This is a genomic window from Skermania sp. ID1734 (assembly GCF_007489285.1).
Classification (GTDB): Bacteria; Actinomycetota; Actinomycetes; order Mycobacteriales; family Mycobacteriaceae; genus ID1734.
Map to the genome: position 1 here is coordinate 1 of NZ_VLIY01000026.1, position 43319 is coordinate 43319.

Consider the following 43319-nt stretch of genomic DNA (forward strand, 5'->3'; position numbering starts at 1 on the left):
CGCATCTGCACAAAAAACTCCGGCGGAATCGCCGGCATCACGAAACCGACAACCACACCATCGCTTTCCACCAACCGACACGGCCACGCCGACCGCGACAACAACTCCATCCCCGCCGAAAACGGCAACGACTCCAAATACGCCGGCATCGCCTCCAACACCGACACATCCAACCCCGCCCGCACATCCGCGCGATACTCCTTGAACACCAACGACGACGCATACTGCATCCGCACCGCCGGCGCCGAAAACACCACCCCCTGCCCACCAGCAGCCAACCGAGACAACCCACCCAACTGCGAAACAGCAAGCCGATCAGACACTTACGACCCCCCGCCGATACCGCAGTGACCCGCCGGCAATTTTGTCGATTGAGCTTGCACCCACGCCGTAAGCTTGTCGAGCAGCGCAACGCCCGTGGAGAAGGTTCCACTGGTTGGCTCGGCCGCAATGGCCACCGCCGTCTGCCCGCGAGGCGTGGAGATCACCGCGAACTGCCGGACCAAGTAGTCCCAGTGCTCATCGGGCCCCCACCCTCCCTTGGAGGCGCTTCCTGCGACTCGGGCGAGCCCCCACCGTTGGCTCTCGGAAATGTCGCTCATCAACTCGATCACGGGCCGCGCCTCGGACAGGCAGGGCAGGTGTGCGGCAAAGACGGTCTGCTGGGTCAAACTCCATTTTGTCTGGCCGAAGGCACTGAATCCGGGTCGGACGCGTTCTGACTCAACGCGGGTCACCGAGTCCCCAGCGGCGCGGAGCACCGCCTGAACGTCCTGTGCCGCCTTGCTCGGTGGACCGAGCCGCGCCCACATCTGTTCCGCGGCATCGTTGTCGCTAGCCTCGATTGCAGATTGCGCGGCGGAGCCGGTCCTTTCGCCCTCGCTATGCAGTGCTGAAATAGCCAGCGGTACTTTGATTGTCGACCATGCAACGCCGGTGTCCCAGTCGCCCAAGGTGATTACTTGATCATCCCCTACCGCAGCGATACCTATTCCCACCTTCCCTGGCAATGCCGAAGAAATAGCCCTGAAGCTCTCCTCCAACACCACCCGGTTCGCATTGCTCGGAACGGGCTTGGCTCGAGTGGAATCCGGTCGGAAATCGCTACTCGGCTCGTGGGAATTGTTGATAGTGCAGCCAGAGCAGGCCGCGGTCATCCCGATGGCCATGATTAGCAACGCAATTGAGCGCACGGAACCTCTAGTATGCAAAGACGACGGCATTGTCGCCTCCGGTGCACCTCATGAGACCCGCAACCGCAGTGCACGTCATCGTGTATTCGTCGTGTGTGACCGGGCTGGTAGCGGTGACCACCCGCGGTCGCGACGATGCTGGGCCGCTCGAGCCATACGCTTGACGAACCACCTCAGCGAACGGGCACGACGTCACGCTGTTGCCTGCAGCGGAGTGGGCGAATTCGCCTGCCGCGCCATACATTTGTGGGCACGGTGTCGAGCCAACCGGCGCCGTGGCCGGCACTACCGGCGCATCGGAGGCAATCTGCAGATCAGTCGTTGAGCTCGTCACCGCAGACGACGCCGAGCCGCCAGACGGCATAGCCAGCCATATGATGAGCACGCCCAGCGCGATTCCGATTACTACCACAGCGGCGATGAATAGTGGCGTGTAAGCCGTCCATTGGCGGGCCGATGGCTGCGGCGAGACCTTGGCAGCTTTCGCCGCTGGTCGACGCGCAGGGGCGGGCGCATACGGACCGCTAGGACGAGACGACAAGACATCAGGTGCTGCGGTGGCCACCGCGGAAGCTCTTGCGGCTGCGGCGAGTAGCACCGGTTCCCACTCGTCGGCTTTCGGTCTGGCTCGCGGGTCGGCGGACAGCGCGCGGGCGATCAGTCCACGCACCGGCGCGGACACGCCCGCCGGCAGATGATCGGGATGACGAGCGGCTTGATCACCGACGAACAACCGCAACGCCAACAACCCGAGCTTGAAATTATCCGACGCCGCCGTACCCAACTCCTCGCCCGGATTCACCGCCCGCACCTCCCACCCCGGTGTCTCCAACTGCGGCGTCACCGACCGACCCTGAAACCGCATCGCATCACAATCGATGAAATACACCTTCGGATGCGGAACCAACGCAAACAACAAATTCTTCGGCGACACATCCCCCACCGCCACCGAATGCCGATGAAACACCGCCAACCCCCGCGCCACCTCCACCAACAACTCACACCGCTGCCGATCCGACACCCCAATCCCACGCTGAGACAAAAACACCGGACCATTCAACAAATGCTGAAACTCCCCCACCTGCCGACTCGACCCCGACGCCAACCGCATCTGCACAAAAAACTCCGRCGGAATCGCCGGCATCACGAAACCGACAACCACACCATCGCTTTCCACCAACCGACACGGCCACGCCGACCGCGACAACAACTCCATCCCCGCCGAAAACGGCAACGACTCCAAATACGCCGGCATCGCCTCCAACACCGACACATCCAACCCCGCCCGCACATCCGCGCGATACTCCTTGAACACCAACGACGACGCATACTGCATCCGCACCGCCGGCGCCGAAAACACCACCCCCTGCCCACCAGCAGCCAACCGAGACAACCCACCCAACTGCGAAACAGCAAGCCGCGCTGGCGATGCGGTGGTCATGACACAGCCGAATCTGTGATCAGCCGCTGCCCATCCACGTCGTGAACCTCGAGCCAGCGAATCTCGTCCTGTGTCGTCCCATCCCTGCGTGAGTACTCAAGATCGGCGCTGACGCTCGTCGCGTCACGAGGCTGAACGCTGCGAACCGTTACGGATGCGACCGAACCCCACCATTGGAGGTACTCCGAGAATCCGCCCCCTTTGGCTTGCAGACTCCCGGCCAGCATCGGCCAGGCCTGCTCAGGGGCGGAAGGCAGTAGCGCGTAATAGCTTTCGACGAATGCTCGCATGTCGGTAAAGGCCAGCGACCGCGCTGCGGGGACCGCATCGCGAGGCACGTCGTTGTCCCGCTGAGTCGGGGCAGCCACCGAAACTGTTGTCGTACTGGCGGGATTTTGCGTGCCCTGCCGCAAGCCGAGAACCCAAGCAATTGATATTGCACCGGCGATCGCGAGTACTACCGCACCACCGATCACCGCCATGAGAGCAAAACGCGGCCCCCCATTGTGCGATGTAACCCCCTGATCGTCATGCATCACGGTGACTGGATGGTTCGTGTTTGTAGGCGAGCGGGCCGACCGCGACGAGAGTCCGGTCGTCATCAAATGTCTCGCGGGAGAAATCCACCGCATGCACGAACTCGAGTAACGAGGGCGGCCGATGCAAGACGTGCGCAAACATTCGGCCCACATCGCCCTCGCCACCACCCAAGGGGTCTCCGATACCGTCGGTCCCGACGAGCAGCACCTCTCCCGGATAGATGGTCGTACGAACGGGCTCAACGGTTTCGGGGACCCGAGGCAGTCCGGAAACCGCCGAGGATGTGATTCCGCCTTCTCCGTCTGCCTTGCCTCCGGTCACCGGCATGAACGCACCCTCCGAGAGGATCCATACCGCTGAGTCGCCGACCCCGACGATGTGTGCGGTAGTTGACCCCCGGCCGTCGGGTTCCAATACCGCGCAGGTCAGCGTTGTCGCGAGGATCTTTTCCACTTCGGTGGGATCCGGTGACTTGTGGCCAAGTATCGATGCGCCCTGCTCGATCAGCGCCCACGCGCAGCTTTGCACGAAGGCGGTCCAGTCTGTGTCGTGAAGGTTTTCCGGCAACTTGGCATCTAGCCACTGACACGCGTACCGCACGACGGTAGATGCCGCGATATGAGATTGCGTAGCACCCGAAACACCGTCTGCCACAGCTACGATCAGTTGCTGACCATCACTGCGTAGGGCCAATGCAAAGTCGTCTTGGCGCGGAGCTCCGTTGTACCGATGCAGGTATCCACGCACCGACGCTCCCCGTACCGTGTAGTACCGGTTAGACCAACCGTCGAGCACGGAGTCGGGCCGGTACTGCGAAGTGCGATACTTCGCCGCGACTTCTTTCGGCTCGAACGCAGGCGTCGGCTTCCCGACAATTATTGGCTGGTTCGACTGCCAGCCCAGTCGTGCCGGATCCGGTTTGAGCGGTGCCTGTTCGATTGGTGGTGAACCGTCGACCCGGGAAGGGCCGCGAAAATGGAAGCCGTGCCGACCCATCTACACAGTGTCCACGGCCAGCGACAGGAATCCCTCGGGCTTCTCGAATTGCAGCGATGCGCTCCCGCTCGCCAACGCTTGTCCCGAGTTGATGACCGATTGCGTGAGTGCAGTAATGAATTGCGAGATGGCAATCCCGGTGTCGGTTCCCGATGCTGACATAAACGCATACTGCGGATTAGTGGCCACCCGTTGAACGACCACGCCATCGGCCCGCCCGATTCCGAACGCGAGAATGTTCGGCCGCGCGCTGATACCAAGAAGTTGCGCGTGCGCGGCTTCCCAGCCGTCACCGTGGTTTGGCGCGCCATCGGTCAAGAAGAAGACCGCCGGCCGATTCACCAGATAACCTTCGTTCTTCAAATGCGCTATGTCGCTGGGTATCTGCTGCATCAGCGCCTCGAACGCCGCCCGAAACGACGTTGTGCCGCGCGCCGTCAGCGTCGGCATGACCTCGAGGTAGCGCAAGTCCGTCGGCGGCAGGTGACAACGGGCGCCGTCGGAGAATCCGATGACACAGAACCGCACTTTCGATGCGGCCATCGACTCGCTTTGCAGCGTGTCGAGCAGACTCAGCAGACCAGCGTTCAGGTCACCGACGTTGCGGGCCATCGATGATGACTCGTCCGCAACGAAGTACACCGGAAGAATGGTTCCGCGCGGTTCCAAATCGGGCAACCAGAGTTGCCAGCCGTCCGGCACAGGCCAGGCTGGGTCCGGTTTCCAGTCCGGCGGCGGATTCCATCCCGGTGGCGGCGCCGGCCAATTCGGTGGCGGATTAAAGCGCACGATCCGTGCCCCCATTCGTGAGAAGTGCCCGAGCAGTCGATGAGTTTATAGTTCGACGAACCGATCCGGTGTCATTCAAATGGGGGATAGAGATCGGGCGTCATTCGATTGGCTGACACTTTCGCGCACTGTTACGCGGCACAATTGCGCGTGTGAGTGCACCAATGGGTTACCAGTACGCCGCCCAACCGGTCCGTCCGTCGGGCGGGACCGCGATCACCGCGGGCGTGCTGTCGATCCTCGCTGGACTTTCCTCCTTCCTGGGCGTTGTTGTGCTGGGGATTCAGTTGTCGGAAGGTTTCGGCGACGACTTCAGTTCCATGTTTCCGGGGTCCGGCTGGTGGAAACCATGGGTAATTGGCGCCGAAATAAGCACCGCGGTTGCCGGAATATTGCTGTTTATCGGCGGCATCAATTTGCTGCGAGGGAAGAATGCAGGACGCGTCCTCGTCGTTCTCGGTGCCCTGGTCACCATCGGTCGCCTCGTGGCAACGGTAATCGCCGCAAAACAGTATTCGTCGCAGTTCGAATCGACGTTCGCCTATCCCGGTGCACGGGACGATTACGAGTCGTTTGTTCAGCTGCCAATCGCGCTGACGTTCGGATTGATGGCGGTTCCCGCGCTCATCGTCCTGCTCGCCCTCCTCCCGCCGACCCGCCGCTATTGCACGACCCCGCGTCTGCAATACGGCTACGCGCCGATGGCTGCCCAGCCCGTTATGCCGGCCTACTGTCCGCCGTCAGCGGCTACTGCGCAGATGGGCACGCCGGGCTACAACCCGACCTTCCCCATGGCGCCGGTACATGCCACTGGCTATACACCTGCCACTCCGGTCGCCGCCCCGACGCAAGGCTACGTTCCGGCCGCAACCCAACAACCGCCGGTCGGAAACAGCGCACCCACGCCAGGCCCGTACGTCGTAGCTCAGCCGGCCACACCTAAGCGTCAAACCCAGTCGGCGCCAAAGCGTGCCAGCCCGAATGTTCCATCCGACTGGTGGGGCAATTCGTAACGATCCGTCGTACTACAGCACCGCTACCCGCGCTGCACCGCCGCCGCATGGTCGAGCGACCGATCACTTTCGGCGCACCCGGGGTGAACTTCGGCTGCTGCCGGCAACCGGAGCCGCGCGCTACCCTTCGGCCGCCCGAACCGCCGCATTATCGGGGTGTCCACCCAGCGGTAGATGGCCGCCGCAAGAATTACCGATACACCGAAAATGGCACTCGCCCAAGCTAGCCAGCCGAAAAACCCATACTGGTGTCCACCGATGAAGACTCGGGTTATCAAGACCATGACCGGAAACTGGATCATGTAGAAGGCGAATGACACCTTCCCCAGCCACACCAACGGTGGCGTCGAATTCAGCCCGGAAATACCCGCGAGATCCCGGGCCGCGAGCGTCGCGATAACCGCCGCCATCGGACCGACCAGCAGCGCCGACATTTTGAAATTGATAGGCACCAGCCACGTCGCGCCGTACGCAACGGCCAGCGCTGCCAGCGCGGTCGCAAGCCGCACATTTGGCCACCGGCCCTGGCTGACCAATCGAGCAGTGCAGACCCCGACATAAAACTCCGGCAGCCGCGACAGCGGAAAGGTATAGCTCAGCCAGTACGACGGCGAAACCGGAATATCGTTCTGCGCGAACCACTGCGGTGACGCGTGGATTTCAGAGTGCGGCGAGACATCACCCGGCAGCAATCGGGGAACGAAGATGTTGGCGATGCCCTTCGGCCCTTCGGCCAGCAAGAAAAAGCCGGTGTGCATGGCGAGTATCAGCACGACGAGCCCGCCCATCGCCCACCACAGCGCGGGCCCATTGATTCGCCGCACCAGTGGCATCGCGAGCGGAAAGCTCAGGTAGAACAGCATTTCCGCGCACAACGACCACGCCGGAACGTTCAGTCCGCCGACCGTCGTCCACTTCGGCACCCACGTGTGGACGAGCAGCGCATTGGGCAACCACAGCACTATCCGCGATACTGGAACGGCGGCGACGACCACGAACATGGCCGCCGCGACCAAGTGCGTCGGATAAATCTTCAAGATGCGCCGCCGGTAGAACCAGAGCACCGGGCGATCGGATCGATACGACCATTGGATGACGAACCCAGACAACACAAAGAAGAACGTGACGCCTGCCGCGCCCAACTGCATTGGCACGAACCAGTGAATGGCGCGGAACAGTTCCGATTTCTGAACGGATAGACCGGCAGGAAAACCAACGAATGCAACGCGAACACTGCAAGGGCGGCCCACCAGCGCGCGCCCGTGATCGACGGCAGATCGCTGTGCCGCAGTTGGCCGGAGGTCATCTCAACTACAGCGCGAACTGGCGCTTCATAGCGGCCGCGACCACGCCGTTGCCGAAGGGCGTCGGATGCAACGGCGCACCGACCGTCAACGAGTCGAGGCTCGTGAGCCCCCCGATCCACGGTTCCGGCGAGCACGACTCGTGGCCGGCTGTGACCGCGCGCGCGTTGAAGTAGTCGATGCCCAGGATGCGTGCCGCGTCACGTTGCGCCGCATCCAGTGCGTCGAGAAATGCGAGATAGGCCTGCGCGCGTGGCTGTACGACGTGCCCGATAACCGCGACATCCCAACAAGCAGTGTTTCCGGGGCGCGCGAAAATCGCCGGATAGCCGACGAACACTACGCGCGCATGCGGCGCGAAATACCGGACGTAATCGATCACGGTGCGCACCCGCTCGGCGTAACCAGCGCTAGTCACGGCACGAAAGTCCGGCACGCGAGCTTGTCCGACCGCGTCGAAGTCGCAACCACGGACGGGATCCATGAGGCAATCGAAAGAAGGAAAGGCCCGCGCCGACGAACCCCAGGCGTCATTGAACCCTAGCTGAATCAGAACGGCTCGCGTCCCCGGACCGAGGAAAGGGGCCGCCGCGCGCGCCTGTTGTAACAACGTCCAGCCAGTACCGGTGTCTATCGCCGCACCATTGCAGGAAAAATCCTGGAATGCCGGCGTTCCGGCGATCCCCATATCGGCTGCCAATTGACCGGGCCACGACGTTGGGGGATGCATGCAATTTCCACCGAGCGGTTCACTGAGCGGCGCAGTGGCAGTGAAGGAATCCCCGAGCGTGATCACCGCCGCGCCGGGTGCCGGGTCAGCAGCAGCGGGACCAGAGATGCCCACGGAAACGACAAGGCCGACCATCGCCGCCAAAGCTAATCGAACACTAGGTTTGTGCATATATTCCGTGGGCCTCATTTCCGCTCGCTCCGCCGGACCAAAGAGCAAGTATGCATAGCGCGCCCTCGTCCACATATCCGTCGAACGGAGGACATTCGGCTCGGAAATAGGCGCTCTATCACGTGCTAGCGTTTCCCAGTTGCGTTCGGAAAGGAGCCGGGAAATGCGGTTTCAGAAGGCATTCGTTGGCCTGATGGGGTTCAACGTTCTGGTTGTCGGCGCGTGCGGCACGAACGACTCGCCGAACACTGGGCCATCGTCGACCACGCGCACCACAACCACCGCGCCACCAGCGCCGACGGCCACTGCCTTCACGGCGACCACTGCCTCCCCGACCCGGGTGACCTCCGAAAGCCCCAGCACTACCGCAGAACCCGCCCCCGCCACGCAAGAGGCCCCAGCCGCTGTCGCCCCACCCGCGCAACCCGCGCCGCAGCCACGTCAGGCACCGACCCCGGCGCAAAAGCCACCGACGCTGCCCGATCCCGGATTCGCGCCGCACGCGGGCTACTGAGGCTGCAAAGCGCCATAGATTTCCTTCGCGATCTCATTGGCCGGACGGACACCGGTGGGCCCGTCGCGCATATCACAGAGCACAATAATTGTCGTGTCGGTCGCCGGGTCATAGCCCATGAACGACTGATAGCCGGGAATGGCGCCGTCATGGCCGTAGAGCGGCCCGAACGCCATCAGACCGAGCCCGTAGGCGGGCACCGCGGCGGGATTTTCCGGGTCGGTGGAATGTGCGCTCGCCACGCGCAGTTCCTGGAGGTTCTTGTCGTGGAGCAACGTGCCCTGCACCAGCGCTTTGGCATAAATTGCCAAGTCGGAGGCAGTCGAGATAACCGCTCCAGCCGACCAGATCCAGGAGGGGTTCAACGCTGTCACGTCGTCCGGCCGAATCAGTCCCAGTTTTGCCGCGCGTGCCTGCGCGGGCGGCAGAACCGGCGAGATCCGCGCCTGCGAATTTGTGCCGTACAAATAGCCGTGCACAAAGGGGCTTTGCAATGACACGTCGTCGGGTCCGGGAAAGGACGTCTGACGTAACTGGAGCGGCTGGAAGACGCGGGTACGCAAAAGCGTCCCGATGTCCTCGGCGGTTATTTTTTGCAGGATCAACGCCAAGACAACGGTATTGGTATTGGTGTAGCGGTAGCCTTTGTTTGGCTTGAAATAGGGCTTCGAGGATTCCCCCAGTTCAGCGAGGTCTTCGGGATCCCAGACATGGCCGGGATCATCATCGAGCGTCCGGTTGAAGTCTTCGTCCTCGGTGTAGCTGAACAGCCCGCTGCGCATATCCAGCAATTCACGGATGGTGATGTTTTGGCCGTTGGGCGTATCGGGAAGATATTCCGAGACCGCGTCATCGAGTCCGATCTTGCCTTCCTCGACCAGCTGCAACGCGACTGTGGCCACCATTGTTTTGGTAATGCTGCCGACCCGGAAATGGTCGTCGACGGTGGGCGCAGTCTTGTCATCGAGCGCGCGGCCGCCGGACACCACGTGCCACGACGACGCGCCCTTGTGCACCGACACGACCACGGCGGGCACCAGTGTCGTCTCCCGCACGCGATGCACGATCTCGGTGAGAGTCGTCTGAATATCGTGCTGCGGCGCCTGCTGCACCGGAGCTTGATCACCCGACGCACACGCCGTCAACGAAACGGCCACTGACAACGAGAGCGCGACAAGCGATTTCATGTCCTTCAGCGCTCCAATACCGTCACCGATGCATCGGTGAAGTCGGTGATCAGCGCAAAGTTGCCGGCCGGATCTACTGCGATTCCGTGCGGGTTTGCACCCACGGTGACCGTCGAGGTAGCCGTCAGCGTCTTGGTGTCGATGAGAGTGGCCGTATTGGTGCTGTGATCGGAGACAAAGGCGGCACTCGAATTCGGGTCCACCGAGACCCCGACTGGGCCTGAGCCGACGGCGATCGTGCCGGTGACGGCATCGCTGCGGGTGTCGATCACCGAGAGGGAGTCGACGGCGTGGTCGGTGACGAAGATTCTCCCCGTCCCATCCGCCGCGACGCCCCACGGCTCATGACCCACCGCGATGGTGCGCGAGACCGTGCGGCTGGGGATATCGATGGCCGTGACCGTGTCATCGGCAGCATTGGCGACGTATGCCCGTTCGCTCGTAGCGTCGACCGCGATTCCATAAGGGTGTCCGCCGACCCGGATCGTGCTGTCGACCACGTAGCCCGAATTCACCACCGAGACGGTTCCATCGTCGAAATTCGACACGAATATCGTGTGGGTCCGCGGATCGACGGCGACGCCATACGGGGACTTTCCGACATTGACTGCGTTCAACACCGACCGCCGCTGCGTGTCGATGAGTAGGAGTTGCCCGCTGTCGGCGTCGGTCACAACTGCCACGTGCCGATCGCGATCGAGCGCGATCGCTGATGGCTTGCGGCCCGCCTTGATCACATCGACTACCTGGTAACCGCTGGTGCTCAGCACCGAGACGGTTCCGTCAGCGGAATTGGTGACGAAGGCGCTGCTGACGCTCGGATCTATTGCAACAGCCCAGGGATTGTTTCCCACGGCGATCCGTCTAGCCACCGTCTCCGGAGGCGACTGCTGCGTGGCGGCAGGTGTCGCTGCGCCGGCCGGTGCTGCCTCGTCGCGACTACTCGACCCGGTATGTACCGCGACAGCGGTACCGATGACGACGACAACGATGACCGCGGCGACAACGACAGCCATCGCCATGTTGCGCCGCGACCGTGCGGGATTTGCGCGCGCGGGCTTTGCGACCGCACTAGGCGGCGACGGAATCGGTGGTGGTTTGACCTTCTCGTAGTTGGTGAGCGCCGACGCCTGCCGACGTGGCCGGGTCTGCGCCACCGGGCCGGACGTGGACGCAGACAGTGCCGCCACTCGCAATGGCGTTTCCCAGCTCGCGACGTCTGGTCGGGCAGGTGCCAGTGGATCCAGCCCGCGGTGGATCAGATCACGAACATCCGCAGGCACCCACGGCGGCAGTCGATCCGGATCCCGAGTGCTCTGGTCTCCGGCGAGCAGCCGTAACGAAAGCAACGCCAACTTGTACGCATCGGAACTGGGGGTCGCGAGTTCTTCAGCGGACGCCACGGCCCGCACCTCCCAACCGGGAGTCTCGAGTTGATGGCCAGCCGAACGCCCGTCCAACCGCATCGCGTCACAATCGATGAAGTAGACACGCGCCACCGGCTCGATCGCGAAAAGCAAATTCTTAGGCGAGAGATCGCCCACAGAAACCTTGTGGCTATGGAAAACCGCCAACGCCTGAGCGACCTCCGCCAGCAACTCGAACCGTAATCGATGCGTGAGCGGGATTCCGCGACGCGCAATGAAGTCGTCGTCATTGAGCAGGTGCTGGAACTCTGCAAGCTCACGCTGGAGCCCAGATGCCTTTTGCATCTGCAGATAGAACTCGGCGCCGATAGCCGGCATGACGAAACCAACCGGCCGCGCGTTTTCTTCTACCAGTCGGCATGGCCAGGCTGCTCGCGAGAGCAATTCCATTCCATCAGCGAAGGGCAGCGACTCTAGGTACTCGGGCATGGCCTCGAGCGCGTCCATGTCGATCGACGGCAACGCATCACGTCGATACTGTTTGAAAACGAGCGCGGCCGCATACTGAATTCGGACCGCCGGCGCTGAATACACGACGCCCTGGCCACCGGCGGCAAGACGAGTTAATGCGCCCAATGCGGTGATGTCGAAGCGGGGCAGTGGAGACATTGAGGATCCTCCGTCAGGAAACCTTTCGACTCCACATCGAAGCCAACCACGGCACAGCCACCGCAGCGTCGAAATTATTCAATAACCGGCTGCGCGCGGGTATCGCTCAAACGAAGGACAGTCATCAACGCCGTCACTGGGTGCTGACTATTGTGCTGATATGTCGCTCCATCTCGACTACATCAGCGACGCGGACGCGGAATCGCGATCCATTGGTGCAGCGCTGGTGGCACAGAGCAGTGCCGAGGCGCGGATCTGTCGGTTACTTGCGATATTCGTGGCTTCCGGTTTCATCTTCTATCTGGCCGTCTTAACACCTGAGATCGTTGAGCAGACTAGGGTCCTCGCGATCTGGTGGAGTGCATTGGCGCTCCTCCTACTGGTTGGTTCGCCCATTGTGATGGGAAGTGCCGCCTTTGGTCACCGCACAGTACTGACGCAACGCGCCGCGATCACCGCTGCACTTGGATACATCACAATGACCGCATTGTGGCCGGTGGCATGGAACGGCCAACTGTTGCACGAGGATCCGTGGATCGCTGATTTTCCCGGTTTGGCCGGTCTTGCTGCAGCCATCGTATGGGGTTCGCGCCGGACAATTGCGACGTTGCTTGGTGCGATCGCTGCTGCCGAATTCGCTAATCACCTCGGCCGGCGTTCCAACCACAATGTCAACGCGATTCCGGAATTGCTCTTCTATATCGGGTTCTGCCTTATGTTTGTCGCTGCCGCACTGATGGCTATTCGCACGGGCCGCCTTCTCGACGCCTCTCGTGCCAAGGTCTATTCGGCAACGGCGGCGGCAGCGGCTAGCGAGGCCCGCGACATCCAGCGTCGCCGTTTCGCCGCGATGTTGCACGACTGGGTGTTGTCCACGCTTCTCGCCGCGAGTCGCTCGGCTGACGCCGCCCAAGTGCGTCAGCAGGCGCGTCTTACCTTGGCTAAATTGGATGAAATAGATAGCGAGACAGAAAGTTTCGATTCCGCGTCTCTACTCGCGCATCTACGCACCGCGGTGAACGCCCTTGAAGACACCCTTCCCGTTCAGGCCAGCACCAACTCTGGGGAATTCCGGTTTCCCGCCGTAGTCGTGCAGGCGATCACTGACGCGCTCCGTGAAGCCTTGCGCAACAGCCTCCTACACGCCGGCGTGAACGCAGAACGACGACTGCAGGTGTCGATCGAACCTGGACTCGTCGAGGTCCTACTGAGCGATTCCGGCAGGGGTTTCGACCTCGACACGATCCCGCCTAACCGTCTCGGACTTCGAGTGAGCGTGATCGGTCGAATGGAGCGGCTCGAAGGCGGTTCCGCTCACATCGCGACGCAGCCTGGCGCCGGAGTGGTTGTTCGATTGACCTGGCGTGCACCATGAGTGATCGGCAAATTTGCGATGCCCCAACGATGTTGGGCATGCGTAGCCGTTCGGCATGGGCACTCGGTGGGTTCTTCATGTTCGACGAGACGATACTCGCCGCGAGCACATGGGGCGACGCGACCAGGCACTGGCCAATTGTGGCAGCACTCTTATCGATTGTGATTGCAGGCGTGCTGATACTGGTGGTGCGCTCCGATCCCATGCCATTACCAGCGGCGGTTGCGGTCGCGTTGTGCGGTCCCGTCGGCTGTGCGCTGGCCTATTCCGTTCTGTCGGTCCCATCGTCCGCCGCCGCAGAGTCGTGGCCGTCAGCGGCCGGGACTGTGTGCGCCGCGTTCCTGTGTGTCCGGGGAAGGGTTCTAGCCGGGTGGGTCGGTGTGCTCTCGATGGTCGGTTTGGCTGCCTGGTGGGGTTCGCGGACGGGTGCAGGCGCGCTCGCGGCTTCACTGCCGCAGTTGGTCAACGTGGCAACCATTCTCATGGCGACCGTCTTCGCTTTCACTATCCGGCCCGCTGCCCGATTGATCTTCGAGTTGGAGGACGAAGCCACGCGTCGCATCGCGGCGGAGTCTGCCGCTGCCGCTACGCTGGCGGAACGTAATCGACAGATGCACCGCCTCGACCACCTGGTCCGGCCGATTCTCACAACAATCGCCGAGACCGAATCACTGCAACCACACCAGCGGCGCGAGTGTCGGCTGCTGGAGGCTCAATTGCGCGACAGCCTGCGCGGCGCAGCGCTTGCGGTGCCGGACGTCTCCGCTGCTGCCCGATCTGCGCGCGAAAAGGGCGTCGAAGTGGTGCTCGTTGACGACCATGGCCTCGACGATGTCCGCGCCGCTGAAAAGCAGCGCATTCTCGACCGTGTCGCTGCCGAGATACGCGATACGGAAGTCGGCTCGGTTCTCGTTCGCATTCTGCCGCCAAACCGTTCCGCGCTGGCGACCATCCTTGTTAAGAACGCCGGTGGGATACGCCGCCTTGAGCTATGACAAGCGCGCCCCTGTCAGCCTGTCCCAAATTTCAACCGGACGAGCACGAGCAAATGGCGGGCCAAACCGGCCCAAATAGCGACCATTCGCTCGTACTCGGCGCGGAGAGTCAGCGCGGTGCTTACTCCGGCTTACGCCCGGTGAACTCGGACATCGAGTTGTAGACACCCACCTTGTCGAGGAAGAAATCCTTCAGCTTCACCGGCAGCAGACCCGTCAGCGCCTGGTTGAGCCGTGACGTCCACGGGATGACCACGAAAGGTCCGCCCTTCTTCATTTCCTTCCAGGCGGCGTCGACAACCTCTTCCTGCTCGAGGATCGGCGTCATGAACATCTTCTTGGCGCCGTCGAACATGCCGGTGTTGATGTAGGTGGGGCACACCGTGGTGATCTTGACGTGGTCATGACCGGCCTGCTCGAGCTCGAGGCGCACCGAGTCGGACCAGCCGACCGCCGCCCACTTCGACGCGGCGTAGACACTCATCCGCGGGTTGGATACGAGCCCGGCCGAGGACGCGATGTTGACGATCCGGCATTCAGAACCCGACGCGATCATGGCCGGCAGGAACTCGAGGGTGATGTACATCGGCGCCAGGGAGTTGATGGACATCGTGGCACTGATGTCGTTGACGTTCTCGGTCTCCCAGAAGTACTTGTTGCCGCGCACGATTCCGGCGTTGTTGAACAGCACGTCGATCGAGCCGACCTCCTGGCGCACCTGAGCGGCGGCCTTGGCGATCGACTTCTGCGATGACACGTCAACCACATAGTGGTGCACGACCGCGCCTTCTGCCTCCAGCTCGGCAGCGGTGTCCTTCAGCGCGCCCTCGTTGATGTCCCAGAGGACCACTGCGGCGGCCTTCTCCCGCGCGGCGCGAGTCGCGAACAACTTGCCCAGGCCCATCGCCGAACCGGTCACGAGCACTCGCTTGCCGGCAACGTCCGTCAACTGCATCTGTCTGTCCCTTTCGTATGAAGAATCAGCGCTACTTCATCCCAAGCCAGCGCATGGCACTCAGTGCGATGGTCATAGTCTGCGCCCATGTTTCGTCCGACATTCCCGCAAGGGGGGCAATCGGCAGCACGCGCTGTGCCGCCACCGTTTGCGTGTCGATGTACTTCAACAGACCCTCGGCGCCGTGTCGACGTCCGGTACCCGAATCACCGAGCCCTCCCGACGGCGCGTCGATGCTGCCCCAGGCGGCAATAAAGCCTTCGTTGATGTTCACCGCGCCGCTGTTCAACCGTGCCGCGACCGTGCGGGCGTAACCGACGTTTCGCGACCACACACTTGCATTCAAGCCGTAGGTGGTGTCGTTGGCCTGCGCAATTGCCTCGTCGTCGCTGTCGACGCGGTAGATCGACGCCACGGGACCGAAGGTTTCCTCGCGATACACGGTCATGCCCGGCGTGACGTCGGTCAGCACGGTGGGCTCGTAGAAGTACGGCCCGAGATCCGGCCGCGCCCGACCGCCCGCGAGCACCGACGCACCCTTGGCCACCGCATCGTCCACATGCGCACGAACGGTGTCGAGCTGACGCTGGAAAGTCAGCGAGCCCATGTCGCTGTCGTAGGCGAGGTTCGCGCCGAGCCGCATGCCGCGAACAGCTTCGACGAACGCCGGCACGAACTCGTCGTAGACGTCGGTGTGGACGTAGATGCGTTCCATCGACTCGCACAGCTGCCCGGCCGAGCTGAAGCAGGCCCGGATCGCGGTCCGCGCGGCTGTGGCGACGTCAGCGTCGGCGAGCACGAGCATCGGATTCTTGCCGCCGAGTTCCAGCGAGTAGCCGATGAGTCGCTGCGCGGCCTGCCCGGCGATGACGCGTCCGGTCGCGGTCGATCCGGTGTAGTCGACATAGTCGGCGCGGGCGATCAGCTCGTTGCCGACGACGGCGCCACGGCCGAGCACCACCTGCCACAACCCCTTGGGCAATCCGGCGCGCTCGGCGAGTTCGGCCGCCCACAGCGCGGCCAGCGCGGTCTGGTTGTCCGGGCGCGAAATCACCGCGTTGCCGGCGATCAGCGCGGGCAGCGCATCGGAGGCCGACAGCGCCAGCGGGTAGTTCCACGGCGAAATCACCGCGACCACACCTTTGGGCCGGCGTAACTCCTCCACCTGAGTCAGCAGCGGCAGCACGCCCGCACGCCGACGCGTCCCCAGCAGTTTCGCTGCAGTCTTGGCGTAATAACGCGCGTTCACCGCCACGTCGCTGACCTCGTCAAAGGCGTGTGCGCGGGCCTTGCCCGTCTCGGTCTGCACGATGTCGAGGATGGCGTCCTGCTCACGCAACACCAGGTCGTGGAAACGACGAATAATGCGGACGCGCTCGGCAACGGGACGCTGCGCCCATTCGGCTTGGACGGTCCTCGCGGTGGCAAAAGCGGCGTCGATGTCAGCAACGGAGGACTGCGGCAGATCCGCGATGAACACGCCGGTGGCCGGCGCGAAAGTCTGAACCGCCGGTGCACCACCCGCGGCCGCGCGTGCCGTCAGCCGAGCCACGAGGTCTACCGGCAGGGCGTGTTCCGGCACTGCCCGCAGGGTGACGCCGGTACTGGTGATCTGCTGCGCCGCAGTCGTCATCGAGGAACCTTCCAAATCTTTTACAGCCTTGTTCACTGAACAACCGTGTTAATTTAAACGAGGAGGTGTGATCCATGTCAAGTAATCGGGGATTGAAGCGTGGTCGCCCGCCGCAGACCCCGGAAGAGGCGCAACGCGTCCGCGGCCAGATCGTGATCGCCGCAGGCGAGGTATTCGCGGATTACGGCTCGCATGCAACCTCAGTGACGCTGATCATCAAGCAGGCCGGGATCTCGCGGCCCACCTTCTACCGCTATTTCGCCAACGCTTCCGAACCGCTGCATGTGCTGCTCTCGGAGTCGGACGAGTCGCTCGTGAACAGCATCCGCACCGCCAGCCTGGGGGCCACCGAGGGCGTGGACCTCGCCATCCGCGTGATCGACGCCTACTTGGACTGGGCCCGCGCCCGAGGCCCGATTCTGCGCCCGTTGTTTGCCGAGCTCTACGACCCGTCCTCGCCGGTGTACGAACACCGCACCCGCGCGATAAGCATGCTGCGCAGCATTTTCGTCGACCGGATGGTCGAACTCGGCCGTCCAGCCCCAGACCCGCTCGATCTCGACGCCCTGCTCAATGCCTGCGAATTCGTCGTCTACCGGATCGCGCGCGACGGCCAGCCCGACGCGGAAACGACCGCCCGCGCCCGGCTGACGATGGTGCGGATTGCGTTGGCGACACTCGGCCTGCCCGATGACCTCGAACGTGCCCTGGCGGTGCCCGGCCTGTTTGTTTCCACGGAGGAGTGAGAGCAGAGAACTCCTGTACCCCGTGCGTGTTTTTTCACCGCCCGCGGTGAAAAAACACGCACGGGCACGGGGAGACAACCCCGCCAGCAGCCACCTTCGCTCGAACCACCGAGCTAATCAGTGCGCGTTGCCGGCGCCCCGTCCGTAGCGTTCGTAAACCACCTGCGATCCGAACGCCCTCGTCTCGATCAACTCCAACGAGACGCTCTCGGTGACCGGCGGCAGGAACGCCGTGCCCCCGCCCACGACGACCGGATGGCGGAATATGCGCAGCTCATCGACGAGTCCGAGCTCGATCGCCGTCGAGGCCAGCCCGGCCCCACCAATCTCGACATCCTTGTCGGTCGCGGCGAGGACAGCGGCGACTTCCTCGGCTACCGACCCTGTCGCCAATCGGGCGTTGCCCTGAACCGAGTCGAGCGTGCGACTGAAGACGACCTTGGGAAGCGCGCACCAGACATCTGCGAACTCGGCATGAAGCGCGGTGCCGCGCAGGGAAGGATCGGTTTCCCACACCAACATCGTCTCGTAGAGCTTGCGGCCCAACAGATGGCAGCCAAGCTCCCGCACCCGTGCGAGGTGGAAGCTGAACAGCTCGTCGCTCGGCGCTGACCAGTCGAAATCGCCGGCACGGTCAGCGATGAAGCCGTCGACCGAAACGCCCATCGAGTAGATCAACATAACTTCAAGGATGCCCCCGATGACCAGGGCGCGACGAAACCGCTCGGCACGGAGTCAACCCCGGCGCGCACGTCAGAACCACGACGGCGCGCGTTAGCACTCGGCACATCTTGTGTGCCAGGCGGTTTAGGTGCGTTCATAAAGCTCCACCCTGCGAAAGGCGGTACTCGAGCAGTTAAGGAGGTCTGACATGTATCCGAACTACATCGGGATCTCACCTTTTCATGCCCACGGCACCCTGCAGGGCTTCGTCATCTCGGGCCGCTGGCCGAATACCACCAAAGAATGGGCGCAACTGCTGGTCCTGGCCGTTCGAGTGGCAACGCTGCCCGGGCTGCTGACCACCTCCACCGTCTTCGGCGCGCGCGAGGAATTGCCGGAGGACCCCGCACCCGGAACGGTCGGGCTCGTGGTGGCCGAAGGACCGGTGCTCGGTGAATCGGCGGTGACGCCGGGCCGGTTCGCCCAACACCAGCCACCGGCGCTGTTGATGCTGCATCCGCCGTCGGAAACCCGTCCGTCGCTGCCGGAATGCGTCGGCGCGGCCTCTGGCTGCGTGCTACTGCCCGGCATTCCTTACCTCGGGCTCGAACACCGGGCGGCCTGGGCGGAGACTGAGCCCGACGGCACCGTGACCTCGATGGTCAGTCGGGTGGGCATCGATCCGATCAGCCACCCCGATACCGCGGTTTTGGCCATGCTCCTAGCCGCGTAAGGGTACCCGAACAAAACCCGGCGGATCGCCAAACTTATTGTCTCCATTGCGATTTCGGATACACCCGAATTGCCGATCGGGACAGTCCCCGGTAACCTCGGCGTCATGCTTGCTGCCCTGCTGCTCAGCCTCGGCGTCATCTTTGTCGCCGAACTGGGCGACCGCTCGCAGCTCATGGCCATGACTTTTGCGCTGCGGCACCGCTGGTGGATCGTGCTGGCCGGCATCACCGCAGCAACCACGCTGGTCCACCTCATCTCCGTCGGCATCGGGCACTACCTCGGCGCCGCGTTACCCACGACTCTCATCGCCATTCTCGGCGGCATCGCCTTCATCGGGTTCGGCCTGTGGACGCTGCGCGGCGACCGGCTTTCGGCGGCAGAGGTCGAACGCGCCCACACGTCCGCCGCGCCCGCATTCTTCGCCGTCATGTCGGCGTTTCTGCTCGCCGAACTCGGCGACAAAACGATGCTCGCCACTGTCACCCTCGCCTCCGACAACGACTGGATCGGAGTCTGGATCGGCTCGACCATCGGCATGGTTGCCGCCGACGCGCTCGCCATCGTCGTCGGCGCGATCGCCCACCGGCATCTGCCGGAACGCGCAATTCAGCTCGGCGCGGCCGCGTTGTTCGTCGTGTTCGGCGTGGGCATGATCGTTGAAGCTGCGGCTCCGTCGACGCCCGACTGGGCCTTGGTCCTCGCAGGCATCGCGGCGGCACTCAGCCTCGGACTGATCTTGCAGGCGATTCCCGGCCCGCTGCGCCCGATCAAGAGCCGTCGAGTTTCGTTCGCGCCCGCGCCGCACGCGCCGCTTGGGCCCGATCCCGCATCCGCTTCCATGCTGGCAACGGGTTCGCCGCCATTCGCGCGGCCTCGATAATCGACGCCATCGGCTGACTGACGATCCGCGACGCCAGCGGCTTCTCGCCAACTTCCGGCGGTCCGTCGCCCGACCACCACACGGGCTCGAGCAGATGCTCGATCATGGGCAGCGACGACTCGACCGCGTCCCGGCCCCACTCGATCGCCCGGTCGATGGCCTCCGGCGACGCAGCCAGCGTCACCGGCGACAGCGACGGGCTGAATCGCACCAGATAGTCCGCATACGGCGCGTTGCGCACCATCTGCAACTGCACGGCCTGAGTGATCGGCTGCAACCACAAATGACGCGGATTCCATTGCGGATGAAAGCAATCCCACGCATAGAAGCAGGCGTTGCGGGTGCCGAGGCGGCCGTCCTGGATGCGCTTCCAGGCCAATTCGGCGGGTACATTGCTGGCCGCGCCGCCGTCGACCAGCGCGGCCACGTCCTTGTCGCGCATGAGCTCGTCCAACAACGGCCACATCGCCGGATCCTTGGACTCATGGTGCAGCACGCCCGGGATCGCCGAGGAAAAGCTCACGGCATCAACCACATTGAGGTTCTCGGTGAGTTCGTCGCCGCCGAGCACTATCGGTTTGACCACCCGCGAGTCGATGAATGCGGCCACCTGCCACATCCGAGTCGCCCCAGCCGCCGCGGCGCCGATCTTGAGGTGCGGCAAAGCCCGACTGCCCAGCGCGGCGAGTTCGGAGCGGCGAAAGCGCGACGGCAACCGGTCGAACGACTGTCGCCGCACACCCGCGATCACCGTTTCGTACGGAATGGCAAGGTCCTTCATCCGCACCGGTTCGCCGTCCGCATTGCGAAACATGGCGTCGGCGAAGGTGTCGAAGGTCAAGGAGAACAAGCCATTCAGACCGTGTCGGCGCCGGAACGGTTCGGGCCCGAGAATACCGCGGTAGGTGACGGTTTTAGCCCAATCGAAATACTCGTCGATGGGGACCGGCGTCACCCGCGCCACCACACTGCCCACCACCGCACCGAAGCTGGCAGTCAGCATGTATCCCGGCGTCATCCCGCGCTCGATCAGGCGGTGCATGCCGCCGAGATAGACGTACCCTGCGCCGCCACCGCCGCCGAGGACGCAGACGAGCGTCTTGTAGCCCACCTCGGCGTCGAGTTCGTTGGCGGAGAAGTCGTTCGCGTGTCGCTCGAGCAGCGCATCGCGCTCTGCTTCCAGGTCCGGGCTCAGTTGCGCGAGCGCCTCTTTCGCGCGGACCAACCTAGTTTCCAGCCGTCGCTCTTCCCGCAGCGGGCCATAGAGCGCGTCGACTACCCGGGCCCGGAAGTCGCTCAGTTCCGCACGAACAGAGACGTCGCCGCGGCCGCGGTTGCCGCCCGGGCCGGCCGCGCCCGGTTCGAAGACGGTCAACCGGGCAAAGCTCAGCAGGTAACGCAACCGGCGAAACTCGGTTCGTGTCAACACGTCTGGATGCTTGAGGTCAGCGCGGGCGAGCGCCGCCTCCATATGCTGCAAAGCCAGCACCGGATCACGAACCGGCAGACCGACTTCCTCGACCGGCTCGACGAGGTCGGGCACCTCGACAAGATCGGCTTCGGCCAGGTCCTCAGCTGCCGTGCTGGTCAACGGGATGTGCAGCTCTGGCGTTTCTCCGCGCGTTGCCATGTGGAGAGTCTGAGCCATTGCGACCGTGCCCGAGCCCGTTTCCGCGTAGCGTGATTGCCGACCATCGCCGGTATACGAAGCAAGTGAGAGCCTTCCATGAGCAACGATCCCGCAGCCAGCCTCGCCGCACAGCTGGGCGGTCTGATTCCCGACGAGATCAAGACGCTGCCGCCCGACATCATGCAGCGGCTCGCGGCCACACTCGCCGACAACAAGGAAAAGCAACTGAAGCTGCTCGACGAATCGATCGAGGAAATGATCAGCCAACTGCCCATCATGTTGCGCAAGCCGGTTCGAAAAATCATGGGCCAGTAGGAGGAGCGACGCGTATGGCCGACAACCCCGCCACCGCAGCGCAATTGCTCAAGCTGGGCAGGCTACTCGATACCGACCCCGAGCAACTGCGCTACCTCGAATCACTCGGCGCGGAAGGACTTCGCAAGCTGCGAGAGCTCGCGTCCGAGCAACTGTTTGCCAGCTATGAGGACAGACTGCAGCGCATGGCACAGGCCAGCAAACTGGTGCCGCTGTCGGTTGCGCTTCCCATGGCGGAGAAGAGCGCTCCCCCGCGCCTGATGGCCGCCGTCGCGGGCCTCATCGAAACCGATCGCGTGGTTAAGGCGGCGCCACGGATCAGCCCGCAATTCATGGCCGATCTGGCCGCCTATCTCGACCCGGGCCGCGCCCGGCCGGCCATCGAGGCGGCCCCACTCGAGGTGGCCCGCAAGGTCGCCAAGATCATCGTCGACCGCCAGGATTTGATCACGATGGGCAACCTCATCAGCGCCGTCACCGACGACGCGCTGGCTGCCTGCCTGCCGTTTCTCGATGACGGCTCCATCGTGGCCCTGGGCAGCGTCATCGACGACCGGCCGCGCGTCGACCATCTTTTCGGATTGCTCCCCGATGCCCGGCTGTCCGGGGTGGCGCGGGCGGCGACCGAGAACAACTCGTGGCCGGAACTGCTCGGCCTGATGGGAGACCTCAGTTCGGCCGCCCAGCAGCGGTTCGGCAATGTCGTTGCGGCCCAAGAAGACCGAGTGCGTAGTGCGGTCATGCAGGCGGCCAGCGAAAACCGCCAACTCGACGTTCTGACATCTTTCCTCGACGGCATGACGCCGATGAGCCTCACGCAGTTTGCCCAGACCACCGCGCTGGCACAGCCGCAACTGCTGGCCGACCTTGCGAGCACCTCGTGGACCGGAGTGCTACGGCTGGTGCCCTACCTGCCCGATGAGGTACTCGACCGGTTGACCGGACTGGCCGACCTCCGCGAGCCGACCGTGCAGGCCAAAATGCTGGCCGATGCCGTCGCATTGAACCTGGAATCCGGGATTCTGCCGCTGCTGCCCCGCCTCGACGGCACCGTGCTCGCTCAGCTCGCGTCCCAGGACCAACTGCAGCGCGACGACGTCCTCGACGGGTTCGTGCGGGCCGCCATCCGGGAGGGGCAGTGGTCGAATCTGCTGCCGCTGGTTCGGCACCTGCCCGAGGCCGCACGCAAACACGTCTCCGAATTGGCCGGGAATCTGGACCAGAGCGAGCTGCGCGAGGCGTTCGCGTCGGCAAGCAGGGCCGGTCAGCTCAGCTCGATGCTCGACGTCACCGCCGACATGCCAGAGCAGCAGCGGGTGGCCGCGGTCGAGACGATCGTTGCCGACGCTGGTGACGAGGACCTGCTCGGCACCGGCTTGCCCGAGGCGGAGCAGGAGGCCGTGTGGACCAAGCTGCTCGCCCTCAGCAACGGCGCGCCCGAACAACTCCTCAGCCAACTTGGTGAGCAGGCCGCGCTTCTGCAACTCGACAACGTCGTGCCCACCGTCATGGCTGCGGCGCAAAAGTCGGGTAACTGGGAATCGGCGCTCAAAGTCATCTCGAGTGTCGACTCGACCGCGACCGCCATGGGCGTCGGGGCCGCCTTCGACGTGCCGAAGGGCTTGCTCGAACAGGCCGCCAAGCAGGCCCAGGAGCTCGGCCTCGGTGACCAGCTCGGTGGGCTCGTCAGCGCGCTGGGCCAGGGTGCGGGCCAATCGGTCCAGCTTGCGGTTGGATTCGCCGAAGGCGCCAACGCGCTGCAACTCGCCCCAGCCAAGGAAGCGGCGGCCAAGGTTGTCAGCGGTCTGGCGGGCCGGCTGGCCGGGATGTTGCGGAAGGACGACAAGTCCTGAAAGCGCTCGTACTGGCCCTTGCGACCGCCTGGTTGTTGGTCGCGCCTGTCTCCGCAACCGCGGATGCCGGCGGATTGCCAGCCGGTGTCCCCGTCCCGCCCGCCGGCACCAACCAGGTGGTCACCGTGCTGGTTCCTAACGCGGCGAGCAGCACCGCCACGCTGCAGACCTGGCAGCGCGCCGGTTCCGGCTGGCAAAGCGTGCTGGGACCGCTGCGGGTGCGCGTCGGCACGGCCGGAGTCGGCGAGACCCATGAGGGCCTGAACCGAACGCCGAGCGGCACCTTCGGGTTGCCCTCGGCATTCGGACGGCTGCCGAACCCGGGGACGCGTCTGTCCTACCGGCAAGTGACCGACGCGGACTGGTGGGTCAGCGACACCCACAGCCCGGCGTACAACACCTACCAGCACTGTGTGCCGGGAACGTGCCCGTTCAACGAGCAAGCGGGCGAGGATCTCGGAACGTCCGGCGCCAGCTACGACTACGCCGTAGTCATCGGCTACAACACCGATCCGGTGGTCTCCGGCGCCGGTTCGGCATTCTTCCTGCACGTCGACGCCGGGGTTCCGTCGGAAGGCTGTGTCGAGGTGCCGCGCGGCGACGTCGTCACGCTGTTGCGCTGGCTCGACCCGGCTCAGCAACCGAGGATATCCATCGGTTACTCCTGAGCGAATTGTCCGGTGTGCATCCCGAGCGGGCCTGTGCCAGGCTTTCCAGCGTGGTTTCTCGTCCGCGGTTACTCGTAAATCTGCTGGCTGGCGCGGCTCTCGCCGCGGGTGTCTGCGCCGCTCCGGCCATCACGCACGCGGCCGACGCGGGTTCCGGTGACCTGCATTCGCGGATCGCTGGCGTGGACGCGTACCTGAAGTCGCGTCCGGGCCTGGTGGGCTATGTGGTCCGTGATCGGGTGACCGGTGCGGTATTCAGCAACGCGAACGCGAACACCGAGATCTGGACCGCGTCCACGATCAAGCTGGCGATGGTCACCTATCTACTGACCCACGAGAAGGCGCGGCTCAGCCCGCAGGACTACGCCGACATCGACGCGATGTTGCACGTCTCCGACGACAACGCCGCCGACCGGCTGTGGTTCAAGTACTCCGGTGCCGACCACATGGCGTTCAACAATGCGTTCGGTGGCTTCGGTATGACCGGTCTGCAGCCGAAGTCGGGCTACACGAAGTTCTATCCGTACTGGGGCTTCCAAAAGTGCAGCGCGGCCGATCTGGACCGGCTGATGCAGTACGTGCTCATGCAGGTCGACCCGGCCGATCGCGCCTACATCGCGGGCCGGATGCGGCTGGTGGATCCCATTCAACAATGGGGTGTCTGGGGCGCGGGGCCGGCCATGAGCCCGGGCAACAAGGATGGCTGGTCCGACGAGGACACCGGTGCGATCGCCAATTCAGTCGGCTTCGCTGGTCCCGGTGAGCGCTACACACTCGCGATCATGGACTCGCTCAATGGTCAGGGCGACATCGCCAACGGGCAGGCGACCGACACGCACGTTGCGCAGCTGCTGTTGGCCGGGCTGCCGAGTTAAGAGTCTGCGAGGAGCGGAGCGCGACCGGAACCGACCATCGAGCCGGAGGTGTAGGTCGCGCGAGCATCGCAGCCGGGCGAGGAGCGGAGCGCGACCGGAACCGACCATCAAGTTAGGGTGCCTTCTGGACCGCGCGACCACGGTGGTCGCGCGAGAAATGAGGTATCAACGTGGAGATCTCAGGTAGTGCAGCGATCGTCACCGGCGGCGCGTCCGGCCTTGGTGCGGCTACGGCAAAGCGGCTCGCCGACGCCGGCGCGACGGTATTCGGGCTGGACCTGCAGCAGTCGATCGAGCGCGCGGGCTCGAACGTTCCCGACGGCGTCACCCTCCTGCCGACGGATGTGACGCTGGAAAACGAGGTGCAGGACGCGATCGCCAAGGTGGTCGAGTCCGGCGTGCCCTTGCGCATTGTCGTCAACTGCGCCGGCGTCGGCTGGGCCGGGCGCATCCTGTCCAAGAAGGGCCCGCACGACCTCGAGCTGTTCCGCACAGTCATCACCGTGAACCTGCTGGGCACGTTCAACGTCATGCGCCTGGCCGCCGACGCCATCGCCAAGACGGAACCCGTCGATGACCGGGGCCAGCGCGGCGTCGTCATCAACACCGCGTCGGTCGCTGCGTTCGAGGGCCAGATCGGCCAGATCGCCTACTCCGCGTCCAAGGGCGGCGTGCACGGCATGACGGTTCCGGCCGCGCGCGACCTGGCGCAGTTCGGCATCAGGGTCAACACCATCGCACCCGGCATCATCGACACCCCGATGCTCGCCGGTGTCACGGAGGAGTACCGCAAGGGTCTCGAAGCGGGCGTGCCGTTCCCGTCGCGGCTGGGCCGCCCCGACGAATACGCGCAGCTCGTGCAGATGATCGTCGAGCACGACTACCTCAACGGCGAGACCATCCGCATGGATGGCGCGCTGCGGATGGCGCCGCGGTAGCTGGTCGAGCGCAACGCGTCCAACACGACTCGGCCGATCAGACGGGATCCCGTCTGTCGGGGCCAATAGTGTTCGACGCGTTGCGCTGTTGACACCCGACACCCACTACCCGACGGTTGCCTCATGAGCTTCTACCGCGCCCACGTCCTGCCGCGTCTCGTCGACTTCACATGCGGCATCTCAATCCTCGAACCGCTTCGCGAACGCGCCTGCGCCGGGCTTACCGGCCGAGTGCTGGAGATCGGTTTCGGCTCCGGACTGAACGTCGGGCATTACCCGCCAACGGTCACGTCGGTCAGCGCAGTGGAACCGGAGGGGCTCGGCTGGAAGCTGGCGCGAAAGCGACTCGAGCACAGCACAGTTCCCGTCGAGCAGGCCGGTCTGGACGGCCAGCAATTGCCCTTCGACGACGACACGTTCGATGCCGCGCTCTCGACGTTCACGCTCTGCACCATCCCGGACGCCGCGGCCGCATTGCGCGAGGTTCGGCGCGTGCTGAAACCGCATGCGCCAATCCATTTTCTGGAACACGGACTCGCCCCGGATGCGGGTGTCCGGGCTTGGCAGCATCGCCTCGAACCGATACAGAAGCGAGTCGCGGGCGGCTGCCACCTCACCCGTGATATCCCGGCACTCATCACCGCCGCCGGCTTCACCGAGGGTCACATGGAGTCGTTCTATCAGGAGGGCACGCCGCGACCGCTCGGCGCGGTGACGCTCGGTGCCAGGCGTGCGAGCTAATCCTGCCGCCACTGCTGACGGCGCAGCCTGCGGACTCGCGCTGCCCTGCGCCGGTTGGTGACGCTGAATGGCGATACGTGCGGCGAGCGGTCGTCCACGTAAAACAGCACCAGGGTCGCCGCTAGCAACGCCGCCGGAATCCACGCGGCCTGCTCACTCCATGCGCTGGTGGCGGCGGCACCGACGACGGCACCGGAGATGAAGCTGGCAATGATCACCGAATAGACGAACATCGCGCGTTGGCCCTCGGAGTCTCGGTGGAACAGCCATGCGTAGCCAGCCTCGGTCCAGCGCATCAGGTTTCCGGTGGTCGCGATGGTGATGTAGGACAGTGACGCCACCGTGCGGAACAACCCCATCTGCAAGGCCGCCACGAAAGCGACCGGGATGGTCACGAACGCGTTCGGCACGTCGAGCGGCACGAAGCCGACAATCACCAACGCCGCGACCTGTGCGACCATGGCCCACCGCATCGGGTAGTGGATTCGTGTCGGTTCACTCTTGAGGACGTTCGCGAAGGCGATACCGACGATGAACGCCAGGATCGGCCACAGATGTTGGCGGGCGGCGTGCCATTCGGTCTGGGACACATCGATCCCGAAGAAGATCACGTTGGCCGTTTGTGCATTCGCGAAGACGTGACCGCGGGACACGTACGTGTAGGAGTCGAGGAACCCGCTCGCGGCCGTGACCAACGCCGCGAATCGCAGCGTGGTCGACGTATCAGCCATCCCCCTACTGTGCGTGAATTTCCACCGCCCGTGGTGGAAATTCACGCACAGGCGATTAAAGTCCCTTCACCAGCCGACCGGCGAGCAGCTTGGCGAAGTGCGCGGGATCGCTCAGCTCACCGCCCTCCGCCAACAACGCTGTGCCGTAGAGCAGCTCGGCGGTCTGGGCGACCTCGGCATCGTCGGGGCGTGCCTCGTGCGCCGCACGCAGCCCACTCACCAGTGGGTGCTTCGGGTTGAGTTCCAGAATCCGCTTCATCGGCGGCAGCTGCTGACCAGACGCCCGGTACATCTTCTCCATCATCGGCGTGAAGTCGAAGGTGTCGCCCACCAGGCAAGCTGGCGAGTCGGTCAGCCGGGTCGAGAGCCGGACCTCCTTGACGTGTTCGTCCAGTGTCGACTTCAGCCACTCGAGCAGACCGGCGTACTCCTTCTCCTGCTCCTCGCGCTCGGCCTCGGCGGCCTTTTTCTCCTCTTCGGTGTCGAGGTCCACGGTGCCCTTGGCGATGGACTGGAACTTCTTGCCTTCGAACTCGGGCACCGAGCCGACCCACATCTCGTCGACGGGATCGGTGAGGATGAGCACCTCGATCCCGCGCGACCTGAATGCCTCCATGTGCGGGGAGTTCTCCACCATCTGGCGGGTCTCGCCGGTCATGTAGAAGATCTGCTCTTGGCCTTCCTTCATGCGCGCGATGTATTCGCGCAAAGTGGTCCAAGCTGGAAGATTCCCCGTCGCTTCGCTCGCCCCGGCACTGGAGTTCGTCGACTCGAACGACGACACCCCGAGAATCGCGTCCCGGTTGTCGTAGTCGCCGATCAGGCCTTCCTTGAGCACCTTGCCGAACGCACCCCAGAACGTCTTGTACTTCTCGGGGTCATTGGCCTGCATGTCCTTGACGGTCGACAGCACCTTCTTGACCAGCCGCTTCTGAATCATCTTCAGGTGCCGGTCCTGCTGCAGGATCTCGCGGGAAACGTTCAGCGACAAGTCCTGCGCGTCCACCACTCCCTTGACGAAACGTAGATACTCAGGCATCAGCTCTTCGCAGTTGTCCATGATGAACACCCGCTTGACGTAGAGCTGCACGCCACGCTTGTGTTCGCGCATGAACAGGTCGAACGGCGGCGTCGACGGAATGAACAGCAGCGCTTGATATTCGAAGGTGCCCTCGGCCTTGAGCGGAATGATCTCCAGCGGGTCGTCCCACGCGTGGCTGACGTGGTGGTAGAACTCCTTGTACTCCTCGTCGCTGACGTCGCTCTTCGGACGTGTCCACAGCGCCTTGCCGGAGTTCAGCGTCTCGGTCTCGATGGTCTTGACCGGCTCGCCGCCTTCTTCCTCCGCGGGCTTGGTCTTCTCCACCTGCATCCGGATCGGCCAGGCGATGAAGTCCGAGTACCGCTTGACGATCTGGCGCAGCTTCCACTCGGCGGTGTAGTCGTAGAGGTGGTCCTCGGGGTCCTCCGGCTTGAGGTGCAGCGTGACCGAAGTCCCCTGGGGAGTCTCATCGATCGTCTCGATGGTGTAGGTCGCCTCTCCCGCCGACTCCCATCGCGTGGCGTGCTTTTCCCCCGCCTTGCGGGTCACCAGAGTCACCTTGTCGGCGACCATGAAACTCGAGTAGAAGCCGATGCCGAACTGACCGATCAGCTCTTGCGGCGCCGCGGCATCCTTGGCCTGGGCCAACGCCTTACGCACCTCCGCCGTACCCGACTTGGCCAGGGTGCCGATCAGATCGATCACCTCGTCGCGGGACATACCGATGCCGTTGTCCCGGACGGTGAGGGTGCGATTGTCCTGGTCCACCTCGAGCTCGATGTGCAGGTCCGAGGTGTCGACGTCGAGATCCTTGTCCCGGTACGACTCCAACCGCAGCTTGTCCAGCGCGTCGGAGGCGTTGGAAATGAGCTCACGCAGGAAGATGTCCTTCTCGGAGTACACCGAGTGGATCATCAACTCCAGCAGCTGACGGGTCTCGGCTTGAAACTCCAGTTGCTCGACTTGCGCAGTCACATTCGTCCCCTTCGGATGTCCCCACTACATGCTGCAAGTCCGAATATTACGACGGCGTCTGAGGCGCCTCCGCGCCGTATGGGAGGTACCGGCTGGCCGTGGTGTGCTGCGCACGCAGCAGACCGTCGAGCTCGGCAGCGTCGGCACCGACTATCCGCCGATGCATCGCCCACGCAATGCGGGCCGCCTGTACCTTGGCCCGGTCCGCGATCGGACCCTCGAACGTCGCGTCCACCGCCGCCGTCCACAGCGTCAACCAGCGCAGGAAGTGGGCGGTGCTCAGGCGATGCCGGTCGTGCACGCCCTGGTGCACCTGCAGCGCGCTGCCCCCGTAACTCTTGGCCCGAAACAGCACCGTCTCCCAGAAATCGCACATGACCGGCAAGTGCGCGTCGAGACCCTTCGCACGGACCTCGCGGAACGGTTCTGCCAATTCGTCATCGACCAGCACTCGGCCGTAGAAGAAGCGCAGCAGGCCCTCGATATCGTCGCGACCGGAGATGTCCGGCCGGATCATGTCAGCACCGGACTCGTTAACACCACCGCGAGCACCAGCAGCACGACGACCTTGAGGCCCTCGAGAGCGATGTAGTAGTAGTGCAGCTGCGAGCGCGGCGCGTCCTCGCCAGCCAGAATCCGGTTCGATCTCTTGGTCAGCGGCGGCCGGATCACCGCCACCTGGATGGCCAGCACCACCGCGGCGATGATGGCGAGCACCCAACCGGCGGTGCTGGCTGTCCCCATGCCGCAGCCGAGCAGCACCAGGATTGCCAGGACCACCTCGACGGTGTTGAGCGCTCGAAACACCAGCCGTCCGATACCCAGACCCACGGCAAGAGTCACGCCAGGAGCCCGGAACTTGATCGGCGCTTCGATGAAGGAGATGGCGATCACCATGCCGAGCCAGAACATCGGGACGAAAACCTGCAGATACTGCCCGGTGCTATGCATGATGCCGATTTTAAAGGAAAGTTATCCTTTAAAATCAAAAGGCCCGCCAAACAGCGGGCCGCTCGCACACATAATACCTACCGCGCGGTCTGCTGCAAAGCGCTCGAGTCAGTTCGCCGGCCGGAACTCCCCGGTCTCTCCCCAATCTTCGGCGCGGATTACGTGGACCACGGCGTTGATCAACGCCAGGTGCGTAAACGCCTGCGGGAAGTTGCCCAGGTGCCGGCCAGTTTGAGTGTCGATCTCCTCGGCGTAAAGCTTCAGCGGGCTGGCAAATGCGAGCAACCGCTCGCACAGTTGCTTTGCCCGCTTGAGCTCCCCGATCTCCACGAGCGCCGAGACTAGCCAGAACGAGCAGATCGTGAATGTGCCCTCTTCCCCCTCGAGGCCGTCGTCGGTCTCCTCGACCTTGTACCGCAAAACCAGTCCGTCGACGGTGAGTTCGTCGGCGATAGCCAGCACCGTGGCTCGGATCCGCGGGTCGTCCGGCGGCAGGAATCGCACCAGCGGCATCATCAGGGCCGACGCGTCGAGTGCGTCGGTCTGGTAGTGCTGCGTGAACACGCCGCGCTGGTCGACGCCGTTTGTGCAGACGTCGGCCTTGATCTCGTCGGCGATCGCGGCCCACTTGCGGGCATACTCCATTTCCCCATGCAGGACGGCAAGTTTCGCGCCGCGGTCGAGCGCCACCCAGCACATCACTTTCGAGTTGGTGAAATGTTTCGGCTCGCCGCGCACTTCCCAGATGCCACGGTCTGGCAGCTTCCAGTGCTTGATGGCCTCCTCTACCTGTCGCTTGAGAATCGGCCACAGCGTCTCGGGCACGTGTTCCCGCGACCGTACGTGCAGGTAGACCGAGTCCAGCATCGCGCCCCACACGTCGTGCTGCTGCTGGTCGAAGGCACCGTTGCCGATGCGCACCGGACTGGCCTGGTCGTACCCGCTGAGGTTGTCCAATTCGTACTCGGTGAGCGTCCGCTCGCCACCGATTCCGTACATGATCTGCAGCGGCCGCGGTTCGCCGTCGCCCTCGTCGGTGACGTCGGAGAGGAAGTGGAAGAAGTTGTTTGCCTCGCGGTCAAGACCCAACGTGTACAGGCCCCACAACGCGAACGTCGAGTCTCGCACCCACGCGTAGCGGTAGTCCCAGTTCCGCATGCCGCCAGGCGTTTCCGGCAAGGACGTGGTCGACGCGGCGGTAAGGGCGCCGGTCGGGGCGTAGGTCAGTCCCTTGAGCGCAAGCGCGCTCTGCTGCAGGTATTGCCGCCACGGGTGGTCCGGGAACTTGCCGACGGTTATCCACTGCCGCCAGCACTCGGAGGTCTGGTGCAGCTTCGCCTTCGCCTCCGCCTGCGTTCGCGGCGGTGGATTGGGTGTCCAAGACAGCGCAACGAAAGCCTCATCGCCCTCGACCATCCGGGTCCGGGCCTGGGCCTCGCGGCCTTCGATGCCCAGTCGAAGGTTGGTGGTGAGCTTCAGCGTCGGGTGCACCGAGCCGAGCGGTGTCTCCTCGTTGACCCGTACCCGCTCGACGCTGCCTTCACAGGTAGCAGTCGCCTCCTCGTAGACCTCGCCGGTGTATTCCCAGGTCGCCGACCGGCGGTGGTAGTCGAACGCCGGCTCACAGCTCACCTCGAGTTCGACCACGCCGCTCACGCACTTGATCACGCGCAGCAGACAGTGCTCGGCGTCCCAGTCCGTCGGCGCGCGCCGGTGCGTTTTGGACCGGCGGTCGGTGTTGTGCCACGGGCCCATCAGCATCGCGTCGGTGACAAGCAGCCACCCCGTTTCCGTCTGCCACGTCGTTTCGACGATGAGGCTGCCCGGACGGTAATGCCGGGCCGCCGGAACTTCCTGCGCGTATGGCCCCACCCGGAAATGGCCGGCACTGCGGTCGAGTACCGCCCCGAAGACGCTGGGTGAATCCGGCCGCGGAATACACATCCATTCCACCGCGCCGTTATTTGCGATCAAGCAGGTGGTTTCGCAGTCGGAAAGAAATGCGTAGTCATCGATCGGCGGGAATGGACTGCGCCCCTGGGGAACCTGCACAGCGACCACCGCTGACTGCGCGGACGGCGCCGCACCGTTGCCATTTTCGACCTTCTCCGCAGCTTCCGACTGCTGCCCGCCAGCATTTGTATCCGGAGCGTCGATCTTTTCGCGCAACTTCACCTGATGCTCGTCCGTGCTCGCCATCGCAATATCATCGTCATTTCGACCCGGATATGTGTGGCAAATCGAACTACTGGCCGTTGCGATCCGATCGAGGGCTACCGCGAAGACCCGGCCGCGATTAACACGGCCGGGCCCGCTGCGTTAGGACGGTCAGCTCGCCGTACCGAATACCTGCGGCACGAAGGCAGCCAAATCCGGCAGCGGCGGAGGCGTCGGATCGGCGGCCGGATCGCCCATGCCGATGGCTCCCCCGACAACGCCGCCAACGAGGCCACCGACCGCTCCGGCCAGTGTCGCCGCCGGTATCCCCGCCGCCGCCGCGCCGATCGCAGCACCAGCGGCTGCACCCGCCGGCGTGCCGACGCCCGGAGCCGGAATCGTCCCGGCGGTGCCACCAACGGTCCCCCCGACAACGCCGCCGACCACAGCGGCCGGAACACCGACGACCGCTGCCGCACCGACCGCGCCCACCGCGGCGCCGGCGATCGTGCCCGCAGCAATCCGGTCGGCCCGGTTTGCCGGCACACCGGCGGCATTCCACATCGTCGCCATCTGCCACTCGCCGTACGCGGCCCAGCGGTTGATGCTGTGCATGGCCGCCGGTGACATCCAGTCCGGCTTGGGCGTCTCGAAGTCCCCCATGCGGACTGTCGCGGGTGGAGCCGCGATCGGTCCGACGGGAACCGGCTCGGCGATGATCGGCTGCTCCGGCAACGTTTCGGCGTACTTCGGATCCTGCCGCTGCGGCAACACCGGCGGGTCGGGCACCAGACCGGGTTCCGACTGCTCGATCTGCTGTTCGGTGGTCAGTTGGTTCGGTTGGTTCGGCACCGGAACGGCGGTCACGCCGGGCTGATCACCCTCGGGCGCCACAACCCCCGGCTGGCTCGGCCCAGCTACCGCGATTCCGGCCGACCCGACCGCGACGGCAAGGGGAATCACCCCTGCGGTAGCAGCCCTCCGGATACCTGTGACCCATTTTTGACATACGTGTGCCATGAACATGCCTCCCGTTCGATGTTCGACGCGGACCCCCCGCGGCTGTTGGCAGCACAAGTTCTACCCGACTAGTTATTGACTAGCAAATTGGAAAGGCTTTACCTCACCCTGCAACGAACGCCGCTTGCAGATCCGTCGCACCGAACGCACCCGCAGCCCGCCCATCCTTGATGAACCGGTACAGCGCGGCCTGGTAGATCCCGTTCAGCGCCGCTACCAGGATGGTGGACCCCACCAACCACACGGCGCCCGAGATGAAGGCGATCCCTTCAGCCGTACCGCCGACGTATCCGCCCAGCCAGATCATGACGAGCCCCGGCACCGCCAGCACAAATCTGATGGTTCCAAGACTCACTGTGCCGATTACGTTCTCGCCCCACGTGTCACGCAACTCGCTCGCCGCCGACCGGACGGTGCCGGCAAAATCCGAGTTCTCGAATACCAGCTTCGGCAAAACGAGAAAGGTCACCGCGTCCCACGCGACGCCGACCGCCCCGACCAGCAGGTCCTGCAATACCGACGCCCGATCCCTGAGCATGCGCAGAACTCCGGACACCGTCGCTGCGGTAATGGCCCACGGAACGAGCCGGGCCCATTTCTGCGCGGCGGCGCCGACACCTGCAGCGACGGATGGATCACCACCGCGCAGCGCGACATCAGCCTGCGAGACCAGCGCGGCATTGAAAAACACGGTCACGTACGCGACCGCGAAATAACCGACCGGCACCAGAACCAGTACCGGCGCCGAAAAAGCGTCGTACACCGCCAGCAGCCCGGCCAGGCTCGTCAACCCGATAACCACGACGATGCTGACAGCTCCCGCCAAGATCGGAAACGCCAGCAACTCCCGCCGGCTCCGCAAGATCCGCCCAGATGTCTGTAACACTTCGCACGACTGTGCCCATGCCATAACGTTCCCCCCGATCCGATGACATCGCCGAGGATACCGGACAAGTCCGACAGATCGCTGGGCAGTTGCTAGGTGCGAGGAGTGCGGGTCTTGAATGCGTCGCCAATCGCCTTGTTAACACCCGAAATCGCGCGGTACACCCCGGCCGCGGTCTCGTCGTGAATCTCGCGGGCCAACTTGCTGGCCGCCCGCGTGGCCGGAATCGAATCAAGCACGTCAAAGGGAATCGCAGCGATGGCCTCATGGCTGGCCCGGACGATTCCGGTGCCGAGTTCCACAGCAGTTGTCGTCGTCTCGACGGCCGCGGCGACGTCGCGGGCCGCCTTGGCCACCCGCTCGTTCTCGTCGAGCACGTGGTCGAGTCGCTCATTTGACGCCGCGATCAGCAACGACTCCGCGCGGCGACGACGAACGACCACTGCCGAGCGCGCGGTCGCGCCGATCAGCAGCAGCGTGAGCACCAGCTCAACCAGTAGCAACATGAATCTTCACCTCGGCATCGACGCCCTGCTCGAGCAACTGCTCGCGCATGATCTGCGCCGCGCGCTCGTAAACCACCTTGCGCAAAAGGTTAGGCGCCACGGCGCCAGCCACCCCGGAAAACCGGCTCTGCGTGCGAGCCAGCTCCACCGGGTTAAGGATCTCGATCGTTATCAACCGTCCCCGAGTACCCGCAAAAAGCGGCTCGATGTCCATCGGTTTGGCCGCCCGCACCGCGCTGGCCGCCACTTCCTCGGCCAACTCGCTGTTGCGCTGCCCAATCCGCCGGGTCTGCCGCAGCAGGGCCAGCAACACCACCACATTCAGCACGAGCAGAACAACGATCGCAACACTCACCGGACCACGATAGGACGAAGACCCGTGGCAATACCTAATCCGCAAGTAGGCCTAATCCGCAAGTAGCTCCGCGGCGGTCGGGATCTGATCATTCGCTGCCACCGTCATCCATTCCCGCAGCGTCATGGTGGCCAGCACATCGTCCTCGTTGTAGGTCAGGATCCGGCTGCGCTGATCGAGCTTGGGCTCACCGTCATAACCGACCGCCTCGCGATACCAGCCCATAGACGCCTCGCCGCTGGCCTCCGGATCCCGCCAGCTGAACCCGGCCACCGGCGCCACCCGTTTGAGGCCCTTGCCGTTGGGGCAGATGAACTGGTCGCTGACCGCTTGATAGATGTCGACCCAGTGCGGTCCGTCGATGAACTCGCGCACTTCCTCGATCGACGGCACTCCCGCCATGCCTGCGAACCGCTGCGCCGACTCGAGCAGCCACTTGTCTTCGGCACTGCGTGAATAGCAATATGCCGCAAAGGTTTTGCCTGCGGCGAGGGCGTCTGCGCGGGTCCGCATCAACCAGGTCCAGAACTCGCCGAATGCACGGCCCTCATCGGTGGTGGGCAGCGGCTGCCATGTGAGGAACGCGCGATACTGCCCGTCGAGCAGGGTGCCCCACAGGTACGCGCCGTGCTCTTGATAGCTCTCGAGATCCACGTCGACTTCCACGTCGGCGCGGGTGACGCTGACGTGCGGGACTCGGCGCACCAACGGCACGTCGCGCTGCCATGCCGTGGCGGTCACGACGACGTCGCGAAAGTCGCCATACTGCCAGCCCTCGGGAGCATCGGCGCGCCAGGCAGCGAGTTCGTCGATCGTCGTTATCCCCGCTGCTCGCAACACGTCTGCGCGCGATCCCGACGCGACCAAGCTCACGTCGCGCGCCACGGCCAGCTCCGCCCGGCAGCGCGTCGCCCACGGACACACCCGGCATTCGGAGATAAGCGACGGCGCCGTGTCGAGGTCACCGCGCGCGATTGCCTGCAGGTCGTCGAACCGACCGTCGTACTCGTCGAGGACCTGCGCCACATCGTGAACGAGCATGCAGTCGAAGCCGTAGCCGATGACGCCGCCCTGCAGCGACGGACTGGCCAGCCCGTGCGCCTGCAGCATGCGATAGATGTGCGCGAGGCGCAGCTGATCACGCAGCTGCGGACGAATCTTGCGGCCGGGATCGGGTTGTGGATCCCACCTAGTCACGTCCGAGGTCACCGCGGCTGTGACATCGTCGCTCATCCGCGGATCGGTGACCTTGTGGTTCACCACGATCACCGGGCGATAACCACCCGCTGCATCGCGCAGCAGGATCTCGGCACCGCCGCGGCGGCCCGAGTTCTCTTCGATGGGCAACAAACCGCCCCAGATCTTTTGCGCGCCGTTTCGGCAGGCCAGCATGGTCGCGGCAACCCGCTCGGCGGAATCGCCGTCGGCATCGATCTGTACCCAGTCGGGATCGGCGGCCGTGAGCGCGAGCCGTACTTGCTCCCGGAAGGAGGCCGCCGCTTCCCGGCGCTGCCGGACACCGGGATTGGTCTCGGCGTCGGGAATCGGGTCGATGCAATCCAGGTGAAAGCGATGCCGACAGCCGGTCAATGTGCGGGCATCGATGAATACCCGGCCCGACCCAGCGCGCGCCTCCACCGGCCCGACACCTGTCGGGCCTGACGGGACGGCAGCACTGGAAGTCACGATAGGAAGAGTATGGCCGCGGCCACCGACAGATTCGGCTATCGGCATACCCGGACCGGTTCAACCGACTTACACACACCGTCGGTCCAACCGACTAGGGTGATGCGCGATCGTCACTGCATTCGAGAGGCATCCGAGAGGCGCTATCGATGGGGTTGTTCAGGAAGCGGAAGCGCAAGGGCCGGGCCGCGCGAAAGGCAGAGCGAAAGGCGCGCGAGCACAAGGCCAAGCTCGAGGTGAAGCAGTCGGCCAAGGCCGACCGCAAGCGGTTGCGGCAGGAAACCAAAGCCGCCCGCAAGGTCGCCAGGGCGCAGGTAGCCACGCTGAAGGCGCAACAGAAGGCCGCGGAGAAGGCGGCCGCCAAGGCCGATCGCGAGGTGTTCAGTCCAGGGCAGATGAAGAAGTACCTCGGCGTCGCACGCGTTCTGTCGCCCGTGCTGATGCCGCTGGCCTACCGCGGTGCGACGCTCGTGCGTGGCCAACTGGACCAGCGACGCGCCAATCGGTTGGGCGTCGGCGTCGCCGAACTGGGCGAGTTCACCGGCCACGGCGCCCGCTTGAGCTCGCGGCTCGCCCACGCCGAGACATCCACGGCCGAACTGTTGCAGCGTCACCCGAAGGATTCCGACGCGCAGGCCTTTGCCGCCGCCACCCGCGACCGCCTGGCCGACCTCAGCACCGCGATCCGTACCGCCGAACTTATGCCGGCCGCACGACGACGCGCCGCGCATCAAGCGATTTCCAACGAGCTGGACGGAATCGAGGCGGATCTGCTCGCGCGCCTAGGCGTACGCTGACCGATCGTGACCCCAGCAACGCGCCCGGTTAACGGACGCGGTCTGGTGGGCGCTGCGGTCGGCGCTTCGATCGGAGCGCTCACGATAGCGGCCCATGGCATGGGCGGCGGTGCGATACCGGACTCGACGGCATTGACCGTCCTCTTTGCGATCTGTGCCGTCGCGGGCTGCCTGGTGTCCGGCAAAGCGCACCTCACGCTGCCTCGGCTGCTGGCGGTGCTGGGCGGCGGCCAAGTCCTCGCTCACTACGCCATCGGCCAGCTGACGGCGGCACACATGCCGATGCAAATGCACGTGGACGCGGTGGCCAGCCAGCCTGCGATGGCCTGTGCGCACACGGTGGCGACCTTTGGCTGTGCTGGGTTGATCCTGTTCGCGCATCGCTGTCTCACCGTGCTCGGGACCGCGGTCGCCGCCGTGCTGCGCATGAACCGCGCATGGCCGCGACGCACGCAACACGTCACCGTCGATTCCACGCCAGTTGTTAGCGCGGGAACGCACGCACTCGGACCGATTTCTCGACGCGGCCCACCGTGGCGGCAGCCGTACGCGACCGTCAGCTGCGGTTGACCCATTGCGGTCATCCGCAATTTCCTCGTCGAGAAAGAACCCGACAAATGAAGACCTTCCTTTCGCGTGCCGCCGTCGTGGCGGGCGCTAGTACCGCAGCGCTGCTGATTGCCCCGACGATTGCGGCCGCGCACGTCACGGTGGACGCGCCCGGCGCCACTCAGGGCGGTTACACGGTGCTCACCTTCAAGGTGCCCACCGAATCGGAGACCGCCAGCACCACCAAATTGTCCGTCGAACTCCCCGATCTCTCGTCCGCTCGCACCGAACCGCTCGCCGGCTGGACCTCGGTGGTGACGCGCAACGACAAGAAGCAGGCGACGTCTGTCACCTGGACCGCCAACCCGGGCAATGGCGTCCCGCCAGAACAGTTCCAGCGGTTCGTTGTCTCCGTTGGCCCGCTGCCGAAGACCGACGATCTTTCCTTCAAGGCATCGCAGACATACAGCGACGGAACCGTGGTGAATTGGGATCAGCCGGAGAACGGCGACGGCAGCGAACCGGACCACCCCGCTCCGTCGATCAGCCTCGCGGCCGCCGGTAGTGGTCATCAGCATGCCGACGCACACTCGACCGGCGACACCGAGGCACCTACCGCACAGCCCGCCGATGAAGACACGACCGCACGCTGGCTCGGCGGAATCGCACTGGTCATTGCGGCCCTCGGGGCAGCACTTGGCATCGGTGCCCTGATTCGGCGCAGGCAATCGTGACGTCACGACTGATGGCGCTCGTCGGGATCTTGGCGGGGCTGGTCCTGCTCACCGCAGGACCCGCCAGCGCACATTCCATCCCGGTGAGCTCCATTCCGGCCGACGGCTCGAGTATCACCGTCGGTCCACCGCAGGTGAGCATCACCTTCAACGAACCGCTGCAGACCAGCTTCGCCGCCCTGACGTTGACGGGTCCTGACGGCAATCTTTGGAGCCACGGAGCGGTCAGAGTCGACGGCCCGACGGTCAGCGTGGACGCCGGCGACCTCGGGCCGGTGGGCAAGTACACCATGGCCTACCGCGTTACCTCCGCAGATGGTCATCCCGTCAGCGGCACCCGCACGTTCACGTTGACCAAGGCTGGCCACGGCACGCCCGGCCAGAAGGCAGACGCCGGGGCGTCGAGCAGCGGCGGCGGTATTCCGTTGTGGCCGTTCATCGTCGCTGCCGTGATCATTTTCGCTGGGGGGCTGGCCTTCGCGCTGCGCGGTCCTCGCAAACGGCAGAACTGAGCGGACATGGGCACGGCGACCGGCAGCGGCTCGGTAGTTCGATACGCGCTGTTGGTCGCCGTGCCCGCTGCCGTCGCCGGTGCTGCGGTGGCGTGGCTTCTCGGCCGCACCGCTGTGCCGGCTGGCTCCGTACGCGCTCTCGCTGATTGCTTGGGTGCATTGACCCTGGGTATCGCCGCTGTGTCACGCCTGCAGCGGGGACTGAACCGCCCCGCTGTACCGGCGGCGCGAATGTGGCGGGCCATCGCCGTGGTCGCGCTTGCCTGGACCGCCGCGGAAGCCTACGTGTTCCTACTCGAGGCCGCGGATACCAGCAACGTCGCGGTTTCCGCGCTGGACAGCAGGGATCTGACCGAGTTCGTCTCACACGTCAGCGCTGGTCGGGTCGGCGTTGTGACGGTCGTCTGCACACTGGCCGTGGCTGTTCTCGCCGTGCTGGCCTACCGCGCGGTCATGGCGCCAACCCTCGATCTGCCGCTGGCGCTTTCGGCCTTCGCGCTGGTGCTCCGGCCGATCACCGGGCACATGTCGCAGCAACCGCTCGGCGCCTTACTCGCCGCGGCGCACACATTGGCCGCGGGACTCTGGTTCGGCACGCTGGCGGCGATGGCGCTGCAGTTGCGCTCGCGAAGCGACTGGGCACAGCTCCTGCCGCGCTACTCGCTTTGGGCAATCCGGTGCGTCTTGGTGGTCGGCGTCACCGGTCTGGTCAACGCCTGGGTGCGACTGCGCAGCGTCGACGCCTTCCTTGACACCGGATACGGCCGGGTCGCGTCGGCAAAGGTGATCGGCCTTGCCGTTCTGCTGTTGCTCGGCGGGTGGTGGCGGCGCAACTGGGTTCCGCGCGCGGCAGAGCACCGGCTCAGCGAATCGGATTCGCTCGCGCGCGCGGTCATAGAGGTAGTCGCCATGGCGATTGTCTTTGGGCTCGCCGCAGCACTGGCGATCACCGCTTGAGCGACACGCTTTGTGCGAGACAGTCTGTTACCGGTAACGTCCGCGCGGAAAACTCCTTGACCGAGCTAGCAAAGGACTGGGCCGATGGTTGAAATCCACGTTGTCGAGGTGACCGACGCGCCGGTCGAGATAGCTTTCGACTACGTCGCCAACTACGAGAACTTTCCGAAGTTCATGTATGGCATGTCCGCGCTGAAGCCGACCACCCCGGACAACACCCGCGGACTTGGTGCGACCTTCGAGGGCGGCATGCAACTCGGCCCGGTGCACCTCAAGTCGACGGTGGAGACCATCGAGTACGAGGAGAACAAGGTCCTCGCCGTCGACTCCATCAAAGGCTTCGACGTGGACATGAAGTTCAAGTTCACGCCCGTCGATGAGCATCACGCCGAGGTCGACGCATACGTCACCTATCGCCTGCCCGGGGGCATCGCGGGTAAAGCGCTCGGCAAGACGATCGAGCCGTTCGTCAAGATCGCTGTCAAGTACAGCACCCATGAATTGAAGAAGCAGATCGCCGAGCAGTACGAGCAGCGCAAGGCCGGGTAAGCGAGCACCGGTACCGCTGCTCGCTCCCTCAGCTCTCGCCTACCGCCCCGGCAGCTGCTGCACCGTCTCCACGAGCGGCGTCAACAGCTTCTGCCACAGCACCGGCGACAGTCCGAACGGCGGGTCCAGATTCAGCACTCGTGCCGTGGAAACCGTTTGTGGTTCGGTGTATTTCAGAATTCCCTCCGCACCGTGCCGACGGCCGACGCCCGAGGACTTCATGCCACCCATCGGCGCGGCGGTGCTGCCGAACGTCAGCGCATAACCCTCATCAACGTTCACCGTTCCGGCATGCAACCGCGCGGCGATGGCCTCGCCCTCGCTCTTGCTGCCCGCCCACACGCTGGCGTTCAATCCGTACTCGGTGTCGTTGGCGCGCTCGATGGCTTCCTCGATGCTGTCCACCGGATAAATCGCCACCACGGGACCGAAGGTCTCGTTGCGTCCGCATTCCATGTCGTCGGTGACGTCGGTGAGCACAGTCGGCTCGAAAAATGTCGGACCGATGTCCGGACGGGCATGGCCACCGGCAATTACCTTGGCGCCCTTGACAACTGCATCATCGACATGCCGAGACACCGACTTGACCTGGTCCTCGGAGATGAGGCTGCCCATGTCGGCGTCGAAGTCATAGCTGGTGCCCAACTTCATGGCCTTGACGTTCTCGGCAAACTTGGCGGCAAAGGCATCGGCCACCGACCGGTCGACGTAGATCCGTTCGATCGAAATACACAGTTGGCCAGCGTTGGAGAAGCACGCCCGTGTGGCAGCCTTAGCCACCACGTCCAGGTTGGCGCCCTTGGTCACGATCATCGGGTTCTTGCCGCCGAGTTCGGCGGAAAAGCCGATCAGCCGTCGGCCGCAGTGCTCGGCCAGGCCGCGACCGGTCGCGGTGGAGCCGGTGAACATGAGGTAGTCGCAGTTCTCAACGATGGCCGTGCCCACCACCGAACCCTGGCCCGGGACCACGGCGAACACCTCGCGCGGCAGACCGGCCTGGTAGAGCAGTTCAGCGTTGGCAAGCGTGCAATACGGGGTCTGGCTGTCCGGCTTCACCACCACTGCGTTGCCGGCGAGCAATGCGGGAATGGAGTCCGAAATCGACAGCGCCATCGGGTAATTCCATGGCGAGATGACGCCCACCACACCCTTGGGCTGGTAGTTCACCACGGTCTTCACGACGCCCGGGAGCAGCGGCTGCACCTGTTTCTGCTTCAGCAGCGACTGTGCCTCGCGCGCGTAGTACCGCGCGTTCAGCACCATGTCGACAATCTCTTCTTGTGCCGCCGATCGCGCCTTGCCGGTCTCGGCCTGCGCGACATCCATCAGAAAGTCGCGGTTGCGGAGCACCAGATCGCGGAACCGCTCGAAGATCGCGGCCCGTTCCTTGACCGGGCGCTTCGCCCAAGAAACCTGAGCCGCACGCGCTTTCGCGAAGGCTTTCTCGACATCCTCGGCGGTGCCGATGGGAATGGTGGTGAGCTCGTTGCCCGTGAACACCTCGTCGACGCGACGAGACTGACGGGCGTCAACGTCCTCGATCGCGACTAGCTTGCGGAGCCGATCGAACTCGGCCTTGGTCGGCGCAGGCATCGTTGCTCTCCCTCAATGTTGCGTAACTCACGGTTACGGACAAATCTACGCTCCGCCTACCCGACACCCCCGCACCCAGTGTCCAAGCATCCGCCGCCATGAGCGGGATCCGGGCTGTTGCAAAATCGAACTTCTGCTTTGCGGCCTGTCGGGGCGGGTTTGACCTGGGGTTTCCTGGAGAATGTGTTGATGGCCAAGGGATATCGCCGGGTTGATCGGGATCAGCAGTTTCTGCTGCCGCAGGACATGCGCGATTGGTTGCCGGTGTCGGATCCGGTGTGGCTGGTCATCGGGGTGGTCGAGGGCTTGGACACCAGACGGTTGCATGCCAAGCGCCGTACCGGTGGTGCCGGGCGGGCGGGCTATGACCCGGACATGATGTTGACACTGCTGATCTGGGCGT

The 43319-nt window shown here is 64.4% G+C and carries 44 protein-coding genes and 1 pseudogene; 20 read left to right on the plus strand and 25 right to left on the minus strand.

Going from position 1 to position 43319, the window contains the following annotated elements:
- The 6 genes from FOS14_RS22975 to FOS14_RS23000 form a co-directional block, all read right to left on the minus strand.
- The coding region (locus tag FOS14_RS22975; RefSeq protein WP_143773190.1) for a hypothetical protein at window positions 1–323 on the minus strand (323 nt) is incomplete at its 3' end.
- Complete coding sequence (locus tag FOS14_RS25345; protein WP_255450541.1) at window positions 324–671, minus strand: hypothetical protein; 348 nt, start codon at window positions 669–671, stop codon at window positions 324–326.
- Window positions 672–1200: 529 nt separating this feature from the next.
- Complete coding sequence (locus tag FOS14_RS22985) at window positions 1201–2634, minus strand: protein kinase family protein (RefSeq protein WP_143773191.1); 1434 nt, start codon at window positions 2632–2634, stop codon at window positions 1201–1203.
- Window positions 2631–3002, minus strand: coding sequence for a hypothetical protein (locus tag FOS14_RS22990; protein WP_143773192.1), 372 nt, complete (start codon window positions 3000–3002; stop codon window positions 2631–2633). Before FOS14_RS22990 ends, FOS14_RS22985 begins: the two co-directional genes overlap by 4 nt.
- Before the next feature lie 160 nt (window positions 3003–3162).
- Window positions 3163–4170 carry a protein phosphatase 2C domain-containing protein gene (locus FOS14_RS22995; protein ID WP_143773193.1) on the minus strand — a complete coding sequence of 336 codons (1008 nt, stop codon included), beginning with the start codon at window positions 4168–4170 and terminating at the stop codon, window positions 3163–3165.
- On the minus strand, window positions 4171–4812 hold the full coding sequence (locus FOS14_RS23000) for a VWA domain-containing protein (RefSeq protein ID WP_221936758.1): 642 nt from the start codon (window positions 4810–4812) through the stop codon (window positions 4171–4173).
- 299 nt (window positions 4813–5111) lie between these two features.
- Between FOS14_RS23000 and FOS14_RS23005 the strand changes: the two genes are divergently transcribed.
- A complete protein-coding gene (locus FOS14_RS23005) occupies window positions 5112–5972 on the plus strand; it encodes a hypothetical protein (protein ID WP_143773195.1) in 861 nt (286 codons plus the stop codon).
- 23 nt (window positions 5973–5995) lie between these two features.
- On the opposite strand, the gene FOS14_RS23010 is transcribed toward FOS14_RS23005, so the two are convergent.
- Both FOS14_RS23010 and FOS14_RS23015 read right to left on the minus strand, forming a co-directional pair.
- Window positions 5996–7120 (minus strand): acyltransferase, encoded by a 1125-nt coding sequence (locus tag FOS14_RS23010; protein ID WP_255450545.1) that lies wholly within the window; start codon window positions 7118–7120, stop codon window positions 5996–5998.
- A 163-nt stretch (window positions 7121–7283) separates the two neighbouring features.
- Window positions 7284–8141 (minus strand): SGNH/GDSL hydrolase family protein, encoded by an 858-nt coding sequence (locus FOS14_RS23015; RefSeq protein WP_185981905.1) that lies wholly within the window; start codon window positions 8139–8141, stop codon window positions 7284–7286.
- A gap of 199 nt (window positions 8142–8340) precedes the next feature.
- On the opposite strand from FOS14_RS23015, the gene FOS14_RS23020 reads away from it, so the two are divergent.
- The gene (locus FOS14_RS23020) at window positions 8341–8691 is read left to right on the plus strand and encodes a hypothetical protein (RefSeq protein ID WP_143773197.1); all 351 of its coding nucleotides are present in this window, start codon (window positions 8341–8343) and stop codon (window positions 8689–8691) included.
- Here FOS14_RS23020 and FOS14_RS23025 read toward each other — a convergent pair.
- Both FOS14_RS23025 and FOS14_RS23030 read right to left on the minus strand, forming a co-directional pair.
- A complete protein-coding gene (locus FOS14_RS23025; protein ID WP_143773198.1) occupies window positions 8685–9878 on the minus strand; it encodes a serine hydrolase in 1194 nt (397 codons plus the stop codon). The genes FOS14_RS23020 and FOS14_RS23025 overlap by 7 nt on opposite strands.
- A gap of 5 nt (window positions 9879–9883) precedes the next feature.
- Complete coding sequence (locus FOS14_RS23030; RefSeq protein ID WP_143773199.1) at window positions 9884–11914, minus strand: hypothetical protein; 2031 nt, start codon at window positions 11912–11914, stop codon at window positions 9884–9886.
- Between the two features lie 160 nt (window positions 11915–12074).
- On the opposite strand from FOS14_RS23030, the gene FOS14_RS23035 reads away from it, so the two are divergent.
- The gene (locus tag FOS14_RS23035) at window positions 12075–13289 is read left to right on the plus strand and encodes a sensor histidine kinase (RefSeq protein ID WP_143773200.1); all 1215 of its coding nucleotides are present in this window, start codon (window positions 12075–12077) and stop codon (window positions 13287–13289) included.
- Window positions 13290–13327: 38 nt separating this feature from the next.
- Complete coding sequence (locus tag FOS14_RS23040) at window positions 13328–14284, plus strand: hypothetical protein (protein ID WP_143773201.1); 957 nt, start codon at window positions 13328–13330, stop codon at window positions 14282–14284.
- A 121-nt stretch (window positions 14285–14405) separates the two neighbouring features.
- On the opposite strand, the gene FOS14_RS23045 is transcribed toward FOS14_RS23040, so the two are convergent.
- Entirely contained in the window at window positions 14406–15239 is an 834-nt protein-coding gene (locus tag FOS14_RS23045; RefSeq protein ID WP_143773202.1) for an SDR family oxidoreductase, read from the minus strand.
- A gap of 31 nt (window positions 15240–15270) precedes the next feature.
- The gene (locus tag FOS14_RS23050; RefSeq protein ID WP_143773203.1) at window positions 15271–16872 is read right to left on the minus strand and encodes a succinic semialdehyde dehydrogenase; all 1602 of its coding nucleotides are present in this window, start codon (window positions 16870–16872) and stop codon (window positions 15271–15273) included.
- Window positions 16873–16946: 74 nt separating this feature from the next.
- On the opposite strand from FOS14_RS23050, the gene FOS14_RS23055 reads away from it, so the two are divergent.
- Window positions 16947–17618 carry a TetR/AcrR family transcriptional regulator gene (locus FOS14_RS23055; RefSeq protein ID WP_143773204.1) on the plus strand — a complete coding sequence of 224 codons (672 nt, stop codon included), beginning with the start codon at window positions 16947–16949 and terminating at the stop codon, window positions 17616–17618.
- Between the two features lie 117 nt (window positions 17619–17735).
- Here FOS14_RS23055 and FOS14_RS23060 read toward each other — a convergent pair whose 3' ends face one another.
- Complete coding sequence (locus FOS14_RS23060) at window positions 17736–18299, minus strand: dihydrofolate reductase family protein (protein WP_143773205.1); 564 nt, start codon at window positions 18297–18299, stop codon at window positions 17736–17738.
- 190 nt (window positions 18300–18489) lie between these two features.
- Between FOS14_RS23060 and FOS14_RS23065 the strand changes: the two genes are divergently transcribed.
- Window positions 18490–19014 (plus strand): peptidase, encoded by a 525-nt coding sequence (locus tag FOS14_RS23065; protein ID WP_143773206.1) that lies wholly within the window; start codon window positions 18490–18492, stop codon window positions 19012–19014.
- 105 nt (window positions 19015–19119) lie between these two features.
- On the plus strand, window positions 19120–19896 hold the full coding sequence (locus FOS14_RS23070; protein WP_143773207.1) for a TMEM165/GDT1 family protein: 777 nt from the start codon (window positions 19120–19122) through the stop codon (window positions 19894–19896).
- On the opposite strand, the gene FOS14_RS23075 is transcribed toward FOS14_RS23070, so the two are convergent.
- The gene (locus FOS14_RS23075) at window positions 19784–21526 is read right to left on the minus strand and encodes a patatin-like phospholipase family protein (protein ID WP_143773208.1); all 1743 of its coding nucleotides are present in this window, start codon (window positions 21524–21526) and stop codon (window positions 19784–19786) included. The genes FOS14_RS23070 and FOS14_RS23075 overlap by 113 nt on opposite strands.
- Window positions 21527–21622: 96 nt before the next feature.
- On the opposite strand from FOS14_RS23075, the gene FOS14_RS23080 reads away from it, so the two are divergent.
- The 6 genes from FOS14_RS23080 to FOS14_RS23105 all read left to right on the plus strand — a co-directional run bounded on the left by FOS14_RS23080 (window position 21623) and on the right by FOS14_RS23105 (window position 26916).
- The gene (locus FOS14_RS23080; RefSeq protein WP_143773209.1) at window positions 21623–21841 is read left to right on the plus strand and encodes a hypothetical protein; all 219 of its coding nucleotides are present in this window, start codon (window positions 21623–21625) and stop codon (window positions 21839–21841) included.
- 14 nt (window positions 21842–21855) lie between these two features.
- Window positions 21856–23694 carry a hypothetical protein gene (locus tag FOS14_RS23085; protein ID WP_143773210.1) on the plus strand — a complete coding sequence of 613 codons (1839 nt, stop codon included), beginning with the start codon at window positions 21856–21858 and terminating at the stop codon, window positions 23692–23694.
- 74 nt (window positions 23695–23768) lie between these two features.
- Window positions 23769–24362 (plus strand): L,D-transpeptidase, encoded by a 594-nt coding sequence (locus tag FOS14_RS23090; RefSeq protein ID WP_143773211.1) that lies wholly within the window; start codon window positions 23769–23771, stop codon window positions 24360–24362.
- A gap of 50 nt (window positions 24363–24412) precedes the next feature.
- On the plus strand, window positions 24413–25237 hold the full coding sequence (locus tag FOS14_RS23095) for a tat pathway signal sequence (protein ID WP_143773212.1): 825 nt from the start codon (window positions 24413–24415) through the stop codon (window positions 25235–25237).
- A gap of 170 nt (window positions 25238–25407) precedes the next feature.
- A complete protein-coding gene (locus FOS14_RS23100) occupies window positions 25408–26175 on the plus strand; it encodes an SDR family NAD(P)-dependent oxidoreductase (protein ID WP_143773213.1) in 768 nt (255 codons plus the stop codon).
- A gap of 123 nt (window positions 26176–26298) precedes the next feature.
- Window positions 26299–26916 carry a class I SAM-dependent methyltransferase gene (locus FOS14_RS23105; protein WP_143773214.1) on the plus strand — a complete coding sequence of 206 codons (618 nt, stop codon included), beginning with the start codon at window positions 26299–26301 and terminating at the stop codon, window positions 26914–26916.
- On the opposite strand, the gene FOS14_RS23110 is transcribed toward FOS14_RS23105, so the two are convergent.
- The 10 genes from FOS14_RS23110 to FOS14_RS23155 form a co-directional block, all read right to left on the minus strand.
- Window positions 26913–27647: a YoaK family protein gene (locus FOS14_RS23110; RefSeq protein WP_143773215.1), complete on the minus strand. Its 735-nt coding sequence runs from the start codon at window positions 27645–27647 to the stop codon at window positions 26913–26915. The two genes, FOS14_RS23105 and FOS14_RS23110, sit on opposite strands and share 4 nt — an antisense overlap.
- A gap of 55 nt (window positions 27648–27702) precedes the next feature.
- A complete protein-coding gene (gene htpG / locus FOS14_RS23115; protein ID WP_143773216.1) occupies window positions 27703–29664 on the minus strand; it encodes a molecular chaperone HtpG in 1962 nt (653 codons plus the stop codon).
- A 46-nt stretch (window positions 29665–29710) separates the two neighbouring features.
- A complete protein-coding gene (locus FOS14_RS23120) occupies window positions 29711–30181 on the minus strand; it encodes a group III truncated hemoglobin (protein ID WP_255450544.1) in 471 nt (156 codons plus the stop codon).
- Window positions 30178–30615, minus strand: a complete 438-nt coding sequence (locus FOS14_RS23125) for a hypothetical protein (RefSeq protein WP_143773217.1) — start codon at window positions 30613–30615, stop codon at window positions 30178–30180. The genes FOS14_RS23120 and FOS14_RS23125 overlap by 4 nt, the downstream gene beginning before the upstream one ends.
- Before the next feature lie 108 nt (window positions 30616–30723).
- Window positions 30724–32814, minus strand: a complete 2091-nt coding sequence (locus tag FOS14_RS23130) for a glycoside hydrolase family 15 protein (RefSeq protein WP_143773218.1) — start codon at window positions 32812–32814, stop codon at window positions 30724–30726.
- Between the two features lie 129 nt (window positions 32815–32943).
- Entirely contained in the window at window positions 32944–33735 is a 792-nt protein-coding gene (locus tag FOS14_RS23135; protein WP_143773219.1) for a hypothetical protein, read from the minus strand.
- A 160-nt stretch (window positions 33736–33895) separates the two neighbouring features.
- The gene (locus FOS14_RS23140; RefSeq protein ID WP_143773220.1) at window positions 33896–34678 is read right to left on the minus strand and encodes a DUF6159 family protein; all 783 of its coding nucleotides are present in this window, start codon (window positions 34676–34678) and stop codon (window positions 33896–33898) included.
- Between the two features lie 92 nt (window positions 34679–34770).
- Entirely contained in the window at window positions 34771–35184 is a 414-nt protein-coding gene (locus tag FOS14_RS23145; RefSeq protein WP_143773221.1) for a hypothetical protein, read from the minus strand.
- A complete protein-coding gene (locus FOS14_RS23150; protein WP_143773222.1) occupies window positions 35168–35539 on the minus strand; it encodes a hypothetical protein in 372 nt (123 codons plus the stop codon). The genes FOS14_RS23145 and FOS14_RS23150 overlap by 17 nt, the downstream gene beginning before the upstream one ends.
- A 51-nt stretch (window positions 35540–35590) precedes the next feature.
- Entirely contained in the window at window positions 35591–37225 is a 1635-nt protein-coding gene (locus tag FOS14_RS23155) for a TM0106 family RecB-like putative nuclease (RefSeq protein ID WP_370512287.1), read from the minus strand.
- A gap of 149 nt (window positions 37226–37374) precedes the next feature.
- Here FOS14_RS23155 and FOS14_RS23160 point away from each other — a divergent pair, with 149 nt between their 5' ends.
- The 6 genes from FOS14_RS23160 (at window position 37375) to FOS14_RS23185 (ending at window position 41323) form a co-directional block, all read left to right on the plus strand.
- Window positions 37375–38022 carry a DUF6474 family protein gene (locus FOS14_RS23160; RefSeq protein WP_143773224.1) on the plus strand — a complete coding sequence of 216 codons (648 nt, stop codon included), beginning with the start codon at window positions 37375–37377 and terminating at the stop codon, window positions 38020–38022.
- Between the two features lie 6 nt (window positions 38023–38028).
- On the plus strand, window positions 38029–38592 hold the full coding sequence (locus tag FOS14_RS23165; RefSeq protein WP_143773225.1) for a hypothetical protein: 564 nt from the start codon (window positions 38029–38031) through the stop codon (window positions 38590–38592).
- A gap of 47 nt (window positions 38593–38639) precedes the next feature.
- On the plus strand, window positions 38640–39305 hold the full coding sequence (locus tag FOS14_RS23170) for a YcnI family protein (RefSeq protein ID WP_143773226.1): 666 nt from the start codon (window positions 38640–38642) through the stop codon (window positions 39303–39305).
- Window positions 39306–39316: 11 nt separating this feature from the next.
- Window positions 39317–39817: a copper resistance CopC family protein gene (locus FOS14_RS23175; protein ID WP_143773231.1), complete on the plus strand. Its 501-nt coding sequence runs from the start codon at window positions 39317–39319 to the stop codon at window positions 39815–39817.
- 6 nt (window positions 39818–39823) lie between these two features.
- Window positions 39824–40774 carry a CopD family protein gene (locus FOS14_RS23180; protein WP_143773227.1) on the plus strand — a complete coding sequence of 317 codons (951 nt, stop codon included), beginning with the start codon at window positions 39824–39826 and terminating at the stop codon, window positions 40772–40774.
- A gap of 84 nt (window positions 40775–40858) precedes the next feature.
- Window positions 40859–41323, plus strand: a complete 465-nt coding sequence (locus FOS14_RS23185; protein ID WP_143773228.1) for an SRPBCC family protein — start codon at window positions 40859–40861, stop codon at window positions 41321–41323.
- A 39-nt stretch (window positions 41324–41362) separates the two neighbouring features.
- Here the strand turns inward: FOS14_RS23185 and FOS14_RS23190 are convergent, their stop codons facing one another.
- A complete protein-coding gene (locus FOS14_RS23190) occupies window positions 41363–42916 on the minus strand; it encodes a succinic semialdehyde dehydrogenase (protein WP_143773229.1) in 1554 nt (517 codons plus the stop codon).
- 189 nt (window positions 42917–43105) lie between these two features.
- Between FOS14_RS23190 and FOS14_RS23195 the strand changes: the two are divergent.
- Window positions 43106–43319, plus strand: a pseudogene (locus FOS14_RS23195) (transposase); the annotation flags it as partial.

Bases quoted from the DNA above. Each gene is read 5' to 3' on its own strand.
- FOS14_RS22995 (WP_143773193.1), bottom strand. From the start codon at position 4,170: ATGGGTCGGCACGGCTTCCATTTTCGCGGCCCTTCCCGGGTCGACGGT.
- FOS14_RS23010 (WP_255450545.1), bottom strand. From the start codon at position 7,120: ATGCAGTTGGGCGCGGCAGGCGTCACGTTCTTCTTTGTGTTGTCTGGG.
- FOS14_RS23015 (WP_185981905.1), bottom strand. From the start codon at position 8,141: ATGGTCGGCCTTGTCGTTTCCGTGGGCATCTCTGGTCCCGCTGCTGCT.
- FOS14_RS23020 (WP_143773197.1), top strand. From the start codon at position 8,341: ATGCGGTTTCAGAAGGCATTCGTTGGCCTGATGGGGTTCAACGTTCTG.
- FOS14_RS23025 (WP_143773198.1), bottom strand. From the start codon at position 9,878: ATGAAATCGCTTGTCGCGCTCTCGTTGTCAGTGGCCGTTTCGTTGACG.
- FOS14_RS23030 (WP_143773199.1), bottom strand. From the start codon at position 11,914: ATGTCTCCACTGCCCCGCTTCGACATCACCGCATTGGGCGCATTAACT.
- FOS14_RS23035 (WP_143773200.1), top strand. From the start codon at position 12,075: ATGTCGCTCCATCTCGACTACATCAGCGACGCGGACGCGGAATCGCGA.
- FOS14_RS23040 (WP_143773201.1), top strand. From the start codon at position 13,328: ATGCGTAGCCGTTCGGCATGGGCACTCGGTGGGTTCTTCATGTTCGAC.
- FOS14_RS23045 (WP_143773202.1), bottom strand. From the start codon at position 15,239: ATGCAGTTGACGGACGTTGCCGGCAAGCGAGTGCTCGTGACCGGTTCG.
- FOS14_RS23050 (WP_143773203.1), bottom strand. From the start codon at position 16,872: ATGACGACTGCGGCGCAGCAGATCACCAGTACCGGCGTCACCCTGCGG.
- FOS14_RS23055 (WP_143773204.1), top strand. From the start codon at position 16,947: ATGTCAAGTAATCGGGGATTGAAGCGTGGTCGCCCGCCGCAGACCCCG.
- FOS14_RS23060 (WP_143773205.1), bottom strand. From the start codon at position 18,299: ATGTTGATCTACTCGATGGGCGTTTCGGTCGACGGCTTCATCGCTGAC.
- FOS14_RS23065 (WP_143773206.1), top strand. From the start codon at position 18,490: ATGTATCCGAACTACATCGGGATCTCACCTTTTCATGCCCACGGCACC.
- FOS14_RS23070 (WP_143773207.1), top strand. From the start codon at position 19,120: ATGCTTGCTGCCCTGCTGCTCAGCCTCGGCGTCATCTTTGTCGCCGAA.
- FOS14_RS23075 (WP_143773208.1), bottom strand. From the start codon at position 21,526: ATGGCAACGCGCGGAGAAACGCCAGAGCTGCACATCCCGTTGACCAGC.
- FOS14_RS23080 (WP_143773209.1), top strand. From the start codon at position 21,623: ATGAGCAACGATCCCGCAGCCAGCCTCGCCGCACAGCTGGGCGGTCTG.
- FOS14_RS23085 (WP_143773210.1), top strand. From the start codon at position 21,856: ATGGCCGACAACCCCGCCACCGCAGCGCAATTGCTCAAGCTGGGCAGG.
- FOS14_RS23105 (WP_143773214.1), top strand. From the start codon at position 26,299: ATGAGCTTCTACCGCGCCCACGTCCTGCCGCGTCTCGTCGACTTCACA.
- FOS14_RS23110 (WP_143773215.1), bottom strand. From the start codon at position 27,647: ATGGCTGATACGTCGACCACGCTGCGATTCGCGGCGTTGGTCACGGCC.
- FOS14_RS23120 (WP_255450544.1), bottom strand. From the start codon at position 30,181: ATGATCCGGCCGGACATCTCCGGTCGCGACGATATCGAGGGCCTGCTG.
- FOS14_RS23125 (WP_143773217.1), bottom strand. From the start codon at position 30,615: ATGCATAGCACCGGGCAGTATCTGCAGGTTTTCGTCCCGATGTTCTGG.
- FOS14_RS23130 (WP_143773218.1), bottom strand. From the start codon at position 32,814: ATGGCGAGCACGGACGAGCATCAGGTGAAGTTGCGCGAAAAGATCGAC.
- FOS14_RS23145 (WP_143773221.1), bottom strand. From the start codon at position 35,184: ATGTTGCTACTGGTTGAGCTGGTGCTCACGCTGCTGCTGATCGGCGCG.
- FOS14_RS23160 (WP_143773224.1), top strand. From the start codon at position 37,375: ATGGGGTTGTTCAGGAAGCGGAAGCGCAAGGGCCGGGCCGCGCGAAAG.
- FOS14_RS23170 (WP_143773226.1), top strand. From the start codon at position 38,640: ATGAAGACCTTCCTTTCGCGTGCCGCCGTCGTGGCGGGCGCTAGTACC.
- FOS14_RS23175 (WP_143773231.1), top strand. From the start codon at position 39,317: ATGGCGCTCGTCGGGATCTTGGCGGGGCTGGTCCTGCTCACCGCAGGA.
- FOS14_RS23180 (WP_143773227.1), top strand. From the start codon at position 39,824: ATGGGCACGGCGACCGGCAGCGGCTCGGTAGTTCGATACGCGCTGTTG.
- FOS14_RS23185 (WP_143773228.1), top strand. From the start codon at position 40,859: ATGGTTGAAATCCACGTTGTCGAGGTGACCGACGCGCCGGTCGAGATA.
- FOS14_RS23190 (WP_143773229.1), bottom strand. From the start codon at position 42,916: ATGCCTGCGCCGACCAAGGCCGAGTTCGATCGGCTCCGCAAGCTAGTC.